Here is a 57,671-nt window from a genome sequence, read left to right on the forward strand (position 1 = left end):
CCTTCTTCGTTGGGATGCAGCCGTACGCTGAACTTTGCCAGCAGCCCATCATTCAGCCGCCGCAGGCGGGGCAGTTCACCCGATGCGGCGATCTCCTGCAGAAAATCCTCGCCCAGCGGTGCGATGATTTCGCCGCGCCGTGAACGCATCAGCGCGTTCGCCATATGCGCGATGGCCATCCATCCCTGTTCCTCGGGCAGCGGGCGCCCCCAGCGCGTTTCCAGATCGTCAATGACTTGCAACATGCCGCGGAAGATATCTTCATCTATCACTCCGGCCTGGCAAAGCAGCTTCATCTTCTCTTCCACAATCTCTCCTTCAATAGCTGGGCTCAATCTCTTCTGACACCACGGCGCGCTGATGCTGGCGAACCCGATGCGTATCGACAAAAGTATCCAGCAGTTTCCCGGTGCTTCGGTCATCGCTGCGGATTAAAATGGTAGCTTCCGTCGCCAGCACGACGCGTTGATCCCCTTCCAGGGGCACGGCCTCCAGCCCGTAGCGAGCCAACACCCGGCGGTTCTCGACGTTCCAGACGACGGCATCGATGGTGCCGTTTTCGAGCCGGCTCAGGCAGTCGTGGTAAGGAATTTCCACCCGTGCGACCGCCGCCGGGTCATAAATCATATCCGTCAGCAGCTTTTGGTCCATCGAGCGGCAGTCCACGCCGACTCTGCGCACCGCGCCGTGATCCCCGCGGCGGCGAATGATTTGATGCGATACCCAAGAATGCTCTCCAAGCGTCGCCGCGATCTTCACCCCGTTTTCCGGCCGGCTTACATACTCTTCGGCGGCCAGACGCGAGACGACCGCCAGGTCATAAATGCCATTGCGCAAACATTCCACGCGAATATCCGCTCCCCGCATATGTGCAAAGTAGAATGGTACGTCGGAAAACTCGCGCTTCAATCCGCTGGCGAGCCCCTCGTACTCGCGGGTATAGGGTAACGGCATGGCGCAAACAACGCGGGAAATGTTGGCGTAATCCAGCAGCGACCTATAGTCCACATGGGTTAAGAAGCTGCCGTTGCGCCCGCTGCGTTGTACGGTTATGCAGCCTGCGTTTTCCAGTGTCTTGAGCGCCGCCTGCATCAAACCGATGGACAGGGCGTTGTCGCGGGCCAGTTCGCCAATCGTTTTTAATCGCTCCCCCGATTGGCATCCCAGCAAGTACATCGCCAGACAGCTCAGCGATAACCCTTCTTTTTTTATAAATTGACTGCGGCTCATTTAAATATTCATTTAAGTGAAGATTTGTGTCAGGGATACACCAAAAGCGTGGAGAGATCCAAAAATTACGGCGAATGTGTGATGAAGTGCACGTAGCGGTTATCGGTTTCCGCTTGGCGCGGAGAATCTGTGAGTTCTGTTGGCCGTCGCATAACCGACAATATCGGCCCGCCGTTTTTTTTGCTAAAATGACTGCCCATTCACGGTTAGTCAGTTCATTGATAATGAAGAAAAAACGGCCGGTACTCCAGGATGTGGCGGACAAGGTGGGCGTGACCAAGATGACGGTGAGCCGTTATCTGCGCAATCCCGACCAGGTTTCTGCCGCCCTGCAGCAAAAAATCGCCGTCGCGCTGGATGAGTTGGGTTACATCCCCAACCGCGCGCCGGACATCCTCTCCAACGCCACCAGCCGGGCGATTGGCGTGCTGTTGCCGTCGCTGACCAACCAGGTGTTCGCCGAAGTGCTGCGCGGCATCGAAAGCGTCACCGACGCGCACAACTACCAGACCATGCTGGCGCACTATGGCTACCTGCCGGAGCGTGAAGAAGAGCGTCTGACTTCGCTGCTTTCTTACAATATCGACGGCCTGATCCTGTCTGAGCGCCATCACACGCCACGCACCCTGAAAATGATCGAGGTGGCGGGCATTCCGGTGGTGGAGCTGATGGACTGCGTCTCGCCGTGCATCGATCTGGCGGTGGGCTTCAACAACTTCGAGGCGGCGCGCCAGATGACCCAGCAGATCATCGCGCACGGCCACCGTCACGTGGTCTATTTCGGCGCCCGACAGGATGAACGTACCATCATCAAACAGCAGGGGTATGAGCAGGCGATGCGCGAATCCGGCCTGGAGCCGTACAGCATCATGACCGCACGCTCCTCCTCCTATTCCGCCGGCGGTGAGCTGCTGCGCCAGGCGCAGCGCGACTACCCGCAGATCGACAGTATCTTCTGCACCAACGATGACCTGGCGATCGGCGCGGCCTTCGAGTGCCAGCGGCAGGGGCTGTCGATCCCGCAGGACATGGCGATCGCCGGTTTCCACGGCCATGATATCGGCCAGGTGATGGTGCCGAAGCTGGCCAGCGTGCTGACACCGCGCGAACGCATGGGGCAGATCGGTGCCGAGCGCTTGCTGGCCCGGCTGCGCGGCGAAACGGTGTGCCCGCGCATGGTGGACGTCGGTTTCACCGTGATCCCCGGCGGCAGTATCTGAGCCATTTTAACGTTCTGTTTTAACACCCTTTCTTTTTGCAGCGCGCCCTGAGGCGCGCGGGTTATCCCGCCTGTAAGCCCGCCGCTCGTTGCCGGCATAAGTTTGATCTCTGTCCCAGAACGCGAATTTTAGCCGCTTACCCGGTTCCGGCGCTCATGTTGTTACCGGTATCATGATACCGGTAACAACGAGTGTGCGGTTATCTTGCTGCAAGACTGAACCTCTGACTCAACAACACCTACAGCTCTTCTTATAACACCGGGAAAGAGCCTAAAAATAAAACAACCGCACGCTTTACGCCTATCGTAAAGAGAGTCGCGATAAAAGGTTGGAGAAAAATTATGCCATTAGTGATTGTTGCAGGCGGCGTAGCGCTGCTGCTGCTGCTGATGATCCGCTTCAAGCTGAACGGCTTTATCTCTCTGGTGCTGGTTGCCCTGGCGGTCGGGATCGCACAGGGCATGCCGGTCGATAAAGTCATCGGCTCCATCAAGGCCGGCGTGGGCGGCACGTTGGGCAGCCTGGCGTTGATCATGGGCTTCGGCGCCATGCTCGGCAAGCTGCTGGCGGACTGCGGCGGCGCGCAGCGCATCGCCACCACGCTGATCGACAAGTTCGGCAGAAAACACATTCAATGGGCGGTGGTGCTGACCGGCTTCACCGTCGGCTTCGCGCTGTTCTACGAAGTGGGCTTCGTGCTGCTGCTGCCGCTGGTGTTCACCATCGCCGCTTCCGCGCGCATCCCGCTGCTGTACGTCGGCGTGCCGATGGCCGCCGCGCTGTCGGTGACCCACGGCTTCCTGCCGCCGCACCCGGGCCCGACCGCCATCGCCACCATCTTCCATGCCGATATGGGTAAAACCCTGCTGTACGGCACGCTGCTGGCGATCCCGACGGTGATCCTGGCCGGCCCGGTTTATGCCCGCTTCCTGAAAGGCATCGACAAGCCGGTGCCGGAAGGCCTGTACAACCCGAAAACCTTTACCGAAGCGGAGATGCCGAGCTTTGGCGTCAGCGTCGCCACGTCGCTGGTGCCGGTGATCCTGATGGCACTGCGCGCGGTCGCTGAAATGGTGTTGCCGAAGGGCCACAGCCTGCTGCGCTTCGCCGAGTTCTTCGGCGACCCGGTGATGGCGACCCTGATCGCCGTGCTGATCGCCATCTTCACCTTCGGCCTGAACCGCGGCCGCACCATGGATGAAGTGATGGGCACCATCACCGATTCGATTAAAATCATCGCCATGATGCTGTTGATCATCGGCGGCGGCGGCGCCTTCAAGCAGGTGCTGGTGGACAGCGGCGTCGAGCAGTACATCGCCGGCCTGATGGAAGGCAGCAACGTTTCGCCGATTCTGATGGCCTGGTCGATCGCCGCCGCGCTGCGTCTGGCGCTGGGTTCCGCCACAGTGGCGGCGATCACCGCCGGCGGCATCGTCGCCCCGCTGATCGCCACCACCGGCGTCAGCCCTGAGCTGATGGTGATTGCGGTCGGTTCCGGCAGCGTTATCTTCTCGCACGTTAACGATCCGGGCTTCTGGCTGTTCAAGGAGTACTTCAACCTGAGCATCATGGAAACCATCAAATCCTGGTCGGTGCTGGAAACCATCATCTCGGTGTGCGGCCTGGTGGGCTGCCTGCTGCTGGCGACGGTCGTATAATCTTTATCCGGCGCCCTGCGGGGCGTCGGCGTTCCAGAGTATCTTTATCAGTCGGGACGCATTTGGCGCGCTCGCGCCAGTTCCCATAAGGGCATGACACAATGAGTAATCCACAGAATCACGTATTTATCCTGATGGGCGTATCCGGCAGCGGCAAATCCGCCGTGGCCAGCGCCGTCGCCCACGAGGCCGATGCCGCCATGCTGGACGGCGATTACCTGCACCCGCGCGCCAACATCAACAAAATGGCCGCCGGGCACGCGCTGGACGACAACGATCGCGCCCCGTGGCTGGCGGCCTTGAACGACGCCATCTTCGCCATGCAACGCACCAATCCGGTGTCGCTGCTGGTGTGTTCGGCGCTGAAAAAAAGCTATCGCGACCGCCTGCGCGAAGGCAATCGCAACCTGCATTTCCTCTACCTGAAAGGAGACAAGACGGTGATTGAGGAGCGTCTGAAACAGCGCAAGGGCCACTTCTTCAAACCGCAGATGCTGGTTTCGCAGTTCGCCACGCTGGAAGAGCCGGGCGAGCAGGAGCCGGATGTGCAGGCGATCGACATCAACCAGCCGCTGGACGGCGTGGTCGCTGACACGCTCGCCTGCATCAACCGCATCACCGCCCGCTGAGCGCGGGCCGTCGTCGGCGCCGCCAGGCGCCTATAGCTTCATGTAAGCCCGTATGCCGTCCAGAAACATCTGGGTCGACAGCATCACCAGAATCAGCCCCATCAACCGTTCCAGCGCGCTAACGCCTTTGCTGCCCAGCAGGCGCAGGAACAGGTTCGACATCAGCAAAATGGCCGCAGAGAGGCCCCAGGCGATCAACAGCGCCGCCACCAGATGGGGCAGCTGGTGCGGATACTGGTGCGACAGCAGCATCAGCGCCGCCAGAATAGACGGCCCGGCCACCAGCGGGATCGCCAGCGGCACCAGGAAGGGTTCTTCGCCGGCGGACAGCCCGGAGCTGTTGCCCTCCTGCGTGGGGAAAATCATCTTGATGGCGATCAGAAACAGAATGATGCCGCCGGAAATGGAGACGGTTTCGGTGCGCAGGTTGAGGAACGCCAGAATTTTCTCGCCGGCGAACAGGAAGATCAGCATCAGCAGCAGGGCGATCAGTAGCTCGCGGATCAGCACTACCCGGCGGCGGCGCGGTTCCAGATGCTTGAGCACCGACATGAAAATCGGCAGGTTGCCCAGCGGATCCATAATTAAAAACAGCAATACCGTAGCGGAAATCATCTCTGTCATGGTGACCTCGTGATCGGGAAAACGCCTCGGCCTTTCCGGCCGCGTCCTTGCCTATAAGAAGGATTGCTGAGAAATCCCCAGCCATCGAATAAATTCACTTTGCGCCCGCGCCGACATTTTGTAAGGTGAGGAGATATTGCACACAACTCGTTATCACCTACATAAGCCCTTATCCGGGCGGGACACAGATATTATGAAAAACGTTGGTTTCATCGGTTGGCGCGGAATGGTCGGCTCGGTTCTCATGCAACGCATGACGGAAGAGCGCGATTTCGACGCCATTCGCCCGGTCTTCTTCTCCACCTCGCAGCACGGTTCCGCCGCGCCGGCCTTCGGCGGCCAGCAGGGCACGCTGCAGGATGCGTATGATATCGACGCGCTGAGCGCGCTCGATATCATTATTACCTGTCAGGGCGGCGATTATACCAACGAAGTTTATCCTAAGCTGCGCGCCAGCGGTTGGCAGGGGTACTGGATCGACGCGGCCTCTTCGCTGCGCATGCAGGACGACGCCATCATCATCCTGGATCCGGTCAACCACGCGGTGATTCAGCAGGGCCTGGACAACGGCATCAAAACCTTCGTCGGCGGCAACTGCACCGTCAGCCTGATGCTGATGTCGCTCGGCGGCCTGTTCGCCAACGATCTGGTGGAGTGGGCGTCGGTCGCCACTTATCAGGCGGCCTCCGGCGGCGGCGCGCGCCACATGCGCGAACTGCTGACCCAGATGGGCATGCTGCATGCCGACGTGGCGAAAGAGCTGCAGGATCCGGCTTCCGCCATTCTGGATATCGAGCGCAAGGTGACCGAGGCCACCCGCAGCGGCAAACTGCCGACCGATAACTTCGGCGTGCCGCTGGCCGGCAGCCTGATCCCGTGGATCGACAAGCAGCTCGACAACGGCCAGAGCCGCGAAGAGTGGAAAGGCCAGGCGGAAACCAACAAGATTCTGAACACCGGCAGCGTGATCCCGGTCGATGGCCTGTGCGTGCGCGTCGGCGCGCTGCGCTGCCACAGCCAGGCGTTCACCCTGAAGCTGAAAAAAGACGTGTCGCTGCCGGAAATCGAGCAGATGCTGGCGACGCACAACGACTGGGTGCGCGTGATCCCGAACGACCGTGAGCTGACCATGCGCGAACTGACGCCGGCGGCGGTGACCGGCACGCTGAATACGCCGGTCGGCCGTCTGCGCAAGCTGAATATGGGGCCGGAGTACCTGTCGGCGTTCACCGTGGGCGACCAGCTGCTGTGGGGCGCGGCCGAGCCGCTGCGCCGCATGCTGCGTATTCTGCTGTAAACCCGCACTTCCTGGGGGCTGGCTACTTTCAGCCCCCTAAAGCCTTATTTTCCGCTTTTTTGTTTGCCGCGTCCGCGTCGGGCAACGTCATCGCAAGCCCTGCTTCAATGAGCTGTACCCCGCATATCTCCTCGTCGGCCGCCGCATGCCGGCGCCGCCAGGCTGGCAGTTTTCTTAATGAAGAATTTTCCTGAGCAATGCTGAGCAGTTTTTAACAGACATTGGCTATGCTTAACGCATGGGCGAACAATTTTTCACCATGACTGAAATATTTCTAAAAATAAGCATAAAGAGCGAAATTCAGGTCGGCAGAGTAAAGATTGGTCAATAACCGACCGCAATCACGCTTTGGATACCGAATGCATTGCATGATGACCAAAACGGCCAAGGAATAACCAACAAGCCGTGCTTAGATCATGCTGTTAATCTAAGGAAGAAGACTATGCCTGTACTTCCCGATCGTGACGTGATTGATCAGATCATCTCCGGCCATTACGCCGACCCCTTTGCTCTGCTTGGCATGCATGCGACCGATAACGGTCTGCAGGTGCGCGCGCTGCTGCCGGACGCTGGCGCAGTCTGGCTGGTGGAACAGCAAACCGGCCGGCGGCTGGTGCAGTTGAACTGCGACGATCCGCGCGGCTTCTTCAGCGCCGTGGTGCCGCGGCGCAAAAATCCTTTCCGCTATCAGCTGCAGGTCAGCTGGCGCGATCATCAACAGACCATCGACGATCCCTATCGGTTCGGCCCGCTGCTGCAGGACATCGACAGCTGGCTATTGGCCGAGGGCACGCACCTGCGCCCCTATGAACGCCTGGGGGCTCACCTCGCCACGTTGGATGACGTCGACGGCGTCAGCTTTGCCGTTTGGGCGCCCAACGCCCAGCGCGTCTCGGTGGTGGGGGTGTTCAACTTCTGGGACGGCCGCCGCCATCCGATGCGTCTGCGGCGTGAAAACGGCATCTGGGAGCTGTTCCTGCCCGGCGTGCGGGCCGGTCAGCTGTACAAATATGAAATCGTCGATTGCTACGGCAATACCCAGCTGAAAGCCGATCCTTACGCCTTCGAGGCGCAGATGCGCCCGGACACCGCCTCGCTGGTGGCGCCGCTGCCGGAGGTGGTGCCGTCGACGCAGGCGCGCCGCCGCGCCAACGATTTTGACCAGCCGATCGCCATCTACGAGGTGCATCTCGGCTCATGGCGCCGCCACACCGACAACCATTTCTGGCTCAGCTACGGCGAGCTGGCGGTGCAGCTTATCGACTATGTGAAGGACATGGGATTCACCCATATCGAGCTGCTGCCGATCAACGAGCACCCGTTCGACGGCAGCTGGGGCTACCAGCCGCTGGGGCTGTATGCGCCGACCCGGCGCTTCGGCACGCCGGCCGATTTCCGGGCGTTCGTGGCGGCGGCGCATGAGGCGGGCATCAACGTGATCCTCGACTGGGTGCCGGGGCATTTCCCGAGCGACGCCTACGGCCTGGCGAATTTTGACGGCACCGCGCTGTATGAATACGCCGATCCGCGCGAAGGCTACCACCAGGACTGGAATACGCTGATCTACAACTACGGCCGCCACGAGGTGCGCAACTACCTGGCGGGCAACGCGCTGTATTGGCTGGAGCGTTTCGGTATCGATGCGCTGCGGGTCGATGCGGTGGCGTCGATGATCTATCGCGACTACAGCCGCGCCGACGGCGAGTGGGTGCCGAATTACTACGGCGGCAACGAGAACCTGGAGGCGATCGCCTTCCTGCGTTATACCAACCAGACCATCGGCCAGGCGCAGCCGGGCGCGGTGACATTGGCGGAGGAGTCCACCGACTATCCCGGCGTCACCCTGCCGCCGGACGCCAACGGCCTGGGATTCCACTACAAGTGGAACCTCGGCTGGATGCACGACACGCTCAATTACATGAAGTGCGATCCGGTGCACCGCAAGTATCACCACAACCAGATGACCTTCGGGATGCTGTATGCCTATACCGAGAACTTCGTGTTGCCTATCTCGCACGATGAAGTGGTGCACGGCAAAAAATCGATCCTCGACCGCATGCCGGGCGACGCCTGGCAAAAGTTCGCCAACCTGCGCGCCTATTACGGGTTTATGTGGGCGCATCCGGGCAAAAAGCTGCTGTTTATGGGCTGCGAGTTCGCGCAGGGGCGCGAGTGGAATTTCGATACCAGCCTCGACTGGCATTTGCTGGAGGGGCTGGATAACTGGCACAACGGCGTGCAGCGGCTGGTACGCGATCTGAACCACTGCTACCGGCAGCAGGCGCCGCTGTATGAGCGCGACTACCGCCCGGACGGCTTCGAGTGGCTGGTGGTCGACGATCACGACAACTCGGTGTTCGCGTTCGCGCGCTACGATTCGCAGGGCAATGAGCTGATCGCCATCAGCAACTTTACCCCGGTGCCGCGCTACCGCTACCGCATCGGCCTCTCACGCGCCGGCGACTATCGCGAGATCCTCAATACCGATTCGCACCACTATCACGGCAGCAACGCCGGCAATCAGGGGCGGGTCTCTTCCGAAGCGGTCGGCAGCCACGGCCGCGACTTTTCCATCTGCGTGACGCTGCCGCCGCTGGCGACCATTTATCTGCTGCGGGAGGCGCCATGACGGAGCTGACGGCCGGCCTCGCCGCGCCGCTGGGCGCGCATTACGACGGCGAAGGCATCAACTTTACCCTGTACTCGGCGCACGCCGAGCGGGTGGAGCTGTGCCTGTTCGACGGCCAGCAACGCGAAGTGCGCCTGCCGCTGCCGGCGCGCAGCGGCGATATCTGGCATGGCTATTTGCCGGGCGGCAGGCCGGGGCAACGTTACGGTTACCGGGTCTACGGCCCGTTCGACCCGGCGAACGGGCAGCGTTTCAACCCCAACAAGCTGGCGCTCGATCCGGCCGCGCGCGCGGTGGAGGGGCCGGTGGCGGATCACCCGCACCTGCACGGCGGTTACGAACAGCCTGATCCGCACGACAGCGCCGAGCTGATGCCGAAATGCGTGGTGGTGGACGAACAGTACGACTGGCAGGACGATCGCCCGCCCGCCACGCCCTGGGGGCAGACGGTGATTTACGAAGCGCACGTGCGCGGCCTGACGCTGCTGCACCCGAAGATCCCGCCGGCGCTGCGCGGCAGTTTCGCCGCGCTGGGGCACCCGGTGATGATCGCCCACTTCAAACGCCTCGGCATCACCGCGCTGGAACTGCTGCCGGTGCAGCAACATACCTCCGAACCGCGGCTGCAGCGGCTGGGGCTGATCAACTACTGGGGCTATAACGTGCTGGCGCCCTATGCGCCGGACAACCGCTACGCCAGCCTGAGCACCGACGGCACGCCGCTGAACGAATTTCGCGATGCGGTCAAGGCGCTGCACCAAGCCGGCATCGAGGTGATCCTCGACGTGGTGTTCAACCACAGCGCCGAGCTGGATAGGGACGGGCCGATGCTGTCGCTGAGCGGCATCGATAACCAGAGCTACTACTGGCTGACGCCGGAAGGTGACTACGTCAACGACACCGGCTGCGGCAACACCCTGCGGCTCGATCAGCCGCAGGGCGTGGCCTGGGTGATGGATTGCCTGCGTTTTTGGGTACGGGAGTGCCACGTCGACGGTTTCCGCTTCGATCTGGGCAGCGTGCTCGGCCGCACGCCGGGATTCGATCGCGATGCGCCGCTGTTCCAGGCGATGCTGGCGGACGATGTGCTGTCGCGCTGCAAGCTGATCGCCGAACCCTGGGACGTTGGCCCCGGCGGCTATCAGGTGGGGGCGTTCCCCGGCCGCTTCGCCGAATGGAACGACCATTATCGCGACGACATGCGCCGTTTCTGGCTGCAGAGCGGCGTGTCGCTCGGCCAGTTCGCCCGGCGTTTCGCCGCCTCCAGCGATCTGTACAACCAGCGCGGGCGGGCGCCTTACGCCACCGTCAACATGCTGACCGCCCATGACGGTTTTACCCTGCAGGACGTGGTCAGCTTCAACGAGAAACACAACCAGCCGAACGGCGAAGGCAACCGTGACGGCAGCGATCGCAATTTCAGCAACAACCACGGCGTGGAAGGCCTGGTCGCCGACGACGCCATTGTGCAACGCCGCAGGGCCAGCCAGCGGGCGATGCTCGCCACGCTGTTGCTGTCCCAGGGAACGCCGATGCTGCTAGCCGGCGATGAACAGGGACACAGCCAGCAGGGGAACAACAACGCCTATTGTCAGGACAACGCCACCACCTGGCTCGATTGGGCCACGGCGGATGACGCGTTGACCGATTACGTCGCGGCGCTGATCGCGCTGCGCCGCCAGATCCCCGCGTTGCAACAGGACCGCTGGTGGCAGCAGGACGACGGCAACGTGCAGTGGCTGAATGCGCAAGGGCAGCCGCTCGACGCGCAGCAGTGGGAGCAAGGCGATCTGCTCATGCAGATCCTGCTGTCGCAGCGCTGGCTGCTGCTGGTCAACGCCACGCCGCAAACGGTGGAGATGAGGTTGCCGGAAGGCGATTGGCAGGTTGTCGCCCCGTTCACTCAGGAAGACTCACGGGCGGTGTTACCCGCCTGGCACCAGGCCGCGCGCTCGCTTTGCGTTCTGGTACGGAAATAATAAAAGGAGTCCGCTATGGTTAGGTTTGAAAATAAAGACCCCCTGATGTTGGCGCGCCAGCTGCCGATTAAATCCGTAGCGCTGATCCTGGCCGGCGGCCGCGGCTCGCGCCTGAAAGATTTGACCTCCACCCGCGCCAAGCCCGCCGTCCACTTTGGCGGCAAGTTCCGCATCATCGATTTCGCCCTGTCGAACTGCCTGAACTCCGGCATTCGCCGCATCGGCGTGATCACCCAATACCAGTCGCACACGCTGGTGCAGCACATTCAGCGCGGCTGGTCGTTTCTCAACGAGGAGATGAACGAGTTCGTCGATCTGCTGCCGGCCCAGCAGCGCCTCAGCACCGAGCATTGGTACAAAGGCACCGCCGACGCGGTGTATCAGAACCTGGACATCATTCGCCGCTATGAGGCCGAATACGTGGTGATCCTGGCGGGCGACCATATCTACAAGATGGATTACTCGCGCATGCTGATAGACCACGTCGAGAAGGGCGCCCAGTGCACCGTGGCCTGCCTGCCGGTGCCGCGCAGCGAAGCCGGCGAATTCGGCGTAATGAAAGTGGATGAAAGCGACCGCATCATCGAGTTTCTGGAGAAACCCGCCAACCCGCCGGCGATGCCGGGCAACCCGGATATGTCGCTGGCCAGCATGGGCATCTATATTTTTAATGCCGCCTACCTTTTCCAACTGCTGGAAGAGGATATGTCGACCCCCGGCTCCAGCCACGATTTCGGCAAGGATCTGATCCCGAAAATCACCGCGCAGCAGGCGGCGTGGGCGCATCCGTTTACCTTGTCCTGCGTGACCTCCAACCCCGATCTGCCGCCGTACTGGCGCGATGTGGGCACGCTGGACGCCTACTGGCGCGCCAACCTCGATCTGGCGTCGGTGACGCCGGAGCTGGACATGTACGACCGCGCCTGGCCGATCCGCACCCACATGGAGCCGCTGCCGCCGGCCAAGTTCGTGCAGGATCGCTCCGGCAGCCACGGCATGACCATGAACTCGCTGGTGTCCGGCGGCTGTATCGTCTCGGGCTCGGTGGTGGTGCATTCGGTGCTGTTCCCGCGCGTGCGAGTGAACTCGTTCTGCACCATCGACTCTACCGTATTGTTGCCGGACGTGAACGTCGGCCGTTCCTGCCGCCTGCGGCGCTGCATCATCGACCGCGCCTGCCACATTCCGGAAGGCATGGTGATCGGGGAAAACGCCGATGAGGACAGCAAGCGTTTTTATCGCTCGGAAGGCGGCATCGTGCTGGTGACGCGCGAAATGTTGTCAAAATTGTGAGTTAACGTGGGCGGCAGAACGATAGCCTGCCGCCTGATGAACGGTTCGATGGCTTGCGCAACGCGGCACGCATAACAGCGGCAAGCCTGCTTTATTTCTTATCCAGAGGCCTTCGGCCGACTTTCAGGAGTGATAATGCAGGTCTTACACGTATGTTCTGAAATGTTCCCCCTGCTGAAAACGGGCGGACTCGCAGACGTGGTTGGCGCGCTGCCGGCGGCGCAAATCGCCGAAGGCGCCGATGTTCGGGTGCTATTGCCCGCTTTCCCTGACGTACGCAACGGCATCCCCGACACCTCGCTGGTGGCGGAAATCGACTCGTTCGCCGGCCGGGTCGGCCTGCGTTACGGCACCTACCATGGCGTGGGCATCTATCTCATCGATGCGCCCTGGCTGTATGACCGGCCGGGCAGCCCGTACCACGATCAGTCCATGTACGCCTATCCCGACAACCACCGCCGCTTTGCGCTGCTGGGCTGGATGGCCTGCGAGCTGGCCAAGGGGCTGGATCGCTACTGGCGGCCGCAGCTGGTGCATGCCCACGACTGGCACGCCGGCCTGAGCTGCGCCTATCTGGCCGCCAACGGCCACCCGGCGCGCTCGGTGTTTACGGTGCACAACCTGGCCTATCAAGGGCTGTTCTCTGCCCATCACGTGACCGAGCTGTGGCTGCCGGCGTCGTTTTACGATGTTTATGGCCTGGAGTTCTACGGCCAGATGTCGTTCCTCAAGGCCGGGCTGTTTTATGCCGACCACGTGACCGCCGTCAGCCCGACCTATGCGCGCGAGATCACCCGGCCGGAGTTCGGCTACGGCATGGAGGGGCTGCTGCAGGAGCGGCAGCGGCAGGGCAGGCTGAGCGGCATCCTCAACGGGGTGGACGACAACATTTGGGATCCGGCCCGCGACCCGCGGCTGAGCGCCCGCTACGACGCCGACGATCTGAAAAGCAAGGTCAAAAACAAGCTGCATCTGCAAAAGGCCATGGGGCTGAAGGTGGATGAATCGCTGCCGGTGTTCGCGGTGGTGAGCCGATTGACCAGCCAAAAAGGCCTGGATCTGGTGCTGCAGGCACTGCCTGAACTGCTGGCGCAGGGCGGGCAGCTGGCGCTGCTGGGTGCCGGCGATGCGGTGCTGCAACAGGCGTTTCTGGCCGCCGCCGCCGATTATCCCGAGCAGGTTGGGGTGCAGATCGGCTATCACGAATCCTTCTCCCACCGCATCATCGGCGGCGCCGACGTGATTCTGGTGCCGAGCCGCTTCGAGCCCTGCGGCCTGACGCAGCTCTACGGCCTGAAATACGGCACGCTGCCGCTGGTGCGCCGCACCGGCGGGCTGGCGGACACGGTGGTGGACTGCGCGCTGGAGAACCTGGCCGACGGCACCGCCAGCGGCTTCGTGTTCGACGATTGCGACGCCGTCGCGCTGGGCAACGCCATCCGCCGCGCCATGGTGCTGTGGAGCCGGCCGAAACACTGGCGCCACGTTCAGCGCCACGCCATGAGCGTGGACTTCGGCTGGCCGGTGGCGGCGAAAGAGTATTTATCGCTTTATCAACGTTTGTAGCCCGCGTTTCGCGTCTCGGGTTGACGCGCGGCGGGCAGCCGTTTGGGTTGATTGTCGGGGCGCGGCGTGCCGCGTCCATGTTCAGCGGAGCCCGCTATTCCGCGGCGAATGGCTGGGCTCCCTACAAGGGATTAAAAAGCCATGACTTCACCGTTTAGTTACACCTCACCTACGGTCAGTGTGGAAGCGCTGAAACACTCCATCGCCTATAAGCTGATGTTTATCGTCGGCAAGGATCCGGCCATCGCCAACCGGCACGACTGGCTGAACGCCGTGCTGTTCGCGGTGCGCGATCGCATGGTTGAACGCTGGCTGCGTTCCAACCGCGCCCAGCTGTCGCAGGACGTGCGGCAGGTGTATTACCTGTCGATGGAGTTTCTGATCGGCCGCACCCTGTCGAACGCGCTGCTGTCGATGGGCATCTATCAGGATATCGACAACGCGCTGAACGAAATGGGGTTGAGCCTGGGTGAACTGCTGGAAGAAGAGAACGACCCTGGCCTCGGCAACGGCGGTCTGGGCCGCCTGGCGGCCTGCTTCCTCGATTCGCTGGCGACGCTGGCGCTGCCGGGGCGCGGCTACGGCATTCGCTACGAGTACGGCATGTTCAAGCAGAATATCGTCAACGGCCAACAGATGGAGTCGCCGGACTACTGGCTGGAGTACGGCAATCCGTGGGAGTTTCCGCGCCACAACACCCGCTACAAGGTGCGCTTCGGCGGCCGCGTGCAGCAGGAGGGCGCCAAGGCGCGCTGGCTGGAGACCGAAGAGGTCGTGGCCATCGCCTACGATCAGGTGATCCCCGGTTTCGACACCGACGCCACCAACACCCTGCGGCTGTGGGGCGCGCAGGCCAGTAACGAGATCAACCTCGGCAAGTTCAACCAGGGCGATTATTTCGCCGCGGTGGAGGATAAAAACCACTCGGAGAACGTGTCGCGCGTGCTGTATCCGGACGACTCGACCTCCTCCGGGCGTGAGCTGCGGCTGCGGCAGGAGTATTTCCTGGTGTCGGCGACGGTGCAGGACATCCTCAACCGCCATTGGCTGATGCACAAAACCTTCGACAACCTGGCGGACAAGATCGCCATTCACCTCAACGACACTCACCCGGTCTTGTCGATTCCCGAGCTGATGCACCGGCTGATCGACGAGCACAAATTCAAGTGGCTCGACGCCTGGGAAGTGGTGGAGCAGGTATTTTCTTACACCAACCACACGCTGATGAGCGAGGCGCTGGAGACCTGGCCGCTGGACATGATTGGCCGCATCTTGCCGCGCCATCTGCAGCTGATTTTCGAAATCAACGATCACTTCCTCAAGATGGTGCAGGAAGTGGCGCCGGGCGACAACGACCTGCTGGCGCGGGTCTCGATCATCGACGAAACCAATGGCCGCCGGGTGCGCATGGCGTGGCTGGCGGTGGTGGCCAGCCACAAGGTCAACGGCGTTTCCGCCCTGCATTCCGAACTGATGGTGCAGTCGCTGTTCGCCGACTTCGCCCGGCTGTTCCCCAATCGTTTCTGCAACAAAACCAACGGGGTGACGCCGCGCCGTTGGCTGGCGCTGGCCAACCCGCCGCTGGCGGCGGTGTTGGACGACTGCATCGGCCAAACCTGGCGCACCGATCTCAGCCAGCTGAGCGAGATCAAAGCCAACGTCGATTACCCGAGTTTCCTGCAGGCGGTGCAGCGCGCCAAGCGGCAGAACAAGGAGCGGCTGGCGCTGTACATCGCCAAAACGCTCAACGTGGTGGTCAACCCGGATGCGCTGTTCGACGTGCAGATCAAGCGCATCCACGAGTACAAACGGCAGCTGCTCAACGTGCTGCACGTCATCACGCTGTATAACCGTCTGCTGGACGATCCGGAGATCGAGCGCGTGCCGCGGGTGGTGATCTTCGCCGGCAAGGCGGCGTCGGCCTACTATGCCGCCAAACAGATCATCCGCTTGATCAACGACGTGGCCAAAGTGATCAACAACGATCCGCGCGTGCATACCCAGCTGAAGGTGGTGTTCATTCCGAACTACGGCGTCAGCCTGGCGCAGATCATTATCCCGGCGGCGGATCTGTCCGAACAGATCTCGCTGGCGGGCACCGAGGCCTCGGGCACCAGCAACATGAAGTTCGCGCTGAACGGCGCGCTGACCATCGGTACGCTGGACGGCGCCAACGTCGAGATGCGCGAGCACGTGGGGGAGGAGAATATCTTTATCTTCGGCAATACCGCCGAGCAGGTGGAGGAACTGCGCCGCAACGGTTACAACCCGCGCCAGTACTATGAGCAAGACCCGGAGCTGCATCAGGCGCTGACGCAGATCGCCACCGGCGTGTTCAGCCCGGAAGAGCCGAAACGCTATGGCAATTTGTTCGACTCGCTGGTCAACCTCGGCGATCACTATCAGCTGTTGGCGGATTACCGCAGCTACGTGGACACGCAGGACAAGGTGGACGAGGTGTATCTCAATCAGGACGAGTGGACGCGGCGCGCGGTGCTGAATATCGCCAACATGGGCTACTTCTCCTCCGATCGCACCATTCAGGAATATGCGGACGAAATCTGGCACATTCAGCCGGTGAAGCTGTAAAGCGTGCGAGGAAGAGCAAAGAAAAGGGCCGGATAACCGGCCCTTTCTTTGTTACGCTGCGGCTCAGGAAGCCAGAGACAGCGTTTTCGTTTTCGCGTGTTCCGCCAGCCAGGCTTTCACTCGCGCCTGCTGCGCTTCGTCCAGCCACATGCCCAGCTTGGTGCGGCGCCAGATGGCGTCGTCCAGCTCTACGACCCACTCTTTCTCGGTCAGGTAGCGCAGTTCGGCTTCATACAGACCGTGGCCGAAATCTTCGCCCAGATCGGCGAGGCCGTTGGCGCCGGCCAGGATCAGCTCGCTCTGGCTACCGTAGGTGCGGGCATAGCGGCGCGCCAGCGCTTCCGGCAACCAGCCGTGGGCGCGGCGCAATTTGGCTGCGTAGCCGTCGCGATCGCCGCCGATGTCACCGCCCGGCAGCGTGGCGTTCTTGGTCCACGCCGGGCCGCAGCCTGGGTAGTAGTGGGCCAGTTTTTCCATCGCGTGCTCGGCCAGCTTGCGGTAGGTGGTCAGCTTGCCGCCGAAGACCGACAGCAGCGGCGCCTTGCCTTGTTCGTCGTGCACGTCCAGCGTGTAATCGCGGGTGATCGCCTGCGGCGAATCGGATTCGTCGTCGCACAGCGGACGCACGCCGGAGTAAGTCCAGACGATGTCGTCGCGGCCCAGCTGCTTCTTGAAGTGATCGTTGTACACTTTCAGCAGATAAGCGATTTCGTTCTCGTCGATCTTCACGTCCTTCGGATCGCCTTTGTACTCCACGTCGGTGGTGCCGATGATGGAGAACTCGTCATTCCACGGGATCACGAACACGATGCGGTGGTCTTCGTTCTGCAGAATGTAAGACTGCGGCTGATCGTGTACGCGCGGCACCACGATGTGGCTGCCTTTGATCAGGCGGATGCCGTAAGGCGATTTCAGCTTCAGACCGTCGTCGAAGAAGTTTTTCACCCACGGGCCGGTTGCGTTCACCAGGCCTTTGGCGCGCCAGGTGAAGGTTTTGCCGCTGTCGATATCGACCGCTTCCACCATCCACATGCCGTTTTCACGCCATGCGCGGGTCACTTTGGTGCGGGTGCGCACTTCGCCGCCGCGTTTTTCCACTTCCTGCGCGTTCAGCACCACCAGGCGAGCATCGTCGACCCAGCAGTCGGAATATTCGAAACCGCGCTTCAATTCAGGCTTCAGCACCGACTCTGGTCCAAAGCGCAAGCCCTTGCTGCCCGGCAGGCTGGTGCGTTTGCCCAGGTGATCGTACAGGAACAGGCCGATACGGATCATCCAGGCCGGGCGCAGGTGCGGCTGGTGCGGCAGGCGGAAACGCATTGGGAACGCGATGTGCGGCGCCAGCTTCAGCAGCACTTCACGTTCGGCCAGCGCTTCGCTCACCAAACGGAATTCGTAGTGTTCCAGGTAGCGCAGGCCACCGTGGATCAGTTTGGAACTGGCGGAAGACGTAGCACAGGCCAAGTCTTGCGCTTCCAGTAGCAGTACCGACAGCCCGCGCCCGGCAGCATCCGCCGCGATGCCGGCACCGTTGATGCCGCCACCGATAACGATCAAGTCTTTGGTTTCCACGTCATCTTCCTCCAGATGTTCGAAATAGCTCTTTCATGTTCGTTTTCGCTCATGATTGTAATCAAAAACCAACAAGCAAGCCAAGACTTAACCAAACAAAAACATTTAGGCGTGATAAAGGTAACAGTTTGGTGATGATAGGCACACAAATGATAAGGATATGGCGCGGGCGGGCAAACGGCTGTCGAAAAGGGGGCGTCGGGGGTGGGAAACGGGGCGGCGGCGCGCCCCGCGGATTAACGGCGGATCAGCACAGCTCCAGCTGCACGTCGTACTGCTCGATGATTTTCATCACGCTCGGCGGCGGCAGCTGGTCGGTAAACAGGTAGTCGATCAGGTTCATGTTGCCCAGGTTGACCATGGCGTTGCGGCCGAATTTGGAGTGGTCGGTGACCAGCATCACGCAGCGGGAATTTTCGATAATCGCGCGTTTGGTGCGCACTTCGTGATAGTCGAATTCGAGCAGCGAACCGTCCATATCGATGCCGCTGATGCCGAGAATGCCGTAATCGAGGCGGAATTGGGAGATAAAGTCCAGGGTGGCTTCGCCCATGATGCCGCCGTCGCGGGTGCGCACTTCGCCGCCGGCCAGGATCAGACGGAAGTCTTCCTTGGCGGTCAGCAGGGTGGCGACGTTGAGGTTGTTGGTGACCACGCGCAGGTTCTTGTGGTTCATCAGCGCGTGGGCCACCGCTTCCGGCGTGGTGCCGATATCGATGAACAGCGTGGCGCCGTCCGGGATCTGGCTGGCGACGCGCTGCGCGATGCGGGCCTTCTCTTCCGACCACATCACCTTGCGATCGTTATAGGCAGCGTTGACCGAGCTGGAAGGCAGCGCCGCGCCGCCGTGGTGACGCTGGATCTTGTTCTGGTCGGCCAGGTCATTCAAATCGCGGCGAATCGTTTGCGGGCTGACGTCAAAATGTTCGACCAGCTCTTCCGTGCTGACGTAACCCTGCAGGCGCACCAGCTCGATAATTGCGTCATGACGCTGTGTTTGCTTCACGATAATCCCCTAAAACGCCCGCTATGCCCGCTGGGCACAGCTCCCGGCTGTTATTGTTCGTTGTGTGCGCGATGGCGCGTATCCCAAAATGCCATCAATAACCCTAACACTAAACCGGCTACGTGTGCCGCGTTGGCGATCGACATTCCTAAAATATCGAAATATCCGGCCACCAGCCACAGCACCGAGAACGCCATCAGGCCGCGCGGCAGCATCAGGCCGCGCTCCGGCGCCCGTTCACCCGTTAGCCACACATAGCCCATCAGCGCATAAACCACGCCCGACAGCCCGCCGAACAGCGCGCCGCTGAACAGCGATTGCGCCCAGCCGCTGAAGAAGGCCGACACCACCGCCAGCACGAACAGCTTGCTGGCGCCGAGGCGTTTTTCCATCTGGCCGCCGAGATACCACCACCACATCAGGTTAAACAGAATATGCAGCAGGGAGAAGTGCAGGAACGCATGGCTGACCCAGCGCCACAGCTGCGTGTATTGGCTGCTGTTTTGCGGCCAAGAGAGCCAGTACATCACGGTGTCGTCGCCCAGCGCCTGCATCAGAATATAGACCGCGATGCACAGCACCATCACGCCGAGCGTCAGCGGCCCGGCCTTGCTGCGCAGGGTGTGCAGATAGGATTCGCTCTGATAGTGCAGGCCGGCGTCGGTATGGCCGGTCTGCCAACTGGCGGCCTGATAACGGCGGTTGAGCGGATCGGTCAGAAACTGCTGCAGCTCGTGTTGCACCTGCTCGAGGTGAACGTCGTCGGCCAGCCAGATTTCCGCCGCCTCGCCGCTGTTGCGCAGCTCAAGCCGGATGCCCTGGGTCGCCATATAGTCGACAAAGGCCAGCGCCAGGCGCGGGTTGGATACGGCGATTACTCTAACCATTGCTCTTCCGTCGTAAGTGAATGATTTTGGCCGCGGCTTGCCCGCCGGCGACCCTGACGGCCGATTATAACGTCGAAATCCTGAGCGCTGGCAAACGGATCTGCGAAAAACCCGCGAAAACGCGCACAAAATCGAAGAGGAAGCCCGCCGATGCACGGCGGGCGGAGGGAATCAGGCAGAGGTTTCCACGTCTTGCGGATACTGGCGGGCCCAGGCCTCGAAGCCGCCGTCGATGCTGTAGACCGCGTCGAACCCCTGGTGCAGCAGGTACTGCGCCGCGCTGCGGCTGCTGTTGCCGTGGTAGCACATCACCATTACCGGCCGCTCGAAGTCGTTTTGCTGCATAAAGGCCGACAGGGTGGCGTTGGTGAGGTGAAAGGCGCCAGGCGTATGCCCGGCTTCAAAACTTTGCGGATCGCGGATGTCGACCAGGGCGGCGCTGCCCTCTTTCCAGCGGGCGTACGCTTGCTCAACGTTGATCGCTTCGAACTGTTCCATACTGCTGACTGCCTCGTAATTGGGGGACGCCGCTATTGTAACCAACTCTGCGGCGTTTAAGACCAGAACAAGGGTGTGGTTTTGTCACACCAGCAGCACTTCAACGCCCTGTTGACGCAGTTGCTCAACGATCGCCGGATTGGCGGCGCGGCCGGTGATCACCATGGCGATTTTTCGATATCCATCTCAAACCTTCTCCTAACGACATGAATCTCCCTCCTTAACTTGATTAAGGCATGGAGAAGGAGTTTCCAACTATAATCATTTGAAGCAGCGTATTCATTAATGAAACTAGTTGTATAAATTCCAATGTATAATATATTAAGCTCGCAATGTAATTTGTTGATAACTATTCCCGATGTCTTTTTTTAACTGAATTTCAGTTAGCTCTAACATTTTTAACAATGAATTCTCAAATTTGTTATTACTCCTAAACTCCTCCCCTGGTGTTATAGTTGCACACTGTAGAAATGGCATTGCTGGAGTATCGGAGAAAAGTTCAAAAACACTATTATGAAAATCTCTGACTTGAGGGTTATTATCCGGATTGATAATCATTAATCCAATTATAGGATTGTGAGTTTTGGATATTAAGTTGAGTCCATGTATATACTTCAGCGTTAAATCGGGGAGGTAATGCGTGAAGGCTTTATCTGTAGTCGTATATTTTGCATCTAGAATAACATACCTTTCGTTGTTAAGTGCATTACTGATTTTTATGACATAGTCAGGAGAACGATTTGAGTTTTTTCCTGAGCTTGAGCGTTTAGATACTTTCCCATTATAGATAGTCCAACCTTCTGAATTAACAAGGCCTCTCAGGTCAGCTAGTGAATGCCTCGCCATCCAATATTTTGGCTCATATAGGAAACTTAATTTTAACTCTTGCTTTATAGGGAATTCAAATAGCATGAAACCATTATTGTTTTCAGGTAATGACTTAAAGGAAAAGTGATGATCTAGAATGCTCTTAATATAAAAAAGAGTATAGTATTCGAATAGCTTAGGAATGCTTTGGATTGATAGTAATTCGTCTTGGACACTCCAGTCTGGTCTTCCGAACCTATACCAGTCAACTATTTTTCTAAATATAGAGAGATATATTGATTCTTTTTTAGCCTTCATTGTAAATATAGGGATGCCAGTTACTGCCTTTTTGGAAGGTATTTTTTCAGACATCAGTTTTTTAACGGAGTGTAATGTGGATAAAATGCTTTTGCATTTTTCTACTTTTCTTGCATTAATGTTTTTTTGAAATTTTTGAATTTGGCTGAAGAAACTTAAATAACCGTCTGGACCACCATGAAATTTCTGTGTTTTCTTTTCAGGAAATTCGAATCCTGAAAGTAACATTGATGTTGTGTGTATTAATGTATTTATAAATCCGTGTAGTACTTGGTTTTCATATACATCTGAATCCTCAATTGCTTGTAATTCTATTAGTTTTTTCACCCCATAGAAACAATTATTAAACTCTAATATAGCGCTATCTATACAATCAACTTCAAAAAGTTCATCTGCATTATTGCATAGCCATGAGAGTGTTAAGTCATCGACGTTTGTACTATCATTAGGATAAACGTACTTTTCTCTATTTGATAGTTTTGTTATTGGAGCATTGACAAGTTTTTTTATTAAAGAAGATGTTTTTTCAACTGTGTTTTCCACTTGCTCAAGTAGTATATCAACGGGAGTGTCTCCATCTTGATAACCAGCCTTGCGACGAGTAACTCTAAAAAACGAACACAAAGCCTCACTGTCTGTTTTTGCCAAAAAAGAAAGCATTTTTTCTACGCGTTCAGCATTTATTTTCTTAGCTAAGACTTCCAAAGGATTAAAATTAACTATCTCACTTTTACCCTCATAAAATAACTCTAAAGATAACTCAGCTATACCATAGTAATTATGGAAAAAACATTCTTGCGCATACGCACCTGTCCTTTTGGGTAACCATTTATAAACCCATGCGCCATTGTAATCCTCAACTAAAGTTGGTGCTATTTCGTTCTCATGCAGCGCCAAGGTTATTTTGTCATAAAACTTGTCACTATAAAAAGATAATTCTAATACTTCATCTTCAAGTACGAATATCTCTGAGTTTTCTTTAAAATCAATTACTGGCAATTCAAAGGTATTACCTTGCCGCCTACCTCTTAGAATTTTAATTTCGATTCTCATGATAACCTCTAAAAATAAGAGTATGATTCGCTATATATATCACCATTATTAATGATGTTCTTAAGAGTTGCTTTAGATATATGGAGATCCAACTCTACAAGCTTTTGTTCAAGATTTTGTAACCTTTCTTTGAAACCAGTTCCATATCCTTCTATTAAGGGTAGGATATGCTGATTGATAGCAAAATCTATGGGTTGACTTCTTAGTCCTTCAATTTCATTAGCAATGTGGCAGTAGCGTTTTATTGCATTATATTTTCTCTGGCTCACTCGAACTGAAGTTGTTCGATTAATCGGTGCTTTGAGAATTTCTATCACCTGTTCAAGAGCGTTTTGTTCTTCAGTTGTAAATGACGACTCATAGAGACTAATATCAAAACAACCTTCTAAACATTCATTACTCACTGCTCCATCGAAATCTAGAGTTTTTATTACGTTTGACTTGAACTCTGAATTATGATTCAAACCTATCACTGGAACTCGGTCAATTAACCTGGGGGAAAGTCGTTCTGTGGATGCATCATTATTGATAGTTGCAATAAATCTTACTCCATTAGCAACGGAAATATGTCTTTCCTCTTCTGACGGAATTCCTGAATCAATTTTTCTTTGCCGTCCTTCTGGGTCACACATACTTAGAAAATCAGACCAATAATGCTCGACACTTGAAAGGTTCGCCTCATCTAATAATATTAGTTTGAGATAATCTTGGTTATGCTCACTTTTTAGAAATTCATAAAGGCCTGTTCTAGCAGGTTGATAGACATCTTTTAAAGAGTTATAAAATCCAAGTATGTCACGGCTTGAGACCCAAGCACGACCTACAGGAATGTTCAGGAAGTTACTGGTATTAAAGGTGTTGGTATCACTTGTTAAACCCATGTTTTGCGCAAGTCTAATCGCTGTTGAGGTTTTTCCGGTACCAGGAGGACCTGCCAATATTGTCATAAATGACTGGTTAAGGCATATAAGCAAATTTGCCATTTCATCAAAAGAAAAATTTCGACCATTATCATTACTGAATGAATCAACCAAATAATTTATATAGTCTTTCCTATTAGCGACATTCAGTTTTATAGAGGATGGTGTGATCTTTGTCTTGTATATTTTTGGTGTGTTTTCTTTTGTTCTTCCTCCATTTAAAAGAGTTGTTAGTGTCTGTATTTCTACTGCTTTCTCTAATAATTGTGGAGAGTTTAAAGTGGCTTTTTTAAGATTAACAGCTTTTTCAACAGATTCCTTCTCTTTCTCGATGTCTTCTTTTCGTCTTTTCAAATAATTTATCTCTTCTACAAGCGAGTTGTAATCACTTACGCGAGATAATGTAGCGTAAAACTCTTCTAGTTTTAGATTTGCCTCATGTATTTTCTCCTCTAAGACGGAGTTTTCCTCCGTTAATGATTGCTGTTTGTTTAATAAAATTTTATGAGCATCTTCTGCCGTTTGTTTTTTTATCCTCTCGATCTCATCTTTAGCTTTTAATTTTTCATTTTCAACATTTTTCGTTTCGAATTCCAACTCGGACTTCTTAGTGCTTATCAGTCTTTCTAACTCACTAATCTCTTTGTCTAGTTTTTCTTTCTGTGCTCGCGTAACCTCCTCAATCTCTTCAGATTTTTGTTTTAATAATAATTCTTTGTTTTTCATGAAGTAGTTATCTAAATAAAGTCTTCCGTCTCTGCTCTCAGCCAAAAACTCTTGTACTATTTCTTGCCCAAATGGGCTTGAGTCTAGAAATTCCCCTAATAACTCTTTAATTCGCTTAAGACGCTCACTATTCTCTAATACTTTGTTCTTTTTTACATATTCGTCTATACCCTGAGATAGCTTTTGAGCTTCGCTCTTGCCTAACGGAGTTTTGTTTTTAGAGAATCCGCTACCAAAGCCATTTTTAGTAAAATATGAAACCAACCTAGTATCTGAAATGTAATCTAATTGCTCGAAAGGCAATGTTGACAGATCTTTTAAGTTATTTATATATTTTTTATTTTCTCCTTTTATAATCCATTCCGATGATAGATTATCGTTGTCTATATTTTTAGATTCTATTTTAGCGATATGGTCTTGTTTGAGCTGTAACGGCGATGGTGTGGATAACGGAGATAACTGCCAGTTATTATCTTGTTTTGATGCTTTGAAAGGGCCATAAATGTATCCCCCATCTTCAATGAAGAATTGTGTGCTTGGCGCATCTATATCATGGCTAATAAAACCTGTCTTAATATCAGGCAGCTCGGATTTGATAACTGGTATAAGAAAACTTTTGTCAAGTCTTTCGACTTTATTACCTAGTCCAAAATGTTTTTGATGCCTTGAGTTGCTCTTCCAATCATCATCATTACTTTCGTAATACTCAGTAAGGACAAATAACTCATTGTTGCCAAATTGTTGGCTGATATTCATGAATCCCTTTGATATAAATATCCCCCCATTAGGAAAATCACTTGTTTTAATCTTATCGTAATTACCATTTTCATTTACATGGGCAACCGGTATAACTAGACCCATGTCAGGATTTACTGTGTGATTATCTTCTTTAATCACTAATATTCTATTCATAATTCCCCTTAAGATATAATGTCTTGTCTAAATTATTAACATGCTAATATTAAATGGATGTTGCATGTATGCACATGGTGCTCACCTTTCAGATAAACTGTTATTTATAGAGTGAGCCGGATAAGTTATCAATATTTATTTTTTTGAATTAAGATGCTGATCAAATTTTTATATGAATAGTGTTAGTTTATCACTTACCTCAATATGATTGTTTATTTTTTGTTCATGCAATGATAGTGCTGTAGAAACGTATAGCTCGTACAGTGTAATTTATATATATTTTGTTATAGTGACTGATATTATTTTGTTATTTAATCGGTGATTTTGAAAGGTAATTGTATTTTGAGCGGTTTATAGCGTTTCTTATAACTAACAACTATTCTTCATTCTAATTGGTTACTAAATCTTTTTCATTAAATGAAAAGATTGATATTAAAACAATTGCATTGGTTGTCTTTTATAATTTGATGTTGAAAAATCTGTCAATATCTAAATACTCTGATAATAAAATATAGCTTTTTAATTCTAAACAAGCATAAGCCTCTGCAAAACGGGAGGTGGCGAAAATGGCGTGGATCAGCCGGGATATTAACCCCGGCCTGAAACGGATCGATGACTATCTGCTGGAAAAGCATTTCAGCCGCAAACATGGCGCCGGCGCCTATTACGGCCAGCGCTGACTCTCAGGCGCCGTACCCCATCATCTTCAACAGCTGCTGCGCTTGCTGCACCGCTTCCTGGCGATGGGCCACGCCCAGTTTCTGATACAGGTTGCGGATGTGCGTCTTGATGGTGGTGGCCGCCACGTCCAACTCGCCGGCGATCTGGTCGTTGCTGTAGCCGGAATAGATCAGCCCCAGCACCTGCCATTCGCGCTGGGTGAGCGGGCTGGTGCGGATCAGCTCCGGCACCTGCGGATGGGTCAGCAGCTTATCGACGAAGTTCTCGTCAAAATGCGCGAACTTGTGCCGATGATGCTGGTTGATGTCACGCAGGATGCGCTGGGCGCGATGCTGTTCCAGCTCCGGCAGCGTGTTGAGCTGGATCAGCTGGCGCAGCTGCTGCGCCATCGCTTCGCCCTCGATGACGAAGTGGCTGATAAAGCCGGTGCGGTTGGCCAGCGACAGCGCTTCGATCAGCGCCTGCTGCGCTTCGCCCTTGCGCTCTTGCAGCCAGTAGAGCTGGTTGCTGAGCAGCAGGTTGCGGTTGAGATCGCTCACCAGCCGCAGGCGGCGGGCGTTTTCGTTCAGCTCATCCAGCACCACGCCGGCCTCTTCATACTGGCCGAGCAGGATCTGCACCCGCGCGATGTTGCGCCACTGGCCCTGCGTGAAGTGGTTGTCCGCCATGCCGGGCTTTTCGGTGTGGCGCAGCCATTGGGCGGCGGCGGCGGTGTCGCCGGTCATCTGCCAGTGGATCACCCGCGACTTGTCGGTGTTGGTCAGCCAGTCGCGATGGTAGTGGGCGCCGTGCAGCAGAGTTTCGCAGCGCTGCAGATGGGTATTGGCGTTGTCCAGATCGCCGCGCGCCAGCGAGCATTTGGCCAGCATGGCGATGCACTGCAACTGTTGCTGCGGCTGGTAGTTCGCCAGGATTTTCAGCCCGGTGCGCGCCGCGTCTTCCGCCTCGTCCAGCCGCGACCACGACCACAGGATCTGCGCGCGAATGCGCAGCAGGAACTCGTGCATCGGCAGCTGTTCCAGGTGCTGTTCGCGGATCAGTTCGAACGCCTTGTCCTGGGTTTCGTAAGCGGCCTGCAGGAAGCCCTGGGCGATGAGGATTTCGCTCTGCTGCAGCAGCGCCCAGAGTGCGTAATGGTTGGCCTGATGACGACGCGCCATCTGCTCGGTTTGCTGCATCATCGGCAGCGCGCGCGCCAGTTCGCCCTTGCAGTGGTGCACTTCGCCGGTCACCGAGGTGGCGACGATGCGGCTGTAATAGCTGGACAGCGGCAGGAATTTCAACGCTTCGGTCGCCAGCCGCTCGGCCTCTTCCGGTTTACCGGCGTTGATCGCCACCTGGGCGCGTAAGGCGTCGAACTCGGCGTGCAGCGTTTGGTCTATCTCGATTTTCTGCTCGCGCATGGTGCGCTCGGCGCGCTCCAGCAGGGTGTTGACCTCGCCGTAGCGGTGCTGGCTCTGCGCCAGCCAGGCCTGCAGCAGCGCCAGCTTGGGATTTTGGATCAGGCGCTCATAAGGCAGCGCGTTGAGGCACTCCTCCAGCAAGGCCAGTTCGCTGTGGTGGAACAGCGACCAGGCGTGTTGCAGCAGGATATCGCGCAGCATGCTGACGTCGCTGGCCGCCAGCGCATGGTGAATGGCCTCCGCCGGATACCCCAGCGCCAGCCAGCCCTCGGCGGCGGCGCGGTGCAACCCCGGCAGCTCCAGCGCCAGCTCCCACTGGCAACGCTGGCGCAGGAAAGAAGCGAACAGCGGATGGAAGTTGAACCATTCGCCGGTGTCGTCCATGCGATGGATAAACAGCCCCTGGCGCTCCAGCTCCTCCAGCCGCTGCTGGCCGTTGTCTTCGCCGGTCAGCCGCACGATCAGCGCGTCGTTCATCGAGCGCAGCACCGAACAGCGCAGCAGGAAGGCGCGCGCCTCGGCATCGACGTGATCCAGCACTTCGTCCACCAGATAGTCGGACAGGTGGCTGGCGTTCAGCCCCGCCAGCCGCTTGGCCGACAGCTGAGCTGACGAGGCGGACTGGCGGGCCGACAGCGCGATCAGCTGCAGCGCGGTGGCCCAGCCTTCGACTTCGTCGCACAGGCGGCTGCTGTCCTGCTGTTCCATCGGCGCCGCCAGGCGGCAGTCGAAGAATTGTTTGGCTTCCTGATGGGTAAACGCCAGCTGCTGCGTGCCCATTTCCAGCAGCTGATCGCGCACCCGCAGATTGGCGATGCCGAGCGGCGGCAGGGTGCGCGAGAGCAGGATCAGCGTCAGGTTTTCCGGCTGATGGCGCAGGAAGAAGCGCATGGCTTCGTGAATGGCGTCGTTGGTGATCAGGTGGTAGTCGTCGATCACCAGGTACAGCGGCTGGTGCCAGTCGGCCAGCTCGATAAACAGCTGGGCGAACAGCGCCGACAGGCTGGCGTACTGGTGTTTCTGGCTCAGCGCCTCGCTCTTGACGCAGCGGCCGCCGCTGGCCTGCTGCAGCGCGGCGATCAGGTAGCTGGCGAAGCGCTCCGGCTGGTTGTCGCTCTCGTCCAGCGAATACCAGCCCAGATCGGCCTTGCCGGCCGCCCATTGGGCGATCAGCGTGGTTTTTCCGTATCCCGCCGGGCAATTGACCAGTGTCAGGCGATAGTTGCCCGCGCTGGCCAGTTTGGCCAGCAGGCGATCGCGGATCACGGTATTTTGCAGCCGTACCGGGCGGCTCAGTTTTGATGGGATCAGCATAGTATTCCAGGGTATAAATCGCGGTTCCCGCCGGGATTGGAGTGGCGCTAATTATTTTATGGTTCGTAATTAATAGCTCCCCCTAACTTCTGCCAACCCTAAACGTATTGCAACAAGCTTCCGCATCGGCTTGGAGTTAAGTTGCTATCGATCACACTTTTTTACGTTTGGCGTCGGCGCGCGGAGTTGCGGTTGCAGATCGCATTTCCGGCCATGCACAAAACTTCAGCAGTGCGAATACTTGTGCTAACGTCATGGCTAACGTTCTCAGTGCTCGCCGCACGCGTTGGCGGGCTTTTTTGCATCGTTGCAAGGGAGTCAAACAGTGCCTGAGATCACAATTCCAGCTACGCCCCAATCCTCCTCCCCAGCTAATCCCCAGGCGGGATGATGCCGTCAGGCTTTCTCACCGGCACGATAGCGGCAATTTGACCCACTTACTGGATAGAGAGTTTTCCTTATGTCACAGCCTACGCTCAAGAAGGATGCTTTTCTGGCGGCGCTTGCCCGTCAGTGGCAACGGTTCGGCCTCAGTTCCGCACAGCAGATGACGCAACATCAATGGTGGGAAGCCGTCAGTGCGGCGCTGGCCGAGCAGCTGGCCGCACAGCCGGCGCCGCGCAAAAGCGCCAAACCGCTGCGCCACGTGAACTACATCTCGATGGAGTTTCTGATCGGCCGGCTGACGGCGAACAACCTGATCAACCTGGGCTGGTACGACACCGTCGAGCAGGCGCTGGCGGAGCAGAACGTCAAGCTGGCGGATCTGCTGGAGCAGGAAACCGATCCGGCGCTGGGCAACGGCGGGCTGGGGCGGCTGGCGGCCTGTTTCCTTGACTCGATGGCGACGGTGGAGCAACCGGCCACCGGGTATGGGCTGAACTACCAGTACGGGCTGTTCCGCCAGTCGTTCCAGGGTGGGCAGCAGCAAGAGGCGCCGGATAACTGGCAGCGCGAGAGCTACCCGTGGTTCCGCCACAACGCCGCGCTGGCGGTGGACGTGGGCATCGGCGGCAAGCTGGAAAAGCAGGCCGACGGCCGCGAACTGTGGCGCCCGGCCTTCACCCTGCGCGGCGAAGCCTGGGATCTGCCGGTGCTGGGGTATCGCAACGGCGTGGCGCAGCCGCTGCGCCTGTGGCAGGCGACCCATCAGCATCCGTTCAACCTGAGCGATTTCAACGACGGCAAATTCCTGCAGGCGGAGAAGCAGGGCGTAGAAGCCGACAAGCTGACCAAGGTGCTCTACCCGAACGACAACCATCAGGCCGGCAAGCGCCTGCGCCTGATGCAGCAGTATTTCCAGTGCGCCTGCTCGGTGGCGGACATTTTGCGCAAGCACCATCAGGCCGGCCGCAAGATTGAAGAGCTGCCGAAGTACGAAGTGATCCAGCTGAACGACACCCACCCGACCATCGCCATTCCGGAAATGCTGCGCATTCTGCTGGACGAACACCAGCTGGAGTGGGAGGCGGCCTGGGCGATCACCAGCAACACTTTCGCCTATACCAACCACACCCTGATGCCGGAAGCGCTGGAGTGCTGGGATGAAAAACTGGTGCGCAGCCTGCTGCCGCGCCATTTCTCCATCATCAAACAGATCAACGCCAGGTTCAAAAAGCTGGTGGATAAGCACTGGCCGGGCGACGAGGCGGTGTGGGCCAAACTGGCGGTGCACCACAACAAGCAGGTGCGCATGGCCAACCTGTGCGTGGTCAGCGGCTTTGCGGTCAACGGCGTGGCGCAGCTGCACTCGGATCTGGTGGTGAAGGATCTGTTCCCGGAATATCACCAGCTGTGGCCGAACAAATTCCATAACGTCACCAACGGCATCACGCCGCGCCGCTGGCTGAAACAGTGCAACCCGGCGCTGTCGGGCCTGATCGACGAGACGCTGAAGGTGGAATGGGCGAACGATCTCGACGCGTTGCGCGGGCTGGAAAAATTCGCCGACGACGCGGCGTTCCGCCAGCGTTATCAGCAGATCAAACGCGACAACAAGGTGGCGCTGGCCCATTACGTGCACGGCGTGATGGGGTTGACGCTCGACCCGGACGCGATTTTCGATGTGCAGATCAAGCGTCTGCACGAGTACAAACGCCAGCACCTGAACCTGCTGCACATCCTGTCGCTGTATCGCCAGCTGCGCGACAACCCGAATCTGGACATCGTGCCGCGCGTCTTCCTGTTCGGCGCCAAGGCGGCGCCGGGCTACTACCTGGCGAAGAACATCATCTACGCGATCAACCAGGCGGCCGAGAAGATCAATAACGATCCGCTGGTGAAAGATCGCCTGAAAGTGGCGTTCATTCCCGACTACCGCGTGTCGGTGGCCGAACTGATGATCCCGGCGGCGGATATCTCCGAGCAGATCTCCACCGCTGGCAAAGAGGCCTCCGGCACCGGCAATATGAAGCTGGCGCTGAACGGCGCGCTGACGGTCGGCACGCTGGACGGCGCCAATGTCGAAATCGCCGAGCAGGTGGGCGAAGACAATATCTTTATCTTCGGCAATACCGTGGAGCAGGTGAAGGCGATACTGGCGAAGGGCTACGATCCGCTCAGCTACCGCAAGAAAGACAAGCACCTGAAGGCGATTTTGGACGAGCTGGCGAGCGGCGCGTTCAGCCACGGCGACAAGCACGCGTTCGACATGATGCTGCACAGCCTGCTGGAGGGCGGCGATCCCTATCTGGTGTTGGCGGACTTCGCCTCGTATTGCCAGGCGCAAAGCCGGGTCGATGAACTGTACCGCGATCGGGACGAATGGACGCGGCGGACTATCCTTAACACCGCGCGCGTCGGCATGTTCAGCTCGGATCGTTCGATCCGCGATTACCAGCAGCGCATCTGGCAAGCCAAACGTTAAGGAGAACGAATGGATCGCAAGCGTATCGATCAGGCGGCGGCACAGGCGGGGATCGCCGCCGATTTCATCAATGCCCACGGCAAGCGGCAGGCGATTGAACCGGAGACCAAGCGCAAGCTGCTGGCGGCCATGAATTGGGCCGAAGCCGCGCAGGAAGGGGCGGCGTCGCCGTTACCGGCGGTCAAGGTGTTCTATCAGGGCGCGCCGTTGGCGTTGACCCCGGCGGGCGAAGGCGAGTACCTGTGGGCGCTGCAGCGTGAAGACGGCGAATGCCTGCAGGGGCGCGTCGGCGCGCGCAAGACCCTGACGCTGCCGGGCGATCTGCCGGCGGGCTATCACCAATTGACGCTGAGCCAGGGCGCGCGGCAGTGGTCATGCCGAGTGATCGTCGCGCCGAGGCGCTGCTTCGAGCCGAACGCCTTGCTGACCGGCAAGAAGCTGTGGGGCGCCTGCGTTCAGCTGTATACGCTGCGTTCCGATCGCAACTGGGGCATCGGCGATTTCGGCGATCTGCGCCTGATGGTGGAGCAGGTGGGGGAACGCGGCGGCGCTTTCGTTGGCCTCAATCCGATCCATGCGCTGTATCCGGCCAACCCGGAGAGCGCCAGCCCCTACAGCCCCTCGTCGCGCCGCTGGTTGAATCTGGCGTATATCGACGTCAACGCGGTGGAGGATTTCCAGCGCAGCGACGCGGCGCAGCGCTGGTGGCAGAAGCCGGCGACGCAGAAGCAGCTGGCCAAGGCGCGCGCCGCGGAGTGGGTGGATTACACCGCCGTGATGCAGCTGAAGCTGGCGGGGCTGAAGCTGGCGTTCCCGCTGTTTCAGGCGCGCAAGCCGAACGACGCGCAGCGTCAGGCGTTCGAATGGTTCGTGACTGAGGGCGGCGAAAGCCTGTATCAGCAGGCGGCGTTCGACGCGCTGCATGCCCACCTGGCGGCCAAAGACGCCAGCCAGTGGGGGTGGCCGGCCTGGCCCGAGCGTTATCGGCGTGGGCAGAGCGAAGCGGTGCGGCAGTTCTGCGATGAGCATCAGGACGCGGTCCGCTTTTACCTGTGGCTGCAGTGGCTGGCGGCCACGCAGTTCGCGCAGTGTTTCGAACAGAGCCGGCAGCAGCAGATGCCGATTGGCCTGTATCGCGATCTGGCGGTCGGGGTGGCGGAAGGCGGGGCGGAAACCTGGTGTGACCGCGAACTGTACTGCCTGAAAGCGTCGGTCGGCGCGCCGCCGGACATCCTGGGGCCGCTGGGGCAAAACTGGGGGTTGCCGCCGATGGATCCGCACGTGATGGCGGCGCGCGGTTATCAGCCGTTCATCGATCTTTTGCGCGCCAACATGACCAGCTGCGGCGCGCTGCGCATCGATCACGTCATGGCGCTGCTGCGGCTGTGGTGGATCCCTTATGGCGAAACCGCCGATCGCGGCGCCTACGTCAAATACCCGGTGGACGATCTGCTGGCGGTGTTGGCGCTGGAAAGCCAGCGCCACCGCTGCATGGTGATCGGCGAGGATCTCGGCACCGTGCCGGTGGAGATCGTCGGCAAGCTGCGCGACAGCGGCGTCTATTCCTACAAAGTGCTGTATTTCGAAAGCGACGGCGAACACCATTTCCGCGCGCCGCAGGCCTATCCGGTGCAGGCGATGGCGACCATCACCACCCACGATCTGCCGACGCTGCGTGGCTACTGGCAAAGCGACGATCTGACGCTCGGCAACCGGCTGGGCCTTTACCCGGATGCGGAGATCCTGCGGGCGCTGTTCGCCGATCGGGAACGCGCCAAGCAGGGGCTGCTGGACGGGTTGCATCGCTATGGCTGCGTGCCGCAGAAGGTGGGCAAGAAGGCGGCGCTGCTCGGCATGAGCCCGCTGCTCAACCGCGGGCTGCAGCGTTATGTCGCCGACAGCGCCAGCGCCCTGCTCGGCCTGCAGCCGGAAGACTGGCTGGACATGGCCGATCCGGTCAATATTCCCGGCACCAGCGATCAATACCCTAACTGGCGGCGCAAGCTGACCGAAACGCTGGAGGAGATGTTCGCCGATCCGCGGATAAATCGGTTGCTGAAGGATTTGGACAAACGGCGGCGCAAGGTGTCGGTGGGCTGAAAACGACAATGCCGGAACGGGTTTCCCCCTTCCGGCATTGTGTTATCCACCGCGGCGCGAGCGCCGGGGATCAGTAATAGGAGTGCTCGCCGCGCTGGTGCTCGGTCAAATCGCGCACGCCTTTCAGCTCCGGGAATTTCTGCAGCAGCTCTTTCTCGATGCCTTCTTTCAGCGTGACGTCGACCATCGAACAGCCGTTACAGCCGCCGCCGAACTGCAGGATCGCCATGTTGTCGTCGGTGATCTCCATCAGCGTCACGCGGCCGCCGTGGCCCGCCAGCTGTGGGTTGATCTGCGACTGCAGCACGTATTCCACGCGCTCCATCAGCGGCGCGTCGTCATCGACCTTGCGCATCTTGGCGTTTGGCGCTTTCAGCGTCAGCTGAGAACCCAGCTGGTCGGTCACGAAGTCGATTTCGGCGTCTTCCAGATACGGCGCGCTCAGCTCATCGACATAGGCGGACAGTTTGTCGAACTTCAGTTCGGTATCCGTCGCTTCTACCGCGTCCGGCGGGCAATAAGAGACACCGCATTCGGCCGTCGGCGTGCCCGGGTTGATCACGAATACGCGGATTTGGGTGCCTTCTTCTTGATTTGCCAGCAGTTTGGCAAAGTGTTCCTGTGCAGCATCTGTTATACGGATCATAGCATTAGCTCAATAGTTGACTTCTATAGTCGGTTATAATACGCCCATTGCCGTGGCACTACAACGTGCGGCAAACGCACCATATCTGCACCGAGGCGGCGCCTTGCCGCCGCAACAGCGCCGCGATCTCCGCAACAGTGCTGCCGGTGGTCACCACGTCATCCACCAAGGCGATATGCCGGCCGGCGACCGGCACCGTGCAGGTGAAAGCGCGCTGCAAATTGCGCCTGCGCGCTCCGGCGCTCAGCCGCTGTTGCAGGGCTGTCTTGCGCACCCGGCGCAAAGCGGCGGGCCAATAGGCGCAGCCCAGCCAGCGCGCCAGCGGCCGGGCCAGCAGATCGCTCTGGTTATAACCACGGCGCCAGCAGCGCGTTGCATGCAAGGGTACCGCTAAAATCAGGTCGGGTCTGTTCAGATGCTGCTCTCTGCGCGCCTGCTGCCACCGCAACAGCATCAGGCGTGCCAACGTCGGCGCCAGCTCGGGCGCGCGGTGAAACTTGAACCTCTTTACCAGTTGGCTGAGGGGCGCAACGTAGTCGCCGACGAACACCAGCCGCTGCCAGGGCGGCGGCCGTTGCAGGCAGCGGCCGCAGGGCATTTGCGTTTCCCCGGCGGGCAATCCGCAGCACGGGCAACACGGCGGGTGGGCCGGCAGATGGCGCAGGCAGCAGCTGCAGATGCCATGACGCATCAGACTCAACGGCTGTCGGCATAGCCAACAGCGGCTGCGGATTGATAGCATAGAGCCTCCGAGACGGATAAGCATGAAAGGACAATAACCAATGACAGCGCTGTACTGGCAAACAATAGGTGAGGGCGAACGCGATCTTGTGCTGCTGCACGGCTGGGGCTTGAACGCCGAAGTGTGGAGTTGCATTCAGGCGCGACTGGCGCCGCATTTTCGCCTGCACCTGGTCGATCTGCCGGGTTATGGCCGCAGCCAGGGGTTCGGCGCGTTGTCGCTGGCGCAGATGACGGAAATCGTGCTGGCGGCCGCCCCGCCGCAGGCCTGGTGGCTAGGCTGGTCGCTCGGCGGACTGGTGGCCAGCCAGGCGGCGCTGATGCAGCCCGAGCGGGTCAAGGGGCTGATCACCGTAGCCTCCTCGCCGTGCTTTGCCGCCCGCGATGAGTGGCCGGGGATCCGCCCGGACGTGCTGAGCGGTTTCCAGCATCAGCTGAGTCTGGATTTCCAGCGCACCGTCGAGCGTTTTCTGGCGCTGCAGACGCTGGGCACCGAGAGCGCGCGTCAGGATGCGCGCCAGCTGAAAGCGGTGGTGCTCAGCCAACCGACCCCGAGCGTCGAGGTGTTGAACGGCGGGCTGGAGATCCTGCGCACCGCCGATCTGCGCGTGCCGCTGGCGGCGTTGAATCTGCCGCTGCTGCGGATCTACGGCTATCTGGACGGGCTGGTGCCGCGCAAGGTCGCCGAGCTGCTCGATGCCGCCTGGCCGCATTCTGCGTCGCAGATCGTGGCCAAAGCCGCCCATGCGCCGTTTATCTCTCATCCCGATGAATTTGTGACGATGATCGAAGCGTTTATTGCAGCACATTGAATCCGGTGGGAAATCGCACGATAGGGCGCTAAAAAAAACGCCGCCGGGTGGATAAAAGACAAAGCTGTTCGATACTTAGTGAGTCAATGCGTTGGCTGCAAAATGAAAAGACCGCGTGCGGCGCTTTTCATTTTGGCGTTTCGTCTCTGGGAAACAGGCCCCGTCAGGGAAAGCAACGAGGCCTGAGGATGTCGCGGCAGCCTGCGGTACTACGCATGGATTCTTGACGGCTTTCATAACAGATAAATTATCCATTGAGAGGTTAGTGTCATGAAATCATTGAAGATGATTATTGCAGCGGCAGTGCTGGGTTCGGTGTCTTTCGGCTCCATGGCGGCAACCCTGCTGACCAAGGAAGATCTGGATAAGAACCCGGGTAAATACGAGAAGATCGGCACCGTCACCACGACGGCGGAAACCACGTCACCGATGGATGCCAAGGAAGAGCTGTCCAAACTGGCTGACGAAAAGGGCGGTCAATACTACGTGATCCTGGCAGGCCGCGAACACGGTAAATTCAGCGCCATCGCCGAAGTTTACAAAGACAAGCAATAAGCCTTGAACGGCAAAGGGGCGCCCGTCATGGCGCCCCTGATCGTCAGGCCTTCAGCCGGTAGAACACCGTGCTGCACCCCTGCCCCTGCGGGCAGCTTTTGCAACTGCCGCTCAGACAGGCGCCGTCATCCTGTTCGATGCGTTCCACTTTTCCCATCGCCGTCAATCGATCCAGCATCGCCTGCACCAGCGGCAGCGGCGTCGCCAGCGAGTGGCTGAGCTGCTGCGCCTGGGCGCTGCCGCGCAGCGCCAGCGCATCGCGCACCTGCAGCAGCCCGGCCATCAGTGACAGCTCCCTTTGGCGCTCTGGCAACAGGCCGCCGGCGTGGCGTTGCCCAGGCGCACCGTGACGCGGCTGCGCGCCCGGCGCAGGCCGAACAGCACCAGCAGATTCACCAGCACCACCGCCAGGATCGCCGTCAGGCTGTACTGCGGGTGTTGATTGAAGGTGGCCGCCTGATAGAACAGCGTCGCCAGCGAGTAGGCCACGTTCAGCCCCCACAGAATAGAGAAGGTCATCCAGCCGCGGCTCGATTCACGGGCGATGGCGCCCATCACCGAGACGCAAGGCACATACAGCAGCACGAAGATCAGATAGCTGTAGGCGGAGATGCCGGAGCCGAATTTGCTGCTCATCACGCCCATCGAGCCGACGCCCATCTCGCCGTCGCCCTTGCTGGCTTCGATCGGGTTGGAGAGCACGCTCAGGCTGAAGGTATTTTTCAGGCCGTCCCAGGTTTCGTGCAGCGCGCCGCCCAGCTCATCGAGCAGGTTGAAGTTGGCGGCGTCGAACGCCTCTTTGTTGATGCGCTCGGCGGTGTACAGCGTATTCAGCGTGCCGACCACCACTTCTTTCGCCATCGCGCCGGTCACCAGCCCGACGGTGGCCTGCCAGTTATCGCTGTGGACGCCCATCGGCTGCAGCAGCGGCGTCAGCACCCTGGAAACCGAGGCCAGCGCGGAGTCGTTGATGTTGTCGACCGTCTTGCCGCTGAACGAGAAGCTGTTCAGGCCGCCGATGAATATGCTGGCCACCACGATCACCTTGCCGGCGCGCAGCACGAAGCCTTTCAGCCGCTGCCAGGTTTGCAGCAGCAGGCTTTTCAGGTGCGGCACATGGTAGACCGGCAGCTCCATCACGAACGGCGAGGCTTCGCCGCGCATGAGGGTGTATTTGAGCACCAGGCCGGTGAGGATCGCCACCGCAATGCCGAGCATGTAAAGCGAGAACACCACCCCGGCGCCGTCCTGGCCGAAGAAGGCGGCGGCGAACACCGCGAAGATCGCCAGACGGGCGCCGCAGGACATGAACGGCGCCATCATGATGGTGATCAGGCGCTCGCGCTGGGCATCCAGCGTCCGGGCGCCCATGATGGACGGCACATTGCAGCCGAAGCCGACGATCAGCGGCACGAAGGATTTGCCCGGCAGCCCGAGCGCCTGCATCAGGCGATCCATCACGAACGCCGCGCGCGCCATGTAGCCGGAATCCTCCAGGAACGACAGAAACAGGTACATCATGCCGATCTGCGGCACCAGCGGCAGCACGGTATTGATGCCGCCGCCGACGCCCTGCGCCAGGAAAACGGTCAGCCAGTCGGGGAAGTGCAGGGTGTAGCCGAGCCACTGAATGCCCTGAATGAAGATCGCCGCCGAGCCGATATCGAAGATCGGCTGCAGCGCGCCGCCGATGTTGATCGCCAGCAGGAACATCAGGTACATCACCAGCAGGAAGATCGGCACGCCCAGCCAGCGGTTGAGGATCACTTTATCCAGCAGCTCGGTCAGGCGGTTGGGCATCGCCTGCTGCGAGTTGCTGACCTCATCGCACAGGGCGGCGATGGACTGGTAGCGCGCGTCGGCGATCACTAGCGCCGGGTCTTCCTGCTGCTGCTGTTGCAACGCCTGGGCAGCCGCAGGCAACAGCGCGACGGCGGGGCCGGCCAGCCGGTGACTGTAGATGTCGCCTTCCAGCATTTGCAATGCCAGCCAGCGGCGCTGCACCGCCGGCAGCGTTTGCGGCATGGCGTCGCTCAGCGTGGCGACCGCTTTCAGCAACAGCGGTGGGTAGTTCACCAGCGCCTGCTGTTCGTTGATGTGATGATTGTCGATCATCTGTTTCAGCACGCCGATGCCGTCGGCGCGGGTGGAGATCATCGGCACTACCGGGCAGCCGAGGCGCGCCGACAGCGCGGCGACGTCGATATCGATATGCTGACTTTTGGCGATGTCGAGCATGTTCAGCGCCACGATGCAGGGAATGCCCAGCTCCAGCAGCTGCAGCGTCAGGTAGAGGTTGCGCTCCAGGTTGGAGGCGTCGACCACGTTGATCAGCAGATCGGCGTCGCCGCTCAAAATGTAGTGGCAGGCGATCTGCTCGTCGAGCGAGGTTTGCTCTGAAATGGTGGTCAGGGAGTAGGTACCGGGCAAATCGACCAGCCGTACGTCGGACTGCGGGGTGGTGAAATGGCCTTCTTTGCGTTCGACCGTCACGCCCGCCCAGTTGCCGACCCGTTGGCGTGCGCCGGTCAGCTGGTTGAACAGCGTGGTTTTGCCGGAGTTCGGGTTACCGATTAAGCCGATGGTGAGTTTTTTCATAGTTCAGCGTGTCGTCTTCAAGGGAACAGCGCCGGCGCAAAGGCGCGTCGGCAAACGGAGAGCGCGTCGGCTCAGGGCTGGCCGTCGAGCTGCAGCAGCGCCAGATCCTTCCTGCGCAGCACCAGGCTGACGCGGCGAGTTTTAATTTCTATCGGATCGCCCAGCGGTGCGACGCGCACTACGTCGAACGAAGAGCCGGGCAGCATGCCGAGCGATAACAGTTTCTGGCGGTAGGCCGGCGCAATTTCACCGGAAAAGCCGACAATCTTATACGTGCGTTTAGGTTGGAGCTGCATGTGATTAACCTTCCGGGTGCCGATGAGCATCGGGCTGATGATAATTGGACGTTGCCGGCGAAAATGCCACGCCGTCGGCGGTATTCATCCATAAGGTCATGCAATAAAGTGAGCGCAAATAATAGTAATTATCATTATCGCGTTCAATACAAAAAGTAAGGGTATTGTAACCAATTATTATGGCGTCGACAGTTTTTGATGGCGTTGTCTTGATTAACGACGTTTTACCACCGGTTGCGCTGGGGAACAAATGAGAATGGCGAGTTAAATCAGTTACGTATTTGTAGCCGAGTTTTCTTGTTTGCAAATATAGATGGTTTTTTCCCTTTATTTATTTCCACCGAAAGGCAATTCGATAACATTATTCCGCCGTAATGCGAGCGGTAACCATTTGTGTTTCTCTCACAATTCGCGAGATGAAAAATGCGTGTTAACGAAGTTGTTAATAAATGGCTGCAGAAGGGATTGTTGTTGCCTGAATAATGGGAGGGTGGTCACGCAGGCGCGGGAAATAAAAAGATGACGGTTTATTGAGGCGGGTCAAGAAATGCCGCAAGTTTTATTCATCAGAAAGGGGCGGAGCAGGCTCCGCCCCCTGTTGGATCTGACTTAGCGTTTCTTGCCGAATGCCGCCGCCAGCGCGTCGCCCATGGCGCTGTTGCCGGCCGGTGCCGTGTTGCGCGGTTTGGCCTTGTTGCCGCCCGCCGAACGGTTGGCGTGGTCGCGCGTCTGTGCAGGCGCGTTGCCGCCGCGGCGCGGTGAACCTTCGCCCGGCTGCTCATCCAGGCGCATGCTCAGCGCGATGCGTTTACGCTGCAGATCGACTTCCATCACCTTCACTTTGACGATGTCGCCGGCCTTCACCACGGTGTGCGGATCTTCAACGAACTTGTCCGCCAGCGAGGAGATGTGCACCAGGCCATCCTGATGCACGCCGATATCCACGAAGGCGCCGAAGTTGGTGACGTTGGTCACCGACCCTTCCAGGATCATGCCCACCTGCAGATCGTTGAGGGTTTCCACGCCTTCGGCGAAGGTGGCGGTTTTGAACTCCGGACGTGGATCGCGGCCCGGCTTCTCCAGCTCTTTCAGGATGTCGGTGACCGTCGGCACGCCGAACTTGTCGTCGGTGAAGTCGACCGCTTTCAGGCTGCGCACCGCCGAGGCGTTGCCCATCAGGTCCTGCAGCGCCTGCTCGGTGGCGGCCAGGATGCGCTGCACCACCGGGTAGGCTTCCGGGTGAACGGTGGAAGCATCCAGCGGGTTGTCGCCGTGGTTGATGCGCAGGAAGCCGGCGCACTGTTCGAAGGCCTTCGGCCCCAGGCGGCTGACTTTCAGCAGTTGCTCACGGTTGCTGAAGCGGCCGTTCTCGTCGCGCCAGTTGACGATGTTCTGCGCCATCATGCGCGTCAGGCCGGCCACGCGGGTCAGCAACGGTACCGACGCGGTGTTCAGATCGACGCCGACGGCGTTCACGCAGTCTTCCACCACCGAGTCCAGCTTCTTCGCCAGCTGGCTCTGGCTGACGTCGTGCTGATACTGGCCGACGCCGATGGATTTCGGGTCGATTTTCACCAGCTCCGCCAGCGGATCCTGCAGACGACGGGCGATGGACACCGCGCCGCGCAGCGACACGTCGAGATCCGGGAACTCCTGCGCCGCCAGTTCGGACGCGGAATACACCGACGCGCCCGCTTCGCTGACGATCACTTTCTGCGCCCGGACCTCGCCGAATTGCTTTTGCAGGTCGAGATAGAAACGCTCGGTTTCACGCGAAGCGGTGCCGTTGCCGATGGCCACCAGCTCCACGTTATGTTTGATGCACAGCGCCGCGACGATGGCGGCGGCTTTGGCCGCTTGCCCGGTGTGCGGGTAGACGGTGTCGGTGGCGACCAGCTTGCCGGTCGCGTCGACCACGGCGACTTTCACCCCGGTGCGCAGGCCCGGATCGAGGCCCATGGTGGCGCGCATGCCGGCCGGCGCGGCCATCAGCAGATCATGCATGTTGCGGGCGAAAACGTTGATCGCTTCATCTTCCGCGCGCTCGCGCACCGTGCCCATCAGCTCGGTTTCCAGGTGCAGCAGCACCTTGATGCGCCAGGTCCAGTTGACCACCGCCCTGCGCCAGGCGTCGGCCGGGGCGTTGTTCAGGCGCAGGTTGAGGTGATTGATGATGATCAGCTCCGCCTGGCTTTCGCGCGGCGCTTCCTCAAACTGCGGATCGGCGTTCAGCGCCAGCTGCAGCACGCCTTCGTTGCGGCCGCGGAACATCGCCAGCGCGCGGTGCGAAGGCACCTGAGAAATCGGTTCGTGGTGATCGAAATAGTCGCGGAACTTGGCGCCTTCTTCTTCCTTGCCCTCGACCACTTTGGACACCAGATGGGCGTTTTTCCACAGGTAGTCGCGCACCTTGGCCAGCAGCGAGGCATCTTCGGCGAAGCGCTCCATCAGGATATAGCGCGCGCCGTCGAGGGCGGCTTTGACGTCCGCCACGCCCTTGTCGGCGTCGACGTAGCGTTCAGCCAGCTGTTCCGGCTGCTGTTGCGGATCCTGCCACAGTGCGTCCGCCAGCGGTTCCAGACCGGCCTCGATGGCGATCTGGCCGCGGGTGCGGCGCTTCGGTTTGTACGGCAGATAGAGGTCTTCGAGTTCGGTCTTGCTCAGCGTGGCGTTGATCGCCCCCGCCAGTTGTTCGGTCAGTTTGCCCTGTTCATCGATCGACTTCAGGATGGTCTGACGACGATCTTCCAGTTCACGCAGATAACCCAGGCGGGTTTCCAGCTGGCGCAGTTGGGTGTCGTCCAGGCCCCCGGTGACTTCCTTACGATAGCGTGCAATAAAGGGCACGGTATTACCTTCATCCAGCAGACGGATGGCGGAGTCGACTTGCTCCGGCCGGGCCTGCAGTTCTGTTGCAATAATGCGGCTCAGTGGGTCATTCATAGGTCTGGTATCTGTATTGAGAACGGTGAATAAACAGGGGACAGTTATACGGATTGATCGGGGAAAATGCCAGTGGAGCGGGCCGCCGCCGCGCGGCCGCCACGTGGAGAACTGCGCAGGCGGCGGCGTTGGCGGCGGTTCGGAAAAAGCTGAAAGCTTACTTCGGGTAGTCTATCTCGTTAACGTACCACTGCGCCTCGCCCAGCGGCGTATTGACGGTGGCGACGTCGCCGACCTCTTTTTTCAGCAGGGCGCGCGCCATCGGCGCGTCGATGGAGATGTAATCCTTGCGGCCGAAGATCTCGTCGTAACCGACGATGCGAAAGCGTTTGGTCTCGCCGTCGTCGTTCTCCACCTCCACCCAGGCGCCGAAGAACACCTTGCCTTCCTGCTGCGGGGAGTAATCGACGATCTTCAATTGCTCCAGGCATTTGGTCAGATAGCGGACGCGGCGGTCGATCTCGCGCAGCCGCTTCTTGTTGTACTGGTAGTCGGCGTTTTCGCTTCTGTCGCCCAGGCTGGCGGCCCAGGTCACTTTCTTGGTCACCTCGGGGCGTTCTTCGCGCCAGAGGTAATCCAGCTCTTGTTTGAGCTTGTCATACCCTTCACGGGTTATCAGTTGAGTTCTCATGGTGATTTATCTTTATGGGGCCACCGCCACAGTGTACGTGAATGCGGGGGGCTTTAGAAATGGCGCGCGGGCCTGCGCGTTGCCGCACGGTTGTTATTCAGTTTGCGCAGCTTTTAACAATCGGGAGTATGCTTAGCGATAGCGGAAAAGGAATGTGACGAAAGGAGGATATCTGGCGAGAGAGACAAGGAATTTTGGCGCACAACCCAACACATTGAAGGTATTACCGCATGGAATTTAAAGATTACTACGCAACGATGGGCGTTGAGCCCAACGCCGATCTGAAAACCATCAAAACGGCCTACCGCCGGCTGGCGCGTAAATATCACCCTGACGTGAGCACCGAAGAAGACGCCGAGAGCAAATTCAAGGAGCTGGCCGAAGCCTATGAGGTGCTGAAGGACGAAGAGCGCCGCGCCGAGTACGATCAGATCCGGCTGCACCGCAACGATCCGAACTTTGGCCGCCAGGCGCGCGGCGATCGCGGCGGCTATCAGCAGAGCGCTTCATGGCACGGCGGCGGCGCCGACGCGCAAGACTTCTCCGATTTCTTCGAAAGCATGTTCGGCGGCCGGGCGGCGGGCGGGCATCGCTCCGCTTCGCACTCGCACGGCGGACATGGCTTCCGCGGCCAGGATCTCGAGATGGAGGTGCCGCTGTTCCTCGAGGAAACGCTGCATGGCCAAAGCCGCGAGATCTCTTACAAGCTGCCGGTGTATGACGAGCTGGGGCGGCAGGTGAGCGAAGCCAGCAAAACGCTGAACGTGAAAATCCCGGCCGGCGTGGGCGACGGCGAGCGCATTCGCCTCAAGGGGCAGGGCGTGGCCGGCGTGGGCGGCGGCCAGAACGGCGATCTGTATCTGGTCATCCGCCTCGCGCCGCACCCGCTGTTCGAGATCGACGGCCACAACCTGAGCATCGTGGCACCTCTCGCCCCTTGGGAGGCGGCGCTCGGCGCCAGCATTGAGGTGCCGACGCTGACCGGAAAAATCGCGTTGACCGTGCCGGCCGGCAGCCAGAGCGGCAAACGGCTGCGGGTCAAGGGCAAGGGGCTGGCGGGCAAGAAAGAGCCCGGTGACCTGTATGTCATTCTCAAGGTGGTGATGCCGCCGAAGCCGAACGAGAAGGCCAGCGCCCTGTGGCGAGAACTGGCTGAACAGGCGGCGTTCAACCCGCGCGCGGAATGGGAGTAAAGCACATGATGAAGAAAGAGATCACTTTCACCGTGGTGGAACTGTGCCAACGGGTGGAGATTTCAGAGGATGAGCTGGTCGAGATCGTTGGCCTGGGCGTGATCGTGCCGCTGGAGCCGGCGCAGCCGAGCTGGGAGTTCGACTACCCGGCGCTGAGCCATCTGCAGCGTGCGCGCAGGCTGCGGGCCGAGCTGGATCTGGATTGGCCGGGGATCGCCATGGCGCTGACGTTGCTCGATCGGGTTGAGGCGCTGCAGCAAGAGAACCGGCAGCTGCGCCGGCAGCTGGCGCGTTTCCTGCAGACTTCCTGACTCGCCGTCAAAACGCCACCGTGCGGTTTGCCGGTGGCGAAATTGCGTAAAATTGGGCCGCGGCCCCACATTGCGCTGATAAAGGGCGATATTTTGACGAACCCCCGTCGACATTCACTGAAAATTGTTGATAAATGGGGAAAAGAATAAGCTTTGTAACAATTTCGTCTAGAATACATACCATTAAACGCTGTCTCAAATGGCAAGGTTTTCTAACAATATTCGAGTCAGGCAATAAAGCCTTTGGGAGTAATACCATGCAAGAGAATCATAAGATCCTGGTTGTCGATGATGACATGCGCCTGCGCGCACTTTTGGAACGTTATTTAACCGAGCAGGGCTTCCAGGTTCGCAGCGTTGCCAACGCTGAGCAAATGGATCGCTTGCTGACCCGTGAATCCTTCCATTTGATGGTGCTCGATCTGATGTTGCCGGGCGAAGACGGCCTGTCCATCTGCCGCCGCCTGCGCAGCCAGAGCAACCCGATGCCGATCATTATGGTCACCGCCAAAGGTGAAGAGGTCGATCGCATCGTCGGGCTGGAAATCGGCGCCGACGACTACATTCCTAAACCGTTCAACCCGCGTGAGCTGTTGGCTCGCATTCGTGCAGTGCTGCGCCGCCAGGCTAACGAACTGCCGGGCGCGCCTTCGCAGGAAGAAGCGGTGATCGCGTTCGGCAAATTCAAACTGAACCTCGGCACCCGCGAGATGTTCCGCGAAGACGAACCGATGCCGTTGACCAGCGGCGAGTTCGCGGTACTGAAGGCGCTGGTCAGCCACCCGCGTGAACCGCTGTCGCGCGATAAGCTGATGAACCTGGCGCGTGGCCGCGAATACAGCGCCATGGAGCGCTCCATCGACGTGCAGATCTCTCGCCTGCGCCGCATGGTGGAAGAAGATCCGGCGCATCCGCGTTATATCCAGACCGTTTGGGGTCTCGGCTACGTGTTCGTCCCGGACGGCAGCAAGGCATGAGGCGATTACGCTTTTCACCGCGTAGCTCGTTTGCCCGAACCCTGTTGTTGATCGTCACCCTGCTGTTCGTCAGCCTGGTGACGACCTATCTGGTGGTGCTGAACTTCGCCATCCTGCCCAGCCTGCAGCAGTTCAACAAGGTATTGGCCTACGAAGTGCGTATGCTGATGACCGATCGGCTGCAGCTGGAGGACGGCACGCTGCTGGAAGTGCCGCCGGCGTTCCGCCGCGAGATCTACCGCGAACTGGGCATCTCTCTCTACACCAACTCGGCGGCGGAGGAGAGCGGCCTGCGCTGGGCGCAGCACTACCAGTTCCTCAGCCAGCAGATGGCGCAGCAGCTCGGCGGGCCGACCGATGTGCGGGTGGAGGTGAACAAGAACTCCCCGGTGGTGTGGCTGAAAACCTGGCTGCAGCCCGATATCTGGGTGCGCGTGCCGCTGACGGAAATCCACCAGGGCGACTTCTCTCCGCTGTTCCGCTATACGCTGGCGATCATGTTGCTGGCGATCGGCGGCGCCTGGCTGTTTATCCGCATTCAAAACCGCCCGCTGGTGGAGCTGGAACATGCGGCGCTGCAGGTGGGCAAGGGGATTATTCCGCCGCCGCTGCGCGAGTATGGCGCTTCCGAAGTGCGGTCGGTGACTCGCGCATTCAATCAGATGGCGTCGGGCGTCAAGCAGCTGGCGGATGACCGCACCTTGCTGATGGCCGGGGTTAGCCACGATCTGCGCACGCCGTTGACGCGTATCCGGCTGGCGACGGAGATGATGAGCGCCGAAGACGGCTATCTGGCCGAGTCGATCAATAAAGACATCGAAGAGTGCAACGCCATCATCGAGCAGTTCATCGATTATCTGCGCACCGGGCAGGAGATGCCGACCGAAAGCAGCGATCTGAACGCCATTTTGGGCGAGGTGGTCGCGGCGGAAAGCGGCTATGAGCGGGTGATTGAAACCGCGCTGTCGCCGGGTGAACTGATGATGAACGTGCACCCGCTGTCGATTAAGAGGGCGGCGGTGAACATGGTGGTGAACGCGGCGCGTTACGGCAACGGCTGGATCAAGGTCAGCAGCGGCCGCGAGCTGCAGCGCGGCTGGTTCCAGGTGGAAGACGACGGCCCGGGCATCAAGCCGGAAGAGTTGAAGCACCTGTTGCAGCCGTTCGTCCGCGGTGACAGCGCGCGCAGCACCAGCGGCACCGGTCTGGGGCTGGCGATCGTGCAGCGTATTATCGATGCGCACGACGGTGAGTTGGAAATCGGCACCAGCGAACGCGGCGGGCTCTTGATCCGCGCGTATATTCCGTTGCCGATGGAGAAAAAAGAGTCGGCCAACGGCCATCAAACCGCCAGGGAAAACGCCTGACGCGCTTGGCGCGGGCCGCGTCGTTGCGGCCCCGTCAGGACTTCCTGCTCATCACGTAATATTCCGCCGCATCCTCATGCAACCGACGGCCGGTCGGCGCCTGCCACGGATCGATTAACTCGATGCCGCAGTGGAGGAAGTCTTTGGTATTGCGGGTAGCTAGGGCGGCGCCGTAATGCAGGCAGGTGGCGGCGATTTGGGCATCCGGCACGCTCATCGCTTTACCCAGAAGCCGATTCCTTGCCGTCAATTCCGCGTATTGCATCGCGCACAGCCCATCAAACGGCAATATCTGCCCCTCGAACTTCAATTCAAGAGCGTCCGCCAATTTGAGCTTGAGATCCCGCTGGCGCTTGCCGTCAGGCATGCAGGCGACGCCGCTGAACAGTTCGGCCAGGACAATGGCGCTCAGATAGAGATCGTCATTGTCCTTTTCATTTAGCCAGTTAATGACGTTGTAGTACGGGCTGGGGCGCAGCGTTTCTGAAATGACGTTGGTGTCGAGAATGATCATGCGTTGTCATCTTCATCATCAAAGGTGACGATGCGTGGTGGCACGGCGTCACGCGGTGGGATCTCCAGCTCGACGCCGCCAAATTCGGCGAAGTGCTGATGCATCCAGGTACCCAATCCATAGCGCGGCGGCTTTTTCACCAGCGCCTGTTTCAGGATCATGCGCGCTTCCTCTTCCATGGAATGGCCGTTTTTCGCCGCTGAAATACGCAGCAGCTCTTTGATTTCGTCGTCCAGATTTCTGACGGTGATAGTAGCCATTGAAACCTCCTTTGCTATCAATGATTGCATTGACTTATTTTCTCGCCTTGCTGGTTAAAAAGCAATCGCTGAAAATAAAAAAGGCGCGGGATCCGCGCCTTAGCTGAAGAGGTAACGCTACCGAATTACAGCTTAGGGCCGGCGCTGACCAGCGCGGCGCCCGCAGGCGTGTCGGTGTATTTGTCGAAGTTGGTGATGAAGCGCTCGGCCAGATCCTGCGCTTTTTCCTGCCACTGTTCGAGGCTGGCGTAGGTATTGCGCGGATCGAGGATCTCCGGGTTCACGCCCGGCAGCGCGGTCGGCATCGCCAGATCGAAGATCGGCAGGGTGACGGTTTCCGCCTTGTCGATTTCACCGCTCAGGATGGCGTCGATGATGCCGCGCGTATCTTTGATCGAGATGCGCTTGCCGGTACCGTTCCAGCCGGTGTTGACCAGGTAAGCCTGGGCGCCGGCGGCCTGCATGCGTTTCACCAGCACTTCGGCGTACTGCGTCGGGTGCAGCGACAGGAACGCGGCGCCGAAGCAGGCGGAGAAGGTTGGCGTCGGTTCGGTGACGCCGCGCTCGGTGCCGGCCAGTTTGGCGGTGAAGCCGGACAGGAAGTGGTACTGAGTCTGGTTGGCGGTCAGGCGCGATACCGGCGGCAGCACGCCGAAAGCGTCGGCGGTGAGGAAGATCACCTTGGTGGCGTGACCCGCCTTGGACACCGGCTTGACGATGTTCTGGATATGGTAGATCGGGTAAGAAACGCGGGTGTTCTCGGTTTTCGACCCGTCGTTGAAGTCGATGCTGCCGTCGGCCAGCACGGTGACGTTTTCCAGCAGCGCGTCGCGTTTGATGGCGTGGTAGATGTCCGGCTCGGCTTCTTCAGACAGCTTGATGGTCTTGGCGTAGCAGCCGCCTTCGAAGTTGAACACGCCGTCGTCGTCCCAGCCGTGCTCGTCATCGCCGATCAGCTGACGCTTAGGGTCGGTGGAGAGGGTGGTTTTGCCGGTGCCGGACAGGCCGAAGAACACCGCCACGTCGCCTTTCTCGCCCACGTTGGCCGAGCAGTGCATCGAGGCGATGCCTTTCAGCGGCAGCAGGTAGTTCATCATCGAGAACATGCCTTTCTTCATTTCGCCGCCGTACCAGGTGCCGCCGATCAGCTGCATGCGCTCGGTCAGGTTGAAGGCGACGAAGTTCTCCGAGTTCAAGCCTTGCTGCTGCCAGTTCGGGTTGGTGCATTTGGCGCCGTTCATCACCACGAAGTCCGGCTCGAAGTCAGCCAGCTCTTCGTCGCTCGGGCGGATAAACATGTTTTTCACGAAGTGCGCCTGCCAGGCCACCTCGGTGATGAAGCGCACTTTCAGGCGCGAGTCGGCGTTGGCGCCGCAGAAGGTATCCACCACGAACAGGCGCTTGCCGGAAAGCTGTTCGGTGACCAGGTGTTTCAGATCGGCCCACACTTCCGGGCTGAGGGGTTTGTTGTCGTTTTTGCCTTTGCCCTGATCGGCCCACCACACGGTATCGCGGGTGATGTCGTCGCGGACGATGTATTTGTCTTTCGGCGAGCGGCCGGTGAAGATGCCGGTATCGACGGAGACGGCACCCAGCTTGGTGACTACCCCACGCTCAAAACCTTCCAGAGATGGGTCTGTTTCTTCCTTAAACAGCAGTTCATAGCTCGGGTTGTGAACGATTTCGCTAACGTCGTGAATGCCGTAAGCGGCCAGATCCTGAGGGGTTATACCTTTAACGCGCATGTTACTACTCCTTGGTCACAGAATTTCTGGCGGCAATTGTAGGGATCTAACGGTGCGTAACAGCGATGGGTATCAAATATTTAACGTTTTAGGCGGTATTTCGTTACGATCTGAGAGATAGCACACGGAAAAAAGCAAACGTGCAAACGGCGGGCGTTGGCGGGCGCCGGGCGCGCCCGCCGAAGGGGGTATAACTTAGTGCAACCTGTCGCTTTCGCCGGTATTACCCGCATACAAGGCGGCAACATCAACCGGGTCAAAGACATAGTGGCTGCCACAGTAGTCGCAGTGCATGTCGATATTGCCGTCCTGCTCCAGCATGTCCGCCACTTCGTCGGTCGGCAGGGTCAGCAGTGCGTCGGCGCAACGCTGGCGTGAACAGGTGCAACGGAACTGCACGTCCTGCGGTTCGTACAGGGTGACTTCTTCCTGGTGATACAGGCGGTACAGCACTTCGTTGGCCGGCAGGCCGAACAGCTCTTCGCTTTTTACCGTGTTGGTCAGTTGCACCAGATGATCGAAATCATCGAGGTTGCCGTCCTGCGCCGGCAGCACCTGCAGCAGCATACCGGCCGCTGCGGCGTGGCCTTCCGCTTCGCCGGTGCGGATGAACAGGCGGGTTGGCAGCTGTTCGGACTGGCGGAAGTAGGCTTCCAGGCACTCGGCCAGGGTTTCACCTTCCAGGCCGACCACGCCCTGATAGCGCTCGCCTTCCGTCGGGGAAATGGTGATGACCATGACGCCGTTGCCGATCATCTGATGCAGGGTGCTGTCGTCGGCGATAGGCGCCTGGGTGCGCGCAACGCCGCGCATCTCCTGGCGGTTGTTGCCGTTGATCACCGCCAGCTTCAGCGGGCCGTCGCCCTGCAGCTGCACGGTGATGTCGCCGTCGAACTTCAGGGTCGCGGTCAGCAGACTGGTGGCGACCAGCAGCTCGCCCAGCAGCTTTTGCACCGGCGCCGGGTAGTCGTGATTATTCAGGATCTGCTGATAGGTTTCGCTGACGGTAACCAGCTCGCCGCGCACCGCGTAGTTTTCAAACAGGTAACGGTGCAATTGGTCATGGTTGGACATAATCTTCTCTCATTGCGGTGAGGGGTTATTCCGGCTCACCAAATTTAAATTTCATCAGGTCGCGCCGCTCCTTTTTGTCCGGACGGCGGTCCGGATGCGGCATGGTCAACGCGTTCATCTTGCGCGCCAGCGCCATTTTTTCGCGGTTGGCGATGCTGGCTTCGGTTTCCTGATACATTTGCTGCGCCTCGCCGGCGCCGCGGCGTTGGCTGCTCAGCGCCAGCACGATCACGGTTCGTTCTTCGTTGCCCTGCCGCAGCTTGAGCTCGGCGTTGAGTTCGACAATCTTGCTCGGCTTACCGCGCTGGCCGTTGTAATGCACCTTGCCGCCGTCGATCATTTCGCGCGCCAGCGCGCGGGTCTTGTAGAAGCGTGCGGCCCACAGCCACTTGTCCAGCCGCACCGCGTCGTCGCGCGTCGCTTTTTCCTTCATGCTTCCCCCTTGGCCAGCGCCGGTATCAGCAGGCGATAGTCGCGCATCGACGGATGGCGCTGGAAGCTTTTTTCCGCCGTGCTGGAGTCCGGGTTTTGCACGCCCAGGCAGTAACGAATGCCGAAAGCGCGCGCCGCGTCGAGGATCGGCTCGCCGTCGTCGACGAACAGCGTGCGCTGCGGATTGAATCCGGTGTGCTGCTGCACCGCCTGCCACAGACGCTGATCTTCTTTCGGATAACCAAATGTGTGGGTGGAAAACAATAAATCAAGGTGCCGATCGAGGCCGGTATGCTCGATTTTCACCGCCAGGCTGTGCGGATGCGCATTGGTCAGCAAAATGGTTTGCAGGCCGGCGTCGCGCAGCGCCTGTAAAAATGGCTCGGTGTCTTCGCGCAGCCGGGCGCGGCTGCCCACTTCGCTGGTCATGCGGTAGATATCCAGATCCAACCGCTCGCTCCAGTAATCGAAGCAATACCAGTTCATGGTGTGCTGCACCGCCTGATATTCCCGCTCAATGATATTGCGGGCTTCGTCGAACGGAATGGCGCGCCTTTCGCTCAGCGCTTGCGGCACCAGGCTGAGCCAAAAGTGGCTGTCGAACTCCAGATCCAGCAAGGTGCCGTCCATATCCAGCAGCACGGTATCGATCTGCGGCCAATCAAACTCGGGAACCATAAAAACTCCACGGGCGGACCGACGGGCGGTCCGCAGATGAGAATAATAGCGTTAGCGTAGCATAAGCAGATGACAGGGCGGAGGCCCCGACGCCAGGTTCAGGCCATCGGCCGCATCGACATCGGATTGAGCTGCGGATTGAAGCAGCTGTCGTAGTAACGCTGGATATCGGCGACGCGGTGCTGATTGATACGCCGACGCTGCACCAGCCGCCAGGCGTTATAGCCCAGGCTGATGACCACCGCCAGCAACAGCAGGCTGGTACCGAGGTAGCGCCACAGGGTGATCATGTCCGGTTCGCTGTGCAGCGCCACGTGGCGGGTGCCGTTGGCGTCGACGCTGAGGCTGGTGATCACCCCCTGCGCCTGGAACGGGGTATGCAGCAGCAGGGTGGAAAGGCGCTGCAGCTCATTCCACTGGTCGAGGGCGTTGTATTCGCTCTGCGGCGCCGAGGATTGCGGGTGGCTGACCAACTGGCGGCCTTCGTCGCTGCGGATCAGGAAACCGCCCGGCGGCGGGCTGTTGAGCGCCGCGGCGGCCAGACGCGTTTCATTGAAGATGAACGACGACGTGGCCACTTTGGTCAGGCTGTCCAGCGATTCGGCACTTACCGGGCGCAGCAGCACGTTGACGCCTTGCAGCGCGCCGGACCTGGCGCGTTTCACCAAACCGCTCCAGTTTTTGGCGTTACCCAGGTTGACCAGGGCGTTTTTCAACCGCACGCAGTCATTTTCTGCCTGACACAAATCCTGTGTTTTCAGAACGATATCAGAGAAGTCATCCAACAGGATCATGCCGGATTTCTCGATGGCGCTGGCCAACTGCGGGTTGACCTTCTGATCGGCGCCGCTCGGATGCAGCTGGCTGTTGACCGTAGCCAGCAGGGCCGTCGCTTTGTCTATGACTTCCGATTCCGGCTGCGGCAGCGGGGCGGCGTTGTTCCAATAAATGCCGGAGCAGTCGAACGGCGCGAAATTGGCGGCGCCGCCACCGTTGGCCGGCGGCGGCACATAGCACATGCCGCTGCCGCGCACTTTCAGCGTGTCGCCGATGCGCAGCGGCGTGGCCTCCAGCGCCTGTACGCTGGTCACTTCCACTTTTTGCGCGCCCTGCAGCCAGGCCATGCTGAGGGTCAGCGGCAGGTTGAGCGGGATATAGATCAGCAGCAACAGCAGCACCAGCGCCGAGCTGGCGACCAGCACCGCGTTGCGGCCCCACTGCTGCAGCGGGAAGTTCTTCACTTCGTCATGCAGCGAGAGGAAGCGCCCCTGGCGCACCACCTGCCGATTGAGGTAGACGTCCACGTCGGTGGTCTTGCCCAGGTCCTGCGTCAGGTAAGGCTGCCAATGCGGCGGGTAGATAAGATCGATGATGCCGAGCGAAATGTTGCTGATCTGCCCCTGGCCGGATTCGCCGAACAGGCCCCAGCGCTTCGGCGTGCCGCGCAGACAGTGGATCTCCTTCAGCTCGCGTGAGGCCGGGCGACGGAACAGATTCCAGCATCCCCAGGCGATCATCAGCACCGCCACGAAAATCATCCAGGGGATCACCAGTACCGGGCTTATCAGGCTGAAGAACAGCAGCAGCAGCGCAACGGAGATGATGACGGCTTCACGGATGCCGTTCGGCCGGTTCAGCGCATGCTCTTCCGGCGTTTCCTTGCGAATATTGACCAGCTCGACATGCTCACTCTCCTCCTTGCGGATGGACGCGTTTTTGGTCGGCGCGGCGGTCACCACCGGCGGCTGCGGCCGGTCGTGAATATGATCTTTCAGTGAATGCCCGTTGAGCGAAATCACCAGCGGCAGCGTCTGGGTTCTGATCACTTCCACATGGTTGTCGGCGGTGATATACGGCTCCCAGAACGGCGGCAGATGCACCTCTTCAGCGTCGAGGTAATAGCGCCATTTATTGGGATCGTCGCTGGCCAGCCCGTAGCGAGTGATGGCGTGCGTGACGGGATAAACGTTATCGCTTTGCGGGGTGAGCGCCAGCTTGGCCGCGGGCAGCGTAGCGCCGCCGCCGGGCAACAGTTTGTTGCTCAGCTTGTTTTGCTGATTGAGGTAGAATTCGACCGCGGCGCGCTCTTCGTCGGTCAGCTTGCGGTGGGCTGGTTTGATAAACGGCAGCGCGTGCGCCAGCGCCGACGGGTTGCGGGCCTTGAACCACAGGTACAGACCGGCGGCAATCAGACAGACAAGCACTAAGGCCAATATCAACACTATTGTGCTCATGCAATCCCCATCTCACACCGTGAATTTCGCCAACCTGATGAAAAGCTGAATATTATACGGAGTAAACCGCCAGGAGGCACCCAGAACTAATGAGGGAACAAACAGATTCTCGCTCTGGATCTCATTCCTTCATGACGCAAGGCCATTTTATCACTGATTCTTGCCTGCGTGATACTAGCAACCGGCCTCTGCCGTCGATATCGGCATTATCCTATTTTCTTGCACGCTGTTTGCTGAATCAGTACGGAAAATCGCCGGCCGCTGGCTACGCTTGTTAAAAGAAAGTAAATTACTGCTCATGCGCGTTGCGGCGGAGCTTGCCCTTAACGCACAATGTGATCAGGATCGAATTTGGTCAGCGTTTGAGCGCCTACGAGCCGTGCGTTACGCCAATCATTATTTCGGTTGCCCTGTCCACGTCTGGGTAACCTTTTTGAGGCAATCATGGATAAACACCTGCAAAAACCTAAAATTCTGAAAGTGGAAACGGTCGCGCGTTCGCGTTTGTTCAACGTCGAGTCGGTCGATTTGGAATTCAGCAACGGGGTTCGGCGGGTGTATGAGCGCATGCGGCCTTCGGATCGCGAAGCGGTGATGATCGTGCCGGTGATTGGCGATGATCTGCTGCTGATCCGCGAATATGCGGTGGGCACCGAATCCTATGAGCTGGGGTTCCCGAAAGGGCTGATCGATCCCGGTGAGGGCGTGCTGGAGGCGGCCAACCGCGAGCTGATGGAAGAGGTGGGATTCGGCGCGAAGCGCTTTGATTTTCTCAGCAAGCTGACGATGGCGCCATCCTACTTTTCCAGCAAAATGAATATCGTGCTGGCGCACGATCTCTATCCGCAGAGCCTGGAAGGGGATGAACCAGAGCCCCTGCCGCAGGTGCGCTGGCCGATCGCCAACATGATGGCGCTGCTGGCGGAACCGGATTTCCGTGAGGCGCGCAACGTCAGCGCGCTGTTCCTCTCCGAGGCGTTTTTGCGCGCATCGCGCTGATACGCTTCGCGCCGAACAAAAAAAGGGCCAGATTTCTCTGGCCCTTTTCGATCAGAACAGCTCGTGGCTTTCACCGCCTGGATCGGTCAACGTGGTGCCGGTATCGCGCGATGGGTAGTCCGTCGGCTGCGTTCCTTCGATGAAGTACTCGGAACGGCTGCCGCCGCCACCGCCAGAGAGCTTGCCGCTGCTCTTGTCGATGGTGACGCTGATGATGCCCGGCGGCGGCGTGACTTTTTGCTCCGGGATGCCTTCCAGCGCGGTCTTCATGAAGTCGTCCCACGCCGGCTGGGCGCTCTTGGCTCCGCCTTCGCCGCCGGAAATTTGATCCGGGATGGCGCCGGATACCGTCGACCGGCCCAGATCGCGGCGGTGATCGTCGAAACCGATCCACACCGAGGTCACGGTATCCGGGCCATAGCCGGAGAACCAGGCGTCTTTGGAACTGTTGGTGGTACCGGTTTTGCCGCCGATATCATGACGCTTCAGATCGCGCCCGGCGCGCCAGGCGGTACCCATCCAACCCGGTTCGCCGAAGATGTTGCTGTTCAGCGCGTCGTGGATCAAGAAGGCCAGCTGTGTGCTGATGACGTGCGGCGCATACTGTTGATCGCCGTCCTGCTGTACCTGAGCCGGGGTAACCTGCTCCAGCTGCGGCATCGGCACCGTGCTGTTGTTGCCTTCCTGCGAGGTGGCGACGTTTTCGATGTTGTCGTCGGACAGCACTGCCGAGCGGTGGGTGTCGCCGTAGATCACCGGCAGGTTGCAGCTGCTGCACACCACTTTCGGTTTGGCTTCGAACACCGTATTGCCGTTGTCGTCTTCAATTTTGGTGATGAAGTACGGATCGACCAGGTAACCGCCGTTCGCCAGCACCGCGTAGCCGCGCACCAGCTGCATCGGGGTGAAGGAGGCGGAACCCAGCGCCAGCGATTCGGTATGCACGATATTCTGCGCCGGGAAGCCGAAGCGCTGCAGGTATTCCGCCGCGTAGTCGACGCCCATCGCGCGCATCGCGCGCACCATCACTACGTTCTTCGATTGCCCCAGCCCCTGCCGCAGACGAATCGGGCCGTCGTAGGTCGGCGGCGAGTTCTTCGGCCGCCAGTCGGTGCCGGCGCCGGCATCCCAACGGGTGATCGGCAAGTCGTTCAGGATGGTGGCCAGCGTCAGGCCTTTATCCATCGCGGCGGTGTACAGGAACGGTTTGATGTTCGAACCTACCTGGCGCAGTGCCTGCGTGACGCGGTTGAATTTGCTCTGGTTGAAATCGAAACCGCCGACCAGCGCTTTCACCGCGCCGTCGTTCGGGTTGATCGAGACCAGCGCCGAGTTGACATCCGGCACCTGCGACAGCCACCAGGCGTCGTTCACTTTGCGCACCCACACCTGCTGGCCGGCCTGCACCACGTCGGTGACGCGTTTCGGCGTTGGGCCTTGCTGAGTGTCTGAGCGATATGGCCGCGCCCAGCGCATGGTCGCCATCGGCAGGGCAATGCTGCTGCCGTCGGCCAGCATCGCCGTCGCTTCCTGCGGGTTGGCGGCGGTAATCACCGCCGGCGCCAGCGGGCCGTAGTTCGGCAGGTTTTTCAGCGAATCGACAATCTGTTTGCGATCCCAGGCCGCTTCGCCGACTTTCCACAACACGTTGGACGGGCCGCGATAGCCGTGGCGCATGTCATAGGCCAGCACGTTGTTGCGCACCGATTCCTGCGCCGCCAGCTGCAGCCGTTTGGTGACGGTGGTGTAAACCTTGTAACCGTCGGTATAGGCGTTTTCACCGTAGCGCTTGATCATCTCCTGACGCACCATCTCGGAGAGATACGGCGCGGAGAAGCTGATTTCCGGCGCATGGTAATTGGCGACCAGATCTTCGGAACGCGCCTGATCGTACTGCGCCTGCGTGATGTAGTGTTCGTCCAGCATGCGCGACAGCACCACGTTGCGACGGGCAACGGCGCGATCGTGCGAATAGAGCGGGTTGAAGGTGGACGGCGCTTTCGGCAGGCCGGCGATGGTCGCCATTTCGCTCAGGGTCAGCTGGCTGACGTCTTTGCCGAAATAGACCTGCGCGGCGGCACCCACGCCGTAGGCGCGGTAACCCAGATAGATCTTGTTCAGATACAGCTCAAGGATTTCATCCTTGGTGAGCATCTGCTCGATGCGCACCGCCAGGAAAGCTTCCTTGATTTTACGCATCAGGGTGCGTTCCGGGCTTAAGAAGAAGTTACGCGCCAGCTGTTGGGTAATGGTACTGGCCCCCTGTGAAGCGTGGCCGGAGACCAGCGCGATGGAGGCGGCGCGGAAGATGCCGACCGGATCGACGCCGTGGTGATCATAGAAGCGGCTGTCTTCGGTGGCGATGAATGCGTGCACCATCACCGGCGGAATTTGATCCAGTTTCAGCGGAATGCGGCGCTTCTCGCCGTATTGGGCGATCAGTTCGCCATCGGCGCTGTAGACCTGCATCGGTATCTGCAGCCGCACATCTTTCAGCGTTGCGACGTCGGGCAGCTGTGGCTCGACATATTTGTACAAGCCAAAAATCGAGGCTGCTCCCAGCACGATGCAACATACCGCAAGGATTAGAAAATACTTTACGAACTTCACCTGAGATTTCCCATTTCTAAGTCATTTGGGCAGTTTATAAACAACCGCGCGGTAGTATAAAGGCAAGCCTGCGACATGGATATGTTCTTTTATCATCTGATGTTATGGAGGCTTGCGAAACATGTTCCCTCAAGCATGGCAGGTAGGGCTGGATATACAAATCGACTGCGTGCGGGCGGTGGCGGCCCAACGCCGCCGCAACGGCTGGCAGCTGCGCCACTGGTGGCAGCAGGCGCTGCCGCAGGCGGTTTTGCGCGATGGCTGCCTGCAACCTTCCG

Annotated in this window: 44 protein-coding genes and 1 pseudogene (2 of these 45 cut by a window edge); 20 read left to right on the forward strand and 25 right to left on the reverse strand. The window is 58.8% G+C overall.

Annotation, left to right across the window (positions count from 1 at the left end; all coding sequences use genetic code 11):
• Both ACJ8IM_RS18895 and yhfZ read right to left on the reverse strand, forming a co-directional pair.
• A protein-coding gene (locus ACJ8IM_RS18895; protein ID WP_033654451.1) for a hypothetical protein crosses the window boundary here: on the reverse strand, window positions 1-308 show its 5' portion. 49 nt of this gene lie to the left of the window's left edge; only the first 308 of its 357 coding nucleotides appear in the window; its start codon is at window positions 306-308; its stop codon lies off the left edge, out of view.
• Window positions 309-318: 10 nt separating this feature from the next.
• Window positions 319-1,230: a GntR family transcriptional regulator YhfZ gene (yhfZ, locus tag ACJ8IM_RS18900; RefSeq protein WP_033654450.1), complete on the reverse strand. Its 912-nt coding sequence runs from the start codon at window positions 1,228-1,230 to the stop codon at window positions 319-321.
• A 224-nt stretch (window positions 1,231-1,454) separates the two neighbouring features.
• Here yhfZ and gntR point away from each other — a divergent pair, with 224 nt between their 5' ends.
• The 3 genes from gntR to gntK all read left to right on the forward strand — a co-directional run bounded on the left by gntR (window position 1,455) and on the right by gntK (window position 4,737).
• Window positions 1,455-2,450: a gluconate operon transcriptional repressor GntR gene (gene gntR, locus ACJ8IM_RS18905; RefSeq protein WP_004930833.1), complete on the forward strand. Its 996-nt coding sequence runs from the start codon at window positions 1,455-1,457 to the stop codon at window positions 2,448-2,450.
• 341 nt (window positions 2,451-2,791) lie between these two features.
• A complete protein-coding gene (gntT, locus tag ACJ8IM_RS18910; RefSeq protein ID WP_033636339.1) occupies window positions 2,792-4,108 on the forward strand; it encodes a gluconate transporter in 1,317 nt (438 codons plus the stop codon).
• A 101-nt stretch (window positions 4,109-4,209) separates the two neighbouring features.
• Window positions 4,210-4,737, forward strand: coding sequence for a gluconokinase (gene gntK, locus ACJ8IM_RS18915; protein WP_033636338.1), 528 nt, complete (start codon window positions 4,210-4,212; stop codon window positions 4,735-4,737).
• Between the two features lie 30 nt (window positions 4,738-4,767).
• On the opposite strand, the gene ACJ8IM_RS18920 is transcribed toward gntK, so the two are convergent.
• On the reverse strand, window positions 4,768-5,361 hold the full coding sequence (locus tag ACJ8IM_RS18920; protein WP_033654449.1) for a YhgN family NAAT transporter: 594 nt from the start codon (window positions 5,359-5,361) through the stop codon (window positions 4,768-4,770).
• A gap of 193 nt (window positions 5,362-5,554) precedes the next feature.
• Between ACJ8IM_RS18920 and asd the strand changes: the two genes are divergently transcribed.
• From asd to glgP, 6 genes are all read left to right on the forward strand, one after another.
• Window positions 5,555-6,658: an aspartate-semialdehyde dehydrogenase gene (asd, locus tag ACJ8IM_RS18925; protein WP_033636337.1), complete on the forward strand. Its 1,104-nt coding sequence runs from the start codon at window positions 5,555-5,557 to the stop codon at window positions 6,656-6,658.
• Window positions 6,659-7,100: 442 nt separating this feature from the next.
• The gene (gene glgB / locus ACJ8IM_RS18930) at window positions 7,101-9,287 is read left to right on the forward strand and encodes a 1,4-alpha-glucan branching protein GlgB (RefSeq protein ID WP_033654448.1); all 2,187 of its coding nucleotides are present in this window, start codon (window positions 7,101-7,103) and stop codon (window positions 9,285-9,287) included.
• Complete coding sequence (glgX, locus tag ACJ8IM_RS18935) at window positions 9,284-11,266, forward strand: glycogen debranching protein GlgX (protein WP_033654447.1); 1,983 nt, start codon at window positions 9,284-9,286, stop codon at window positions 11,264-11,266. Before glgB ends, glgX begins: the two co-directional genes overlap by 4 nt.
• 15 nt (window positions 11,267-11,281) lie before the next feature.
• Entirely contained in the window at window positions 11,282-12,559 is a 1,278-nt protein-coding gene (gene glgC / locus ACJ8IM_RS18940; protein WP_033636334.1) for a glucose-1-phosphate adenylyltransferase, read from the forward strand.
• Window positions 12,560-12,694: 135 nt separating this feature from the next.
• On the forward strand, window positions 12,695-14,125 hold the full coding sequence (gene glgA / locus ACJ8IM_RS18945; protein WP_033636333.1) for a glycogen synthase GlgA: 1,431 nt from the start codon (window positions 12,695-12,697) through the stop codon (window positions 14,123-14,125).
• Window positions 14,126-14,266: 141 nt separating this feature from the next.
• A complete protein-coding gene (gene glgP / locus ACJ8IM_RS18950) occupies window positions 14,267-16,714 on the forward strand; it encodes a glycogen phosphorylase (RefSeq protein WP_033636332.1) in 2,448 nt (815 codons plus the stop codon).
• Between the two features lie 63 nt (window positions 16,715-16,777).
• On the opposite strand, the gene glpD is transcribed toward glgP, so the two are convergent.
• The 6 genes from glpD to ACJ8IM_RS18980 form a co-directional block, all read right to left on the reverse strand.
• Window positions 16,778-18,286 carry a glycerol-3-phosphate dehydrogenase gene (glpD, locus tag ACJ8IM_RS18955; RefSeq protein ID WP_033654445.1) on the reverse strand — a complete coding sequence of 503 codons (1,509 nt, stop codon included), beginning with the start codon at window positions 18,284-18,286 and terminating at the stop codon, window positions 16,778-16,780.
• Window positions 18,287-18,533: 247 nt separating this feature from the next.
• Entirely contained in the window at window positions 18,534-19,292 is a 759-nt protein-coding gene (locus ACJ8IM_RS18960) for a DeoR/GlpR family transcriptional regulator (RefSeq protein WP_004930797.1), read from the reverse strand.
• Between the two features lie 50 nt (window positions 19,293-19,342).
• On the reverse strand, window positions 19,343-20,179 hold the full coding sequence (gene glpG / locus ACJ8IM_RS18965; RefSeq protein ID WP_033655245.1) for a rhomboid family intramembrane serine protease GlpG: 837 nt from the start codon (window positions 20,177-20,179) through the stop codon (window positions 19,343-19,345).
• 171 nt (window positions 20,180-20,350) lie between these two features.
• Entirely contained in the window at window positions 20,351-20,677 is a 327-nt protein-coding gene (glpE, locus tag ACJ8IM_RS18970) for a thiosulfate sulfurtransferase GlpE (protein ID WP_019455180.1), read from the reverse strand.
• A 321-nt stretch (window positions 20,678-20,998) separates the two neighbouring features.
• Window positions 20,999-22,855 (reverse strand): hypothetical protein, encoded by a 1,857-nt coding sequence (locus tag ACJ8IM_RS18975; protein WP_051917665.1) that lies wholly within the window; start codon window positions 22,853-22,855, stop codon window positions 20,999-21,001.
• Window positions 22,856-22,863: 8 nt separating this feature from the next.
• Window positions 22,864-25,413 (reverse strand): AAA family ATPase, encoded by a 2,550-nt coding sequence (locus ACJ8IM_RS18980; protein WP_033655246.1) that lies wholly within the window; start codon window positions 25,411-25,413, stop codon window positions 22,864-22,866.
• A gap of 539 nt (window positions 25,414-25,952) precedes the next feature.
• Here ACJ8IM_RS18980 and araD point away from each other — a divergent pair.
• Window positions 25,953-26,093: pseudogene (gene araD / locus ACJ8IM_RS18985) on the forward strand (L-ribulose-5-phosphate 4-epimerase); the annotation flags it as partial.
• Between the two features lie 3 nt (window positions 26,094-26,096).
• Here araD and malT read toward each other — a convergent pair.
• Window positions 26,097-28,811 (reverse strand): HTH-type transcriptional regulator MalT, encoded by a 2,715-nt coding sequence (gene malT / locus ACJ8IM_RS18990; protein WP_033649340.1) that lies wholly within the window; start codon window positions 28,809-28,811, stop codon window positions 26,097-26,099.
• Window positions 28,812-29,271: 460 nt separating this feature from the next.
• On the opposite strand from malT, the gene malP reads away from it, so the two are divergent.
• Both malP and malQ read left to right on the forward strand, forming a co-directional pair.
• Window positions 29,272-31,677 carry a maltodextrin phosphorylase gene (malP, locus tag ACJ8IM_RS18995; RefSeq protein WP_033649338.1) on the forward strand — a complete coding sequence of 802 codons (2,406 nt, stop codon included), beginning with the start codon at window positions 29,272-29,274 and terminating at the stop codon, window positions 31,675-31,677.
• 9 nt (window positions 31,678-31,686) lie between these two features.
• Window positions 31,687-33,777, forward strand: a complete 2,091-nt coding sequence (gene malQ / locus ACJ8IM_RS19000; protein WP_033655247.1) for a 4-alpha-glucanotransferase — start codon at window positions 31,687-31,689, stop codon at window positions 33,775-33,777.
• 70 nt (window positions 33,778-33,847) lie between these two features.
• On the opposite strand, the gene nfuA is transcribed toward malQ, so the two are convergent.
• A complete protein-coding gene (nfuA, locus tag ACJ8IM_RS19005) occupies window positions 33,848-34,423 on the reverse strand; it encodes a Fe-S biogenesis protein NfuA (RefSeq protein WP_004930777.1) in 576 nt (191 codons plus the stop codon).
• Between the two features lie 58 nt (window positions 34,424-34,481).
• Window positions 34,482-35,165, reverse strand: a complete 684-nt coding sequence (gntX, locus tag ACJ8IM_RS19010; protein WP_033655248.1) for a DNA utilization protein GntX — start codon at window positions 35,163-35,165, stop codon at window positions 34,482-34,484.
• 40 nt (window positions 35,166-35,205) lie between these two features.
• Between gntX and bioH the strand changes: the two genes are divergently transcribed.
• Entirely contained in the window at window positions 35,206-35,976 is a 771-nt protein-coding gene (gene bioH, locus ACJ8IM_RS19015; protein WP_033655249.1) for a pimeloyl-ACP methyl ester esterase BioH, read from the forward strand.
• Window positions 35,977-36,246: 270 nt separating this feature from the next.
• The gene (locus ACJ8IM_RS19020; RefSeq protein WP_004930765.1) at window positions 36,247-36,531 is read left to right on the forward strand and encodes a YdgH/BhsA/McbA-like domain containing protein; all 285 of its coding nucleotides are present in this window, start codon (window positions 36,247-36,249) and stop codon (window positions 36,529-36,531) included.
• A 43-nt stretch (window positions 36,532-36,574) separates the two neighbouring features.
• Here the strand turns inward: ACJ8IM_RS19020 and ACJ8IM_RS19025 are convergent, their stop codons facing one another.
• From ACJ8IM_RS19025 to greB, 5 genes are all read right to left on the reverse strand, one after another.
• Window positions 36,575-36,814: a FeoC-like transcriptional regulator gene (locus ACJ8IM_RS19025; RefSeq protein WP_033636318.1), complete on the reverse strand. Its 240-nt coding sequence runs from the start codon at window positions 36,812-36,814 to the stop codon at window positions 36,575-36,577.
• Complete coding sequence (gene feoB, locus ACJ8IM_RS19030; protein WP_033655250.1) at window positions 36,814-39,129, reverse strand: Fe(2+) transporter permease subunit FeoB; 2,316 nt, start codon at window positions 39,127-39,129, stop codon at window positions 36,814-36,816. The genes ACJ8IM_RS19025 and feoB overlap by 1 nt, the downstream gene beginning before the upstream one ends.
• A 71-nt stretch (window positions 39,130-39,200) precedes the next feature.
• A complete protein-coding gene (gene feoA / locus ACJ8IM_RS19035; protein WP_025304553.1) occupies window positions 39,201-39,425 on the reverse strand; it encodes a ferrous iron transporter A in 225 nt (74 codons plus the stop codon).
• 609 nt (window positions 39,426-40,034) lie between these two features.
• Window positions 40,035-42,368: a Tex family protein gene (locus tag ACJ8IM_RS19040; RefSeq protein ID WP_033655251.1), complete on the reverse strand. Its 2,334-nt coding sequence runs from the start codon at window positions 42,366-42,368 to the stop codon at window positions 40,035-40,037.
• Between the two features lie 157 nt (window positions 42,369-42,525).
• Window positions 42,526-42,999 (reverse strand): transcription elongation factor GreB, encoded by a 474-nt coding sequence (gene greB, locus ACJ8IM_RS19045; protein WP_033636315.1) that lies wholly within the window; start codon window positions 42,997-42,999, stop codon window positions 42,526-42,528.
• A gap of 230 nt (window positions 43,000-43,229) precedes the next feature.
• Here greB and cbpA point away from each other — a divergent pair, with 230 nt between their 5' ends.
• From cbpA to envZ, 4 genes are all read left to right on the forward strand, one after another.
• The gene (gene cbpA, locus ACJ8IM_RS19050) at window positions 43,230-44,192 is read left to right on the forward strand and encodes a curved DNA-binding protein (RefSeq protein WP_033636314.1); all 963 of its coding nucleotides are present in this window, start codon (window positions 43,230-43,232) and stop codon (window positions 44,190-44,192) included.
• A gap of 5 nt (window positions 44,193-44,197) precedes the next feature.
• Window positions 44,198-44,503 carry a chaperone modulator CbpM gene (locus ACJ8IM_RS19055; RefSeq protein WP_033636313.1) on the forward strand — a complete coding sequence of 102 codons (306 nt, stop codon included), beginning with the start codon at window positions 44,198-44,200 and terminating at the stop codon, window positions 44,501-44,503.
• A gap of 257 nt (window positions 44,504-44,760) precedes the next feature.
• The gene (gene ompR / locus ACJ8IM_RS19060; protein WP_004709363.1) at window positions 44,761-45,480 is read left to right on the forward strand and encodes an osmolarity response regulator transcription factor OmpR; all 720 of its coding nucleotides are present in this window, start codon (window positions 44,761-44,763) and stop codon (window positions 45,478-45,480) included.
• Complete coding sequence (gene envZ / locus ACJ8IM_RS19065; protein ID WP_033636312.1) at window positions 45,477-46,847, forward strand: two-component system sensor histidine kinase EnvZ; 1,371 nt, start codon at window positions 45,477-45,479, stop codon at window positions 46,845-46,847. The genes ompR and envZ overlap by 4 nt, the downstream gene beginning before the upstream one ends.
• Before the next feature lie 34 nt (window positions 46,848-46,881).
• Here the strand turns inward: envZ and ACJ8IM_RS19070 are convergent, their stop codons facing one another.
• From ACJ8IM_RS19070 to ACJ8IM_RS19100, 7 genes are all read right to left on the reverse strand, one after another.
• Window positions 46,882-47,361, reverse strand: coding sequence for a type II toxin-antitoxin system VapC family toxin (locus tag ACJ8IM_RS19070; RefSeq protein ID WP_033636311.1), 480 nt, complete (start codon window positions 47,359-47,361; stop codon window positions 46,882-46,884).
• A complete protein-coding gene (locus tag ACJ8IM_RS19075; protein WP_004930730.1) occupies window positions 47,358-47,621 on the reverse strand; it encodes a FitA-like ribbon-helix-helix domain-containing protein in 264 nt (87 codons plus the stop codon). The genes ACJ8IM_RS19070 and ACJ8IM_RS19075 overlap by 4 nt, the downstream gene beginning before the upstream one ends.
• 125 nt (window positions 47,622-47,746) lie before the next feature.
• Complete coding sequence (gene pckA, locus ACJ8IM_RS19080) at window positions 47,747-49,366, reverse strand: phosphoenolpyruvate carboxykinase (ATP) (RefSeq protein WP_015379308.1); 1,620 nt, start codon at window positions 49,364-49,366, stop codon at window positions 47,747-47,749.
• 195 nt (window positions 49,367-49,561) lie between these two features.
• Window positions 49,562-50,440, reverse strand: coding sequence for an Hsp33 family molecular chaperone HslO (gene hslO, locus ACJ8IM_RS19085; protein ID WP_033636310.1), 879 nt, complete (start codon window positions 50,438-50,440; stop codon window positions 49,562-49,564).
• Window positions 50,441-50,465: 25 nt separating this feature from the next.
• Complete coding sequence (gene hslR / locus ACJ8IM_RS19090) at window positions 50,466-50,873, reverse strand: ribosome-associated heat shock protein Hsp15 (RefSeq protein WP_033636309.1); 408 nt, start codon at window positions 50,871-50,873, stop codon at window positions 50,466-50,468.
• Window positions 50,870-51,550, reverse strand: a complete 681-nt coding sequence (gene yrfG, locus ACJ8IM_RS19095) for a GMP/IMP nucleotidase (RefSeq protein WP_033636308.1) — start codon at window positions 51,548-51,550, stop codon at window positions 50,870-50,872. Before yrfG ends, hslR begins: the two co-directional genes overlap by 4 nt.
• 98 nt (window positions 51,551-51,648) lie before the next feature.
• The gene (locus ACJ8IM_RS19100; protein ID WP_033649328.1) at window positions 51,649-53,784 is read right to left on the reverse strand and encodes an intracellular growth attenuator family protein; all 2,136 of its coding nucleotides are present in this window, start codon (window positions 53,782-53,784) and stop codon (window positions 51,649-51,651) included.
• Between the two features lie 444 nt (window positions 53,785-54,228).
• Here ACJ8IM_RS19100 and nudE point away from each other — a divergent pair, with 444 nt between their 5' ends.
• Window positions 54,229-54,783: an ADP compounds hydrolase NudE gene (gene nudE, locus ACJ8IM_RS19105; RefSeq protein WP_033636306.1), complete on the forward strand. Its 555-nt coding sequence runs from the start codon at window positions 54,229-54,231 to the stop codon at window positions 54,781-54,783.
• Window positions 54,784-54,834: 51 nt separating this feature from the next.
• Here nudE and mrcA read toward each other — a convergent pair whose 3' ends face one another.
• Window positions 54,835-57,393 (reverse strand): peptidoglycan glycosyltransferase/peptidoglycan DD-transpeptidase MrcA, encoded by a 2,559-nt coding sequence (gene mrcA, locus ACJ8IM_RS19110; protein WP_033654851.1) that lies wholly within the window; start codon window positions 57,391-57,393, stop codon window positions 54,835-54,837.
• 121 nt (window positions 57,394-57,514) lie between these two features.
• Between mrcA and pilM the strand changes: the two genes are divergently transcribed.
• Window positions 57,515-57,671: the 5' portion of a type IV pilus biogenesis protein PilM gene (gene pilM / locus ACJ8IM_RS19115; RefSeq protein WP_033654852.1), read on the forward strand. It continues 677 nt past the right edge of the window; only the first 157 of its 834 coding nucleotides appear in the window; the start codon lies at window positions 57,515-57,517; its stop codon lies off the right edge, out of view.

It is taken from the genome of Serratia sp. CY33525 (genome assembly GCF_052169115.1).
GTDB classification, from domain to species: Bacteria; Pseudomonadota; Gammaproteobacteria; order Enterobacterales; family Enterobacteriaceae; genus Serratia; species Serratia sarumanii.

Excerpts from the sequence above, each read along its gene's own strand:
- yhfZ (WP_033654450.1), bottom strand. The coding sequence starts at position 1,230 with ATGAGCCGCAGTCAATTTATAAAAAAAGAAGGGTTATCGCTGAGCTGT.
- gntR (WP_004930833.1), top strand. The coding sequence starts at position 1,455 with ATGAAGAAAAAACGGCCGGTACTCCAGGATGTGGCGGACAAGGTGGGC.
- gntT (WP_033636339.1), top strand. The coding sequence starts at position 2,792 with ATGCCATTAGTGATTGTTGCAGGCGGCGTAGCGCTGCTGCTGCTGCTG.
- gntK (WP_033636338.1), top strand. The coding sequence starts at position 4,210 with ATGAGTAATCCACAGAATCACGTATTTATCCTGATGGGCGTATCCGGC.
- ACJ8IM_RS18920 (WP_033654449.1), bottom strand. The coding sequence starts at position 5,361 with ATGACAGAGATGATTTCCGCTACGGTATTGCTGTTTTTAATTATGGAT.
- asd (WP_033636337.1), top strand. The coding sequence starts at position 5,555 with ATGAAAAACGTTGGTTTCATCGGTTGGCGCGGAATGGTCGGCTCGGTT.
- glgB (WP_033654448.1), top strand. The coding sequence starts at position 7,101 with ATGCCTGTACTTCCCGATCGTGACGTGATTGATCAGATCATCTCCGGC.
- glgX (WP_033654447.1), top strand. The coding sequence starts at position 9,284 with ATGACGGAGCTGACGGCCGGCCTCGCCGCGCCGCTGGGCGCGCATTAC.
- glgC (WP_033636334.1), top strand. The coding sequence starts at position 11,282 with ATGGTTAGGTTTGAAAATAAAGACCCCCTGATGTTGGCGCGCCAGCTG.
- glgA (WP_033636333.1), top strand. The coding sequence starts at position 12,695 with ATGCAGGTCTTACACGTATGTTCTGAAATGTTCCCCCTGCTGAAAACG.
- glgP (WP_033636332.1), top strand. The coding sequence starts at position 14,267 with ATGACTTCACCGTTTAGTTACACCTCACCTACGGTCAGTGTGGAAGCG.
- glpG (WP_033655245.1), bottom strand. The coding sequence starts at position 20,179 with ATGGTTAGAGTAATCGCCGTATCCAACCCGCGCCTGGCGCTGGCCTTT.
- glpE (WP_019455180.1), bottom strand. The coding sequence starts at position 20,677 with ATGGAACAGTTCGAAGCGATCAACGTTGAGCAAGCGTACGCCCGCTGG.
- ACJ8IM_RS18975 (WP_051917665.1), bottom strand. The coding sequence starts at position 22,855 with ATGAGAATCGAAATTAAAATTCTAAGAGGTAGGCGGCAAGGTAATACC.
- ACJ8IM_RS18980 (WP_033655246.1), bottom strand. The coding sequence starts at position 25,413 with ATGAATAGAATATTAGTGATTAAAGAAGATAATCACACAGTAAATCCT.
- malT (WP_033649340.1), bottom strand. The coding sequence starts at position 28,811 with ATGCTGATCCCATCAAAACTGAGCCGCCCGGTACGGCTGCAAAATACC.
- malP (WP_033649338.1), top strand. The coding sequence starts at position 29,272 with ATGTCACAGCCTACGCTCAAGAAGGATGCTTTTCTGGCGGCGCTTGCC.
- malQ (WP_033655247.1), top strand. The coding sequence starts at position 31,687 with ATGGATCGCAAGCGTATCGATCAGGCGGCGGCACAGGCGGGGATCGCC.
- nfuA (WP_004930777.1), bottom strand. The coding sequence starts at position 34,423 with ATGATCCGTATAACAGATGCTGCACAGGAACACTTTGCCAAACTGCTG.
- gntX (WP_033655248.1), bottom strand. The coding sequence starts at position 35,165 with ATGCTATCAATCCGCAGCCGCTGTTGGCTATGCCGACAGCCGTTGAGT.
- bioH (WP_033655249.1), top strand. The coding sequence starts at position 35,206 with ATGACAGCGCTGTACTGGCAAACAATAGGTGAGGGCGAACGCGATCTT.
- ACJ8IM_RS19020 (WP_004930765.1), top strand. The coding sequence starts at position 36,247 with ATGAAATCATTGAAGATGATTATTGCAGCGGCAGTGCTGGGTTCGGTG.
- ACJ8IM_RS19025 (WP_033636318.1), bottom strand. The coding sequence starts at position 36,814 with ATGGCCGGGCTGCTGCAGGTGCGCGATGCGCTGGCGCTGCGCGGCAGC.
- feoB (WP_033655250.1), bottom strand. The coding sequence starts at position 39,129 with ATGAAAAAACTCACCATCGGCTTAATCGGTAACCCGAACTCCGGCAAA.
- feoA (WP_025304553.1), bottom strand. The coding sequence starts at position 39,425 with ATGCAGCTCCAACCTAAACGCACGTATAAGATTGTCGGCTTTTCCGGT.
- ACJ8IM_RS19040 (WP_033655251.1), bottom strand. The coding sequence starts at position 42,368 with ATGAATGACCCACTGAGCCGCATTATTGCAACAGAACTGCAGGCCCGG.
- greB (WP_033636315.1), bottom strand. The coding sequence starts at position 42,999 with ATGAGAACTCAACTGATAACCCGTGAAGGGTATGACAAGCTCAAACAA.
- cbpA (WP_033636314.1), top strand. The coding sequence starts at position 43,230 with ATGGAATTTAAAGATTACTACGCAACGATGGGCGTTGAGCCCAACGCC.
- ACJ8IM_RS19055 (WP_033636313.1), top strand. The coding sequence starts at position 44,198 with ATGATGAAGAAAGAGATCACTTTCACCGTGGTGGAACTGTGCCAACGG.
- ompR (WP_004709363.1), top strand. The coding sequence starts at position 44,761 with ATGCAAGAGAATCATAAGATCCTGGTTGTCGATGATGACATGCGCCTG.
- envZ (WP_033636312.1), top strand. The coding sequence starts at position 45,477 with ATGAGGCGATTACGCTTTTCACCGCGTAGCTCGTTTGCCCGAACCCTG.
- ACJ8IM_RS19070 (WP_033636311.1), bottom strand. The coding sequence starts at position 47,361 with ATGATCATTCTCGACACCAACGTCATTTCAGAAACGCTGCGCCCCAGC.
- ACJ8IM_RS19075 (WP_004930730.1), bottom strand. The coding sequence starts at position 47,621 with ATGGCTACTATCACCGTCAGAAATCTGGACGACGAAATCAAAGAGCTG.
- pckA (WP_015379308.1), bottom strand. The coding sequence starts at position 49,366 with ATGCGCGTTAAAGGTATAACCCCTCAGGATCTGGCCGCTTACGGCATT.
- hslO (WP_033636310.1), bottom strand. The coding sequence starts at position 50,440 with ATGTCCAACCATGACCAATTGCACCGTTACCTGTTTGAAAACTACGCG.
- hslR (WP_033636309.1), bottom strand. The coding sequence starts at position 50,873 with ATGAAGGAAAAAGCGACGCGCGACGACGCGGTGCGGCTGGACAAGTGG.
- yrfG (WP_033636308.1), bottom strand. The coding sequence starts at position 51,550 with ATGGTTCCCGAGTTTGATTGGCCGCAGATCGATACCGTGCTGCTGGAT.
- ACJ8IM_RS19100 (WP_033649328.1), bottom strand. The coding sequence starts at position 53,784 with ATGAGCACAATAGTGTTGATATTGGCCTTAGTGCTTGTCTGTCTGATT.
- nudE (WP_033636306.1), top strand. The coding sequence starts at position 54,229 with ATGGATAAACACCTGCAAAAACCTAAAATTCTGAAAGTGGAAACGGTC.